The organism is Mesorhizobium sp. P2_E7 (assembly GCF_056403855.1).
In genome coordinates this window covers 170,711-228,381 of record NZ_JBFUER010000005.1, presented here as the reverse complement: position 1 = coordinate 228,381, position 57,671 = coordinate 170,711, and the positions used below count along the sequence as shown (strand labels likewise).

At 64.0% G+C, this 57,671-nt stretch carries 49 protein-coding genes (2 of these 49 running past the window's edge); 32 read left to right on the top strand and 17 right to left on the bottom strand.

Annotated features, from left to right (window positions below):
• Positions 1–720, top strand: the final stretch of a protein-coding gene (gene xylB / locus AC1DYC_RS24050) for a xylulokinase (protein ID WP_477410287.1). 735 nt of this gene lie to the left of the window's left edge; the window shows 720 of its 1,455 coding nt (coding positions 736–1,455); the start codon falls outside the window, past its left edge; the stop codon is at positions 718–720.
• 197 nt (positions 721–917) lie between these two features.
• Here the strand turns inward: xylB and AC1DYC_RS24045 are convergent, their stop codons facing one another.
• On the bottom strand, positions 918–1,280 hold the full coding sequence (locus AC1DYC_RS24045) for a nuclear transport factor 2 family protein (protein WP_477410286.1): 363 nt from the start codon (positions 1,278–1,280) through the stop codon (positions 918–920).
• A 113-nt stretch (positions 1,281–1,393) separates the two neighbouring features.
• Between AC1DYC_RS24045 and xylA the strand changes: the two genes are divergently transcribed.
• The 3 genes from xylA (at position 1,394) to AC1DYC_RS24030 (ending at position 4,241) form a co-directional block, all read left to right on the top strand.
• A complete protein-coding gene (xylA, locus tag AC1DYC_RS24040; protein WP_477410285.1) occupies positions 1,394–2,719 on the top strand; it encodes a xylose isomerase in 1,326 nt (441 codons plus the stop codon).
• A gap of 316 nt (positions 2,720–3,035) precedes the next feature.
• Positions 3,036–3,791, top strand: coding sequence for an SDR family oxidoreductase (locus AC1DYC_RS24035; RefSeq protein WP_477410544.1), 756 nt, complete (start codon positions 3,036–3,038; stop codon positions 3,789–3,791).
• A gap of 243 nt (positions 3,792–4,034) precedes the next feature.
• The gene (locus AC1DYC_RS24030; RefSeq protein ID WP_477410284.1) at positions 4,035–4,241 is read left to right on the top strand and encodes a hypothetical protein; all 207 of its coding nucleotides are present in this window, start codon (positions 4,035–4,037) and stop codon (positions 4,239–4,241) included.
• A gap of 61 nt (positions 4,242–4,302) precedes the next feature.
• Here the strand turns inward: AC1DYC_RS24030 and AC1DYC_RS24025 are convergent, their stop codons facing one another.
• Positions 4,303–5,283, bottom strand: a complete 981-nt coding sequence (locus tag AC1DYC_RS24025; RefSeq protein WP_477410283.1) for a GlxA family transcriptional regulator — start codon at positions 5,281–5,283, stop codon at positions 4,303–4,305.
• A gap of 79 nt (positions 5,284–5,362) precedes the next feature.
• On the opposite strand from AC1DYC_RS24025, the gene bcoG reads away from it, so the two are divergent.
• The 7 genes from bcoG (at position 5,363) to AC1DYC_RS23990 (ending at position 13,267) form a co-directional block, all read left to right on the top strand.
• Positions 5,363–6,286 carry a 3-dehydrocarnitine:acetyl-CoA trimethylamine transferase BcoG gene (gene bcoG, locus AC1DYC_RS24020; protein WP_477410282.1) on the top strand — a complete coding sequence of 308 codons (924 nt, stop codon included), beginning with the start codon at positions 5,363–5,365 and terminating at the stop codon, positions 6,284–6,286.
• A gap of 14 nt (positions 6,287–6,300) precedes the next feature.
• Positions 6,301–6,927, top strand: coding sequence for an HD domain-containing protein (locus tag AC1DYC_RS24015; protein ID WP_477410281.1), 627 nt, complete (start codon positions 6,301–6,303; stop codon positions 6,925–6,927).
• Between the two features lie 2 nt (positions 6,928–6,929).
• Positions 6,930–8,024: a carnitine 3-dehydrogenase gene (locus AC1DYC_RS24010; protein ID WP_477410280.1), complete on the top strand. Its 1,095-nt coding sequence runs from the start codon at positions 6,930–6,932 to the stop codon at positions 8,022–8,024.
• Positions 8,025–8,028: 4 nt separating this feature from the next.
• The gene (locus tag AC1DYC_RS24005; protein WP_477410279.1) at positions 8,029–9,192 is read left to right on the top strand and encodes an acyl-CoA dehydrogenase family protein; all 1,164 of its coding nucleotides are present in this window, start codon (positions 8,029–8,031) and stop codon (positions 9,190–9,192) included.
• 68 nt (positions 9,193–9,260) lie between these two features.
• Positions 9,261–11,339 carry an acetate--CoA ligase family protein gene (locus AC1DYC_RS24000; protein WP_477410278.1) on the top strand — a complete coding sequence of 693 codons (2,079 nt, stop codon included), beginning with the start codon at positions 9,261–9,263 and terminating at the stop codon, positions 11,337–11,339.
• On the top strand, positions 11,332–12,114 hold the full coding sequence (locus tag AC1DYC_RS23995) for a carnitinyl-CoA dehydratase (protein ID WP_477410277.1): 783 nt from the start codon (positions 11,332–11,334) through the stop codon (positions 12,112–12,114). The genes AC1DYC_RS24000 and AC1DYC_RS23995 overlap by 8 nt, the downstream gene beginning before the upstream one ends.
• 217 nt (positions 12,115–12,331) lie before the next feature.
• The gene (locus tag AC1DYC_RS23990; RefSeq protein WP_477410276.1) at positions 12,332–13,267 is read left to right on the top strand and encodes an alpha/beta hydrolase; all 936 of its coding nucleotides are present in this window, start codon (positions 12,332–12,334) and stop codon (positions 13,265–13,267) included.
• Between the two features lie 6 nt (positions 13,268–13,273).
• On the opposite strand, the gene AC1DYC_RS23985 is transcribed toward AC1DYC_RS23990, so the two are convergent.
• Both AC1DYC_RS23985 and AC1DYC_RS23980 read right to left on the bottom strand, forming a co-directional pair.
• Positions 13,274–14,134 carry a hypothetical protein gene (locus AC1DYC_RS23985; RefSeq protein WP_477410275.1) on the bottom strand — a complete coding sequence of 287 codons (861 nt, stop codon included), beginning with the start codon at positions 14,132–14,134 and terminating at the stop codon, positions 13,274–13,276.
• 6 nt (positions 14,135–14,140) lie between these two features.
• Positions 14,141–15,733: an ABC transporter substrate-binding protein gene (locus AC1DYC_RS23980; protein WP_477410274.1), complete on the bottom strand. Its 1,593-nt coding sequence runs from the start codon at positions 15,731–15,733 to the stop codon at positions 14,141–14,143.
• Between the two features lie 233 nt (positions 15,734–15,966).
• On the opposite strand from AC1DYC_RS23980, the gene AC1DYC_RS23975 reads away from it, so the two are divergent.
• Both AC1DYC_RS23975 and AC1DYC_RS23970 read left to right on the top strand, forming a co-directional pair.
• Positions 15,967–18,177, top strand: coding sequence for an NHL repeat-containing protein (locus AC1DYC_RS23975; RefSeq protein ID WP_477410273.1), 2,211 nt, complete (start codon positions 15,967–15,969; stop codon positions 18,175–18,177).
• 10 nt (positions 18,178–18,187) lie between these two features.
• Positions 18,188–22,036, top strand: a complete 3,849-nt coding sequence (locus AC1DYC_RS23970) for a DUF7929 domain-containing protein (RefSeq protein ID WP_477410272.1) — start codon at positions 18,188–18,190, stop codon at positions 22,034–22,036.
• 101 nt (positions 22,037–22,137) lie between these two features.
• Here the strand turns inward: AC1DYC_RS23970 and AC1DYC_RS23965 are convergent, their stop codons facing one another.
• Positions 22,138–22,692, bottom strand: a complete 555-nt coding sequence (locus tag AC1DYC_RS23965) for a dihydrofolate reductase family protein (RefSeq protein WP_477410271.1) — start codon at positions 22,690–22,692, stop codon at positions 22,138–22,140.
• Positions 22,693–22,885: 193 nt separating this feature from the next.
• Between AC1DYC_RS23965 and AC1DYC_RS23960 the strand changes: the two genes are divergently transcribed.
• From AC1DYC_RS23960 to AC1DYC_RS23945, 4 genes are all read left to right on the top strand, one after another.
• Positions 22,886–24,844 (top strand): hypothetical protein, encoded by a 1,959-nt coding sequence (locus AC1DYC_RS23960; RefSeq protein WP_477410270.1) that lies wholly within the window; start codon positions 22,886–22,888, stop codon positions 24,842–24,844.
• A 140-nt stretch (positions 24,845–24,984) separates the two neighbouring features.
• Positions 24,985–25,662, top strand: coding sequence for a ribulose-phosphate 3-epimerase (rpe, locus tag AC1DYC_RS23955; protein WP_477410269.1), 678 nt, complete (start codon positions 24,985–24,987; stop codon positions 25,660–25,662).
• Positions 25,663–26,151: 489 nt separating this feature from the next.
• Positions 26,152–26,889: a GntR family transcriptional regulator gene (locus tag AC1DYC_RS23950; protein ID WP_477306528.1), complete on the top strand. Its 738-nt coding sequence runs from the start codon at positions 26,152–26,154 to the stop codon at positions 26,887–26,889.
• A gap of 90 nt (positions 26,890–26,979) precedes the next feature.
• Positions 26,980–28,494, top strand: a complete 1,515-nt coding sequence (locus AC1DYC_RS23945; RefSeq protein ID WP_477410268.1) for a malonate--CoA ligase — start codon at positions 26,980–26,982, stop codon at positions 28,492–28,494.
• A gap of 70 nt (positions 28,495–28,564) precedes the next feature.
• Here the strand turns inward: AC1DYC_RS23945 and AC1DYC_RS23940 are convergent, their stop codons facing one another.
• The 6 genes from AC1DYC_RS23940 to AC1DYC_RS23915 are packed head-to-tail and all read right to left on the bottom strand — an operon-like array spanning position 28,565 to position 35,635.
• Positions 28,565–30,598: an ABC transporter ATP-binding protein/permease gene (locus AC1DYC_RS23940; RefSeq protein WP_477410267.1), complete on the bottom strand. Its 2,034-nt coding sequence runs from the start codon at positions 30,596–30,598 to the stop codon at positions 28,565–28,567.
• A gap of 57 nt (positions 30,599–30,655) precedes the next feature.
• Entirely contained in the window at positions 30,656–31,768 is a 1,113-nt protein-coding gene (locus tag AC1DYC_RS23935) for an NAD(P)/FAD-dependent oxidoreductase (RefSeq protein WP_477410266.1), read from the bottom strand.
• A 9-nt stretch (positions 31,769–31,777) separates the two neighbouring features.
• Complete coding sequence (nagA, locus tag AC1DYC_RS23930) at positions 31,778–32,953, bottom strand: N-acetylglucosamine-6-phosphate deacetylase (RefSeq protein ID WP_477410265.1); 1,176 nt, start codon at positions 32,951–32,953, stop codon at positions 31,778–31,780.
• Complete coding sequence (locus AC1DYC_RS23925) at positions 32,950–33,981, bottom strand: SIS domain-containing protein (RefSeq protein ID WP_477410264.1); 1,032 nt, start codon at positions 33,979–33,981, stop codon at positions 32,950–32,952. The genes nagA and AC1DYC_RS23925 overlap by 4 nt, the downstream gene beginning before the upstream one ends.
• On the bottom strand, positions 33,978–34,760 hold the full coding sequence (locus AC1DYC_RS23920; RefSeq protein WP_477410263.1) for a GntR family transcriptional regulator: 783 nt from the start codon (positions 34,758–34,760) through the stop codon (positions 33,978–33,980). Before AC1DYC_RS23920 ends, AC1DYC_RS23925 begins: the two co-directional genes overlap by 4 nt.
• Complete coding sequence (locus tag AC1DYC_RS23915) at positions 34,757–35,635, bottom strand: glucosamine kinase nucleotide-binding domain-containing protein (protein WP_477410262.1); 879 nt, start codon at positions 35,633–35,635, stop codon at positions 34,757–34,759. Before AC1DYC_RS23915 ends, AC1DYC_RS23920 begins: the two co-directional genes overlap by 4 nt.
• Before the next feature lie 198 nt (positions 35,636–35,833).
• Here AC1DYC_RS23915 and AC1DYC_RS23910 point away from each other — a divergent pair, with 198 nt between their 5' ends.
• From AC1DYC_RS23910 to AC1DYC_RS23885, 6 genes are all read left to right on the top strand, one after another.
• The gene (locus AC1DYC_RS23910) at positions 35,834–36,790 is read left to right on the top strand and encodes an N-acetylmuramic acid 6-phosphate etherase (protein WP_477410261.1); all 957 of its coding nucleotides are present in this window, start codon (positions 35,834–35,836) and stop codon (positions 36,788–36,790) included.
• 1 nt (position 36,791) lies between these two features.
• Positions 36,792–38,051 (top strand): ABC transporter substrate-binding protein, encoded by a 1,260-nt coding sequence (locus AC1DYC_RS23905; protein WP_477306510.1) that lies wholly within the window; start codon positions 36,792–36,794, stop codon positions 38,049–38,051.
• Positions 38,052–38,282: 231 nt separating this feature from the next.
• Positions 38,283–39,212, top strand: a complete 930-nt coding sequence (locus tag AC1DYC_RS23900) for a carbohydrate ABC transporter permease (protein ID WP_477410260.1) — start codon at positions 38,283–38,285, stop codon at positions 39,210–39,212.
• A 212-nt stretch (positions 39,213–39,424) separates the two neighbouring features.
• A complete protein-coding gene (locus tag AC1DYC_RS23895) occupies positions 39,425–40,264 on the top strand; it encodes a carbohydrate ABC transporter permease (protein ID WP_454575885.1) in 840 nt (279 codons plus the stop codon).
• Complete coding sequence (locus AC1DYC_RS23890) at positions 40,261–41,322, top strand: Gfo/Idh/MocA family protein (protein ID WP_477410259.1); 1,062 nt, start codon at positions 40,261–40,263, stop codon at positions 41,320–41,322. The genes AC1DYC_RS23895 and AC1DYC_RS23890 overlap by 4 nt, the downstream gene beginning before the upstream one ends.
• Before the next feature lie 32 nt (positions 41,323–41,354).
• Complete coding sequence (locus AC1DYC_RS23885) at positions 41,355–42,353, top strand: ABC transporter ATP-binding protein (protein WP_477410258.1); 999 nt, start codon at positions 41,355–41,357, stop codon at positions 42,351–42,353.
• 25 nt (positions 42,354–42,378) lie between these two features.
• Here the strand turns inward: AC1DYC_RS23885 and AC1DYC_RS23880 are convergent, their stop codons facing one another.
• The 5 genes from AC1DYC_RS23880 to AC1DYC_RS23860 are packed head-to-tail and all read right to left on the bottom strand — an operon-like array spanning position 42,379 to position 47,234.
• Positions 42,379–43,272 (bottom strand): ROK family protein, encoded by an 894-nt coding sequence (locus tag AC1DYC_RS23880; RefSeq protein ID WP_477410257.1) that lies wholly within the window; start codon positions 43,270–43,272, stop codon positions 42,379–42,381.
• Complete coding sequence (locus AC1DYC_RS23875; protein WP_477410256.1) at positions 43,269–44,072, bottom strand: alpha/beta fold hydrolase; 804 nt, start codon at positions 44,070–44,072, stop codon at positions 43,269–43,271. The genes AC1DYC_RS23880 and AC1DYC_RS23875 overlap by 4 nt, the downstream gene beginning before the upstream one ends.
• A complete protein-coding gene (locus AC1DYC_RS23870) occupies positions 44,069–44,905 on the bottom strand; it encodes a sugar phosphate isomerase/epimerase family protein (RefSeq protein WP_477410255.1) in 837 nt (278 codons plus the stop codon). Before AC1DYC_RS23870 ends, AC1DYC_RS23875 begins: the two co-directional genes overlap by 4 nt.
• Positions 44,905–45,984 (bottom strand): Gfo/Idh/MocA family protein, encoded by a 1,080-nt coding sequence (locus tag AC1DYC_RS23865; RefSeq protein ID WP_477410254.1) that lies wholly within the window; start codon positions 45,982–45,984, stop codon positions 44,905–44,907. Before AC1DYC_RS23865 ends, AC1DYC_RS23870 begins: the two co-directional genes overlap by 1 nt.
• Before the next feature lie 14 nt (positions 45,985–45,998).
• The gene (locus AC1DYC_RS23860) at positions 45,999–47,234 is read right to left on the bottom strand and encodes an ROK family transcriptional regulator (protein WP_477410253.1); all 1,236 of its coding nucleotides are present in this window, start codon (positions 47,232–47,234) and stop codon (positions 45,999–46,001) included.
• A 122-nt stretch (positions 47,235–47,356) separates the two neighbouring features.
• Between AC1DYC_RS23860 and AC1DYC_RS23855 the strand changes: the two genes are divergently transcribed.
• Complete coding sequence (locus AC1DYC_RS23855) at positions 47,357–47,539, top strand: hypothetical protein (RefSeq protein ID WP_477410252.1); 183 nt, start codon at positions 47,357–47,359, stop codon at positions 47,537–47,539.
• A 94-nt stretch (positions 47,540–47,633) separates the two neighbouring features.
• Here AC1DYC_RS23855 and AC1DYC_RS23850 read toward each other — a convergent pair whose 3' ends face one another.
• Positions 47,634–49,442, bottom strand: coding sequence for a dipeptide ABC transporter ATP-binding protein (locus AC1DYC_RS23850; RefSeq protein WP_477410251.1), 1,809 nt, complete (start codon positions 49,440–49,442; stop codon positions 47,634–47,636).
• Positions 49,443–49,634: 192 nt separating this feature from the next.
• Here AC1DYC_RS23850 and AC1DYC_RS23845 point away from each other — a divergent pair, with 192 nt between their 5' ends.
• The 8 genes from AC1DYC_RS23845 to AC1DYC_RS23810 form a co-directional block, all read left to right on the top strand.
• Positions 49,635–50,993, top strand: coding sequence for an LLM class flavin-dependent oxidoreductase (locus tag AC1DYC_RS23845; RefSeq protein ID WP_477410250.1), 1,359 nt, complete (start codon positions 49,635–49,637; stop codon positions 50,991–50,993).
• Positions 50,994–51,008: 15 nt separating this feature from the next.
• The gene (locus AC1DYC_RS23840; RefSeq protein WP_477410249.1) at positions 51,009–51,785 is read left to right on the top strand and encodes a DUF427 domain-containing protein; all 777 of its coding nucleotides are present in this window, start codon (positions 51,009–51,011) and stop codon (positions 51,783–51,785) included.
• Between the two features lie 35 nt (positions 51,786–51,820).
• Complete coding sequence (locus tag AC1DYC_RS23835) at positions 51,821–53,464, top strand: ABC transporter substrate-binding protein (protein ID WP_477410248.1); 1,644 nt, start codon at positions 51,821–51,823, stop codon at positions 53,462–53,464.
• Positions 53,465–53,502: 38 nt separating this feature from the next.
• Positions 53,503–54,462 (top strand): ABC transporter permease, encoded by a 960-nt coding sequence (locus tag AC1DYC_RS23830; RefSeq protein ID WP_477410247.1) that lies wholly within the window; start codon positions 53,503–53,505, stop codon positions 54,460–54,462.
• The gene (locus AC1DYC_RS23825) at positions 54,459–55,346 is read left to right on the top strand and encodes an ABC transporter permease (RefSeq protein ID WP_477410246.1); all 888 of its coding nucleotides are present in this window, start codon (positions 54,459–54,461) and stop codon (positions 55,344–55,346) included. Before AC1DYC_RS23830 ends, AC1DYC_RS23825 begins: the two co-directional genes overlap by 4 nt.
• 100 nt (positions 55,347–55,446) lie before the next feature.
• Positions 55,447–55,932, top strand: coding sequence for a hypothetical protein (locus AC1DYC_RS23820; RefSeq protein ID WP_477410245.1), 486 nt, complete (start codon positions 55,447–55,449; stop codon positions 55,930–55,932).
• Between the two features lie 163 nt (positions 55,933–56,095).
• Entirely contained in the window at positions 56,096–57,535 is a 1,440-nt protein-coding gene (locus tag AC1DYC_RS23815) for an aldehyde dehydrogenase family protein (protein ID WP_477410244.1), read from the top strand.
• Positions 57,536–57,550: 15 nt separating this feature from the next.
• Positions 57,551–57,671 carry the start of a DUF1349 domain-containing protein gene (locus AC1DYC_RS23810; RefSeq protein ID WP_477410243.1) on the top strand. 461 nt of this gene lie beyond the right edge of the window, so only the first 121 of its 582 coding nucleotides appear in the window; it begins with the start codon at positions 57,551–57,553; its stop codon lies off the right edge, out of view.

Sequence of the window (57,671 nt, the reverse complement as noted above, 5' to 3'; positions counted from 1 at the left end):
GTCGGCGCCGGTCATGCCTTCGTTTCGCTTGGCACGTCTGGCGTCCTGTTCGCCGCCAACGCGTCCTATCTGCCCAATCCGGCCAGCGCGGTGCACACCTTCTGCCACGCTCTGCCCAACACCTGGCACCAGATGGGCGTCATCCTGTCGGCGACCGATTCGTTGAACTGGCTGTCGGAGATATCAGGCAAGAAGGCCGGCGAATTGACCGCCGAGCTCGGCGAGACGCTGAAAGCGCCGAGCGGGGTGTCGTTCCTGCCCTACCTCTCGGGCGAGCGCACGCCGCACAATGATTCCGCCATCCGCGGCTCCTTCACTGGCCTGGCGCATGAATCGAGCCGCGCGGTGCTGACGCAGGCGGTGCTTGAAGGTGTCGCCTTCGCCTTCCGTGACAGTCTTGAAGCCTTGAAGACAGCGGGAACGACCTTGACGCGGGTAACCGCGATCGGCGGCGGCTCGCGCTCGCGTTATTGGCTGAAGGCAATTGCCACGGCGCTGCAGGTGCCGGTGGATATTCCGGCAGATGGTGATTTCGGTGCTGCATTTGGTGCGGCGAGGCTTGGGCTGATTGCTGCAACCGGAGCCAATCCGCTCAGCGTGTGCACGGCGCCGAAGACGGATGCCACGATCGAACCGGAAGCAGCCTTGAGCGGTGCCTATGCGGATGCCTATAGGCGCTACCGGGCACTGTATCCCGCCATCAAGGCCGTAACCGCGTGAGTATGCGCGAGGCACCCCCCTCTGCCCTACCGAGCATCTCCCCCACAAGGGGGGAGATTAGCAACTTGGGCGCCTCGCTCACTATTGCAGCGTTGGAGATTGGCGAAGGCATAGATGACAGCCAATCTCCCCCCTTGAGGGGGAGATGGCCGGCAGGCCAGAGGGGGGTGCCTCACACCACCCTTGCCAAGTTGACCTCACTGCGCCGGCACCTTGTCGAGAAACCCGGTGACGCTCTTCAGCCGCCCATTCTCGATAACGCCGAAATCGGTGCCTTCGATAACCGACGGAATACCCTCCGGCCCAAGATTCCACGAGAAGCGGATTGTGTCGCCAAATCCGTCCGGCTGACCCTTCAGCGAGAACCGGAAGCCGGCGAAGCGCTGCTGCACGCCATCGATGAGGGCGGCCACGCCCGCATGGCCGTCGCCCTGCATGAGCGGATCGCGGTAGCTGACGTCTTCGGTGAAGGTTGCCTTGATCAGGTCGGCGCGGCGACCCGCATCGGCCTCGTTCCAGGCGGTGATGTAGCCTTCGGCGATTTTGTTGAGGTCGGTCATGGTCTGTCTCCTTCGTTGAGTGGCTTTGACACGAGCCTTTTCACCCCGAGCGAGAGCGAAACCAATTACGCCTGAGGTAATCAGGGCGAACTATTCGAGAGAGGACAGAAATCATGAGCAGCGGATTTTTCGGCGACATCAAAGCAATCAAGTATGAGGGGCCGGATTCGACCAATCCGCTGGCCTACCGCTTCTACAACCCGGATGAGGTCGTCGCCGGCAAGCGGCTGGAAGACCATCTGCGCTTTGCCGTCGCCTATTGGCATTCCTTCGCCTGGCCGGGCGGCGATCCCTTTGGTGGCCAGACTTTCGACCGTCCCTGGTTTCCCAAGGCGGGCGGCGTCGACACGATGGAACTGGCGAAGCTCAAGGCCGACGTCGCCTTCGAGATGTTCTCGCTGCTTGGCGCGCCCTATTTCTGCTTCCACGACGCGGATGTGCGCCCGGAAGGCAAGGATTTCTCCGAAAGTGCCGCGCGGCTCGACGAGATCGCCGACTATTTCGCGGCCAAGATGAAGAAGACCGGCGTCAAGCTGCTCTGGGGCACGGCGAACCTGTTCTCCAACCGCCGCTTCATGTCGGGCGCCGCCACCAATCCAGATCCCGATGTGTTTGCCTATGCGGCGGCGACGGTGAAGAGCTGCATCGACGTCACCAAGCGGCTGAAGGGCGAGAACTATGTGCTGTGGGGCGGGCGCGAGGGCTATGAGACGTTGCTCAACACCGACCTTGCCCGCGAGCAGGAGCAGGCCGGCCGCTTCCTCAGCCTGGTCGTCGACTACAAGCACAAGATCGGCTTCAAGGGCACGATCCTGATCGAGCCGAAGCCGCAGGAGCCGACCAAGCATCAGTACGACTACGATGTCGCGACCGTCTACGGCTTCCTCAAGCGCTTCGGGCTGGAGAAGGAGGTAAAACTCAACATCGAGCAGGGCCACGCCATCCTGGCCGGCCATTCCTTCGAGCATGAACTGGCGCTGGCCAATGCGCTTGGCGTCTTCGGTTCGATCGACATGAACCGCAACGACTACCAATCGGGCTGGGACACCGACCAGTTCCCCAACAACGTGCCGGAAATGGCGCTGGCCTATTACCAGGTCCTGCAGGCCGGTGGCTTCAAGACCGGCGGCACCAATTTCGACGCCAAGCTGCGCCGCCAGTCGCTCGACCCGCAGGACCTGCTGATCGGCCATATCGGTGGCATGGATTCTTGTGCGCGCGGTCTCAAGGCTGCGGCGAAGATGGTCGAGGACAAGGCGCTGTCGGGCCCGCTTGCCGAACGCTACGCCGGCTGGAACTCGGCCGAAGCCAAGGCGATGCTGTCGGGCAAGCGCACGCTGGAAGACATCGCCGAGCGCGTTGTCAAGAAGAAGATCGAGCCGCAGCCGAAATCCGGTCGCCAGGAACTGCTGGAAAACATCGTCAACCGCTACGTCTGAAGCCTGACCTCTGGACCGACATCCGCCGCGCATGGCTGAAAGCCGCCGCGGCGGATGTCCCCCGAAGCAGGTCCTGCAGGAAACGTTTGAAGGCACCTCGGGGGCGCCCGGCGATCATGATCGACTGGATGAATGGGACGCTGCAGAACGGCTGCGCAATCGGCATTCTGGCATCAGAGCGGACACCCCTGAGCGGCCGGCTTCGGATTTCGAGAACGCCAAGCGGCGCGGAATGTTGCAGAGCAAATCTTCGCAGCACGGTCGCCAAAGAGCGTGGTAGACCGCGACGGCGCAACCAGCGGAGTCTGATTTGACCATGCCTTCTACCACCAAGCGTGCGCTGATCACCGGGGCGGGTGCTGCTGACGGCATCGGCTTTGCCATTGCGTGGCAGCTCGGCCTTGCCGGTCATGCCGTTTTCCTGAACGGTGCCAGCGCGCGCGTACTCGATCGTGCCGCTGAGCTTTGCGCCGAAGGCATCGATGCCAAAGCCGCGGTCGCGGATCTCACCATCGCGGCCGAAGTCGCGCGGCTGCGGGCCGATGTCGGCGCTGTCGACATCCTGGTCAACAATGCCGGCATGGGTTCGCTGGCATCGCCCTCGGCCGATAAGGCGTTTCTCGCCATGACCGAGGCCGACTGGGACCAAGGGATCGACGTCAGCCTGAAGACCGCATTCCTGGTCACCGGCGCGTTTTTGCCGGCGATGGTAGAGGCAGGCTATGGGCGCATCGTCAATGTGGCGTCGGTTACCGGGCCCCTGGTGTCTTTCGAAGGCACAGCAGCCTATTCCGCCGCCAAGGCCGGCATGGTCGGCCTGACGCGCACGCTGGCGCTCGAAGTGGCAAAAAGCGGCGTGACAGTCAATGCCGTGGCCCCCGGCTGGATCGAAACGGGCTCGTCGAGCGCAATGGAGCGGCAAGCTGCCCTGCACACGCCACCGGCGCGGGCCGGGCGACCGGACGAGGTTGCCGCAGCGGTGGTGTTCCTGGCATCGGAAGGTGCGAGCTACGTCAACGGCGCCCTGCTGGTGGTCGATGGCGGCAACAGCCTTCAGGAACGCAAGGGCTGAATCCGAAACGACCGGCAGAACTCGTCAACCGCTACGTCTGAGGCGGAAGCCGATTCGTATTGCTTGAGGGGCGACGGGATAATATCCCGGCCGCCCCCGGAATTGGTTTGCGCAGGACCCTGTCCGACGACAAGGTTTCGCCCTTGGCCGCCCCTCAATGACCTCGCTCTTGCCTTCAAACTGCCGTCACGAAGCTCGTATAAGGATGGCGTTGTGGCGGGTGAAAAGGAAGGAGGCGAACCGATGATGCAACACGAACGCGAAATCGACGCCCTACTCTCATCCGGCGAGACCGGATCGATCATCGACCGGCTGATGGCGCTGCCGCGGCCGACCGACAAGGTGAAAAACGAATGGGATCGTGCTGTCAGCAGCCGATTTGAAGTCCGTCTGGCGAGGCACATGCGCTCGCAGATGGACGCCGGCAGCGATCGACAGAACGCAGCCTGACCTCTCTTTGTCTGCGCATGTCGTTGTCCCAAAACCGCGACACACTTTTGGGCGACATGCATCAACCTCGGCGGAGCCGCACCGGCGCTTCGCCGAACGCTCTTGAAAACGCTCTGGAAAATGCCGCGGCGGACGAGAACCCCGTCCGCCCGGCAATATCCGCCATGGCGATCCTTGTGTCGACCACCAGCCGCCGCGCCGCGCCCAGCCGCAGCCTGAGATAGTAGGCGCCGGGCGTCTCGCCGATCGATTTGCGGAAAATGCTTTCCAATGTCCGTGCCGTCACCCCGGCGCGTTTTGCCACCGCGTCTATGGTCAGCGGCTGGTCGACATGCGATTCCATCAGCCTGATGGCCTGCGCCAGCCGGGGGTCGTAGCCGTCGAGCCGGCCGAGCGAGACCAGCGGCTGCGCGTCGGTGGCGGCGCGCGCCTGATCGTAGATGAAGACGCTGGCGACATCGAGCGCCACGGCCATGCCGAGCCGGGTGCGGATCAGATGCAGCATCAGGTCGAAGGTCGGCGACGCCCCACCGGAGGTGAAGACCGGCCCGTCGATGACATAGCGGTCCGGGCGGACATCGACGCCCGGGAAAGCCGAGGAAAAATCCTCCATGTCTTCCCAATGCGTCGTGGCGCTGCGCCCTTCCAGCAGGCCGGCGCGTGCCACCAGCCAGGTGCCGGCCTCGACGCCGCCACAGGCGCGGGCCGCGCGGGCCGCCCGCCGCAAGCCTGACAGCAGCGCCGATGTCGTATAGTTCTGGGTGCCGAAGCCGGCGACGACAACAAGGACGTCGGTCGGCTCGGCCGCATCGAAGCGGCCGCTGACCGCCACCGGCAGGCCGCATGTCGTGACCGGCGCTTCCCCCGTGACCGAGACCAGTTTGAAATCGAACAGCGTCTCGCCCGAGATGCGGTTGGCGGCCCGCAGCGGGTCGACGGCCGAGGCGACACACATGATCGACGAGCCGGAAAACACCAGCAGCGTCACCTTGAGCGGCGAGCGTTCCGAGCGAAAGATGGTTGGTTTTTCGCTTTTGATCATGGAAGCTTCGTAAATCGCAAAACAGTTCGCCGCAAGTCGGATCATTGTTAGGGCTTCTGACGATTGGGAGGAAATTGCCATGCCGCTCGCGATGAACCGTGAGGTCTTCATTACCTGTGCCGTTACCGGCTCCGGCGGCACGCAGGACCGCTCGCCGCATGTGCCGCGCTCGCCCAAGCAGATCGCCGATTCGGCCATTGATGCTGCCAAGGCGGGTGCTGCCATCGTCCACTGCCATGTCCGCGACCCCGAAACCGGCAAGCCGCGCCGCGACGTCCATCTCTACCGCGAAGTGACCGAGCGTATCCGCGACGCCAATGTCGATGTGATCCTGAACCTCACCGCCGGCATGGGCGGCGACATGGTGTTCGGCTCGCCGGAAGCTCCGTTGCCGCTCAATGGAAAAGGCACCGACATGGGCGGCGCCACCAACCGCATGGAACATGTGCGCCAGTGCCTGCCGGAAATCTGCACGCTCGATTGCGGCACCATGAACTTCGCCGAGGCCGACTATGTCATGACCAACACGCCGGGCATGCTGCGCGCCATGGGCGGCATGATGACGGCGCTGGGCGTCAAGCCGGAGATCGAGGCCTTCGACACCGGCCATCTGTGGTTCGCCAAGCAACTGGTCGAGGAAAAAGTGCTCAACGCCGACGCGCTGGTGCAGCTCTGCATGGGCGTGCCGTGGGGCGCGCCGGACGACCTCAACACCTTTATGGCGATGGTCAACAACGTGCCGTCGAGCTGGAACTGGTCGGCTTTCGCCATCGGCCGCAACCAGATGGCCTATGCCGCAGCAGCGGTTCTGGCCGGCGGCAATGTCCGCGTCGGGCTTGAAGACAATCTGTGGCTCGACAAGGGTGTGCTGGCGACCAATGCGCAGCTGGTCGAGCGCGCTGCCAGCATCGTCACCAATCTCGGCGCCCGGATCCTCGGGCCGGAGGAAGTGCGCAAGAAGCTCAACCTGACCAAACGGGCGCCGATCGCAGCCGCGGCCTAAGGCGGGAGTTGGCGATGCCTGACACCGTCAAATTCACCGCGATGAAGGATGGCGACAGGGACGATTACGAGTTCCTGACCGCCCATGAAATCGACTATGCCGCCAAGACCGGCGAGCGGTTGCTCGACGCGCTGGTGCAGCTCGACGAGGGCCTGTCCGGCTACAAGATCACAAGGCTCGGCCATTCGCTGCAGGCGGCGACACGGGCCTGGCGTGACGGCGCCGATACCGACTGGATCGCTTGCGCGTTGCTGCACGACATCGGCGACATCTATGCGCCCTACAATCACGACGAATACGCCGCCTCGATTCTGAAGCCCTTCGTGCGCGAGCAATGCACCTGGGTGGTGGAAAAGCACGGCGACTTCCAGCGCCTCTATTATGCCCATCATCTCGGCGGCAATCGTCATGCCCGCGACCGCTTCGCCGGCCATGCCTATTTCGACGATTGCGACCAGTTCTGCGAACGCTGGGATCAGTCGAGCTTCGATCCCGACTACGACACGCTGCCGATCGACTTCTTCCGGCCTTTCGTGCTCGAGGTCTTTGCCCGCAAGGCCTATGACCCCTCCGTGATCCGCACCGGCGAGCGCGTGCCTCTCATCGACCCTGAAACAGCCAAGACAAGAACCGGAGCCTGACCATGAGCATCATCAACAAGGCGGCCGCCATCGGCGGCGGTGTCATCGGCGCCGGCTGGGTGGCGCGGCTTTTGCTCAACGGCATCGACGTGTCGATCTTCGATCCCGATCCGGAAGCCTCGCGCAAGGTCTCTGAAGTGATGAAGGGCGCGCGCCGCGCCTACAAGCAGATGGTTCCCGGCGGCCTGCCCAAGGAAGGCAAGCTGACCTTCGCCAAGACCATTGCCGAGGCGGTGGCCGATGCCGACTTTATCCAGGAAAGCGTGCCGGAACGGCTCGACCTCAAACACCGCGTGCTGGCCGAAATCGACCTCTATGCGCCGGCCAACGCCATTGTCGGCTCCTCGACCTCCGGCATCAAGCCGACCGACATGCAGGTGGCGATGAAAAAGCACCCGGAGCGGCTGGTTGTCGGACATCCCTTCAACCCGGTCTATCTGCTGCCTCTGGTCGAGATCGTCGGCGGCGAACAGACGTTCCCCGAAGCCATCGAGGTCGCCAAGGAAATCTATGCCTCGATCGGCATGAAACCTGTCGTCATCCGCAAGGAGATCGAGGCCTTTGTCGGCGACCGCCTGCTGGAAGCGGCGTGGCGCGAGGCACTGTGGCTGATCAAGGACGGCATCTGCACGGTCGAGGAACTCGACGACATCATGCGCTACGGCTTCGGCCTGCGCTGGGCGCAGATGGGCATGTTCCAGGTCTATCGCGTCGCCGGCGGCGAAGCCGGCATGCGCCACTTCATGGCGCAGTTCGGACCGTGCCTGAAATGGCCGTGGACCAAGCTGATGGACGTGCCGGAGTTCAACGACGAGCTGGTCGATCTGATCGCCACCCAGTCGGACGACCAGGCGCATGGTCTGTCGATCCGCGAACTGGAAAAGATCCGCGACGACAATCTGGTCGCGATCATGGACGCGCTGTCGAAGCAGAACAAAGGCAAGGGCTGGGGCGCCGGCGCGCTGCACAAGGACTACACCAAGCAATTGGCCAAGCTGGCGGCGAAGAAGCCGGCCGCTTCCAAGGCCGCCGAAAAGGCCAAGGCTTCGAAGCCGGTGAAGAAGGCGGAGAAGCCGAAGAAAAAGAAGAAGGGCTAAGACCATGGATTTCGGGCTGTCGGAGGAACAGAAGCTCATTGTCGAGACGACGCGTGCGTTCGTCGAGAACGAGCTTTACCCGCATGAGCGTGAGGTCGAGCGCACCGGCGTGCTGCGCCGCGAGCTGATCGAGGAGATCAAGGCCAAGGCGATCGAAGCCGGGCTCTATGCCGCCAACATGCCGGCGGATGTCGGCGGCGCCGGCCTCGATACGGTGACCTGGCTGCTCTACGAAAAGGAACTCGGTCGCGCCAATTACGCGCTGCACTGGACCTGCGTGGCGCGCCCTTCCAACATCCTTCTGGCCGGTACGCCGGAGCAGCGCGAAAAATACTTGTTCCCTTGCATCCGTGGCGAGAAATGGGACTGCCTGGCGATGACCGAGCCGGGCGCCGGCTCCGATTTGCGTGGCATGAAGGCGACCGCGGTGCAGGATGGTGACGACTGGGTGCTCAACGGCACCAAGCACTTCATCTCCCATGCCGATCTCGCCGATTTCGCGATCTGCTTCATGGCTTCGGGCGAGGAGGAAACGCCGCGTGGCAAGCGCAAGAAGATCACCGCCTTCTTCGTCGACAAGGGCACCAAGGGTTTCACGGTGCGCGACGGTTACCGCAACGTCTCGCATCGGGGCTACACCAACGCCATCCTTGAATTCGACGATTGCCGGCTGCCGGCAAGCCAGGTTCTGGGCGAAGTGCACAAGGGCTTCGAGGTCGCCAATTCCTGGCTCGGCGCCACCCGCCTGCAGGTCGGCGCCACCTGTCTCGGCCGGGCCGAGCGGGCGCTCAGCCATGCCATCGAATATTCCGCGCAGCGCCAGCAGTTCGGCCAGCAGATCGGCAAGTTCCAGGGCGTTTCGTTCAAGCTTGCCGACATGGCGACCGAATTGAAGGCCGCCGACCTGATGGTGTTCGAAGCTGGCTGGAAGTACGATCAGGGCACCGTCACCGATCAGGACATGGCGATGGCCAAGCTGAAGGCGACCGAAATGCTGGCTTACGTGGCCGACGAAGCCATCCAGATCCATGGCGGCATGGGGCTGATGGACGACCTGCCGCTGGAGCGCATCTGGCGCGACGCCCGCGTCGAGCGCATCTGGGAAGGCACTTCGGAGATTCAGCGACATATTATTTCGCGGGCGCTGCTGCGTCCGTTCGGAGCTTAGAGCAGTATGGCCCCCAAACCGGGGTCCGGTTTTTGGGGAGAAGATCATGCTCAAACGAAAAGATGGCCATGCATAAACTCGAACGTCTCCTGCGCCCGAAGTCGATTGCTGTGTTCGGCGGGGCGCAGGCCGCTGCCGTCGTTGCCCAATCGATCAAGATGGGCTTTGCCGGCGAAATCTGGCCGGTGCATCCGACCAAGGACGAGGTCGCCGGCCGCAAGGCCTATCGTTCTGTTGCAGACCTTCCCGCTGCGCCCGACGCTGCCTTTGTCGGCGTCAACCGCCATCTGACCATCGAGGTCGTCAAGGCGCTGGCCGAGCGTGGCGCCGGCGGCGCCGTCTGCTTTGCCGCAGGCTTTCTTGAGACTGAGGCGTATGACGACGACGGCGAGCGGCTGCAGGCCGAACTGGTGGCGGCAGCCGGCCAGATGCCGATCATCGGCCCGAATTGCTATGGTCTGATCAACTATGCCGATGGCGCGTTGCTGTGGCCCGACCAGCATGGCGGCATCAGGCTGCCAGAAGGCGCCAAGGGCGTCGCCATCATCACCCAGTCCTCCAACATCGCCATCAACATGACGATGCAGAAGCGCGGCCTGCCGATCGCCTTCCTGATGACCGCAGGCAACCAAGCGCAAACCGGCCTCTCCGAAATGGCGCTCGGCCTGATCGAGGACGATCGTGTCACCTCGCTCGGCCTGCACATCGAAGCCTTCGATTCGGTAGCCGGCTTCGAGAAGCTGGCGGCACGGGCGCGCGAGCTGAAGAAGCCGATCATCGCCATGAAGGTCGGACGCTCCGAACAGGCGAGGCAGGCGACGGTCTCGCACACCGCTTCGCTCGCCGGTTCGGATGCTGCCTCGGGCGCGTTCCTGCGGCGACTCGGCATTGCCCGCGTCGACTCCATACCCGCCTTCATCGAGGCGCTGAAGCTGCTGCACGTCACCGGTCCGCTGCCCGGCTACCGGCTATCGTCGATGAGCTGTTCCGGCGGCGAAGCCTCGGTGATGGCCGACAGCGCTGAAGGGCGCTGGGTCAATTTCCCGGAGCTCACCAGCAAGCACCGCGCCCATGTCAAATCGACGCTCGGGCCGCTGGTCGCTGTCGCCAACCCATTGGACTACCACACCTTCATCTGGAACAACGAGCCGGCGATGACCGCCACCTTCACCGCCATGGTGTCGGGCGGCTTCGACCTCAACATGCTGGTGCTTGATTTTCCGCGTCCCGACCGCTGCTCGGTCACCGACTGGTGGGCGACGCTGCGCGCCTTCGAATCGGCGCTGAAGACCAACAAGGCGCATGGCGCGATCGTCTCGTCGCTGCCGGAGAACCTGCCGGAGGAATACACCGCCGAGCTGATGGCGCGCGGCATGGTGCCGTTGTTCGGCATTTCCGAGGCCATGGACGCAGCCGGCGCGGCAGCCTTCATCGGCTGGGCCTGGGCCGAGCCGCAGGCGCAGTCGATCGATACATCGGCTGCCGGCGCTGCCGAAGGCGGCCATGTGACGCCTGACGAGGCCGAAGCCAAGGAGCGGCTGATCAAGGCCGGCTTGCCGGTGCCGAAGGGCGAACGCGCCGCCAATGCGGTCGACGCCGTGATTTCGTCGATGGCGCTCGGTTTCCCGGTGGCGCTGAAGGCGCTCGGCGTCACCCACAAGTCGGAAGTCGGCGCTGTCAGGTTGAACCTCAAGGACGCCGAATCGGTCAGCACCGCAGCGCATGACCTTCTGCCGCTCGGCACCGGCCTCTATGTCGAGCGCATGGTGCGCGACGGCGTCGCCGAACTGATCGTCGGCTTCACCCGCGACGCGATGTTCGGCGCCGTGATGACACTGGGCACCGGCGGCGTGCTGGTCGAGTTGTTGCGCGACAGCGTCACCCTGATGCTGCCGGCGACGCGTGACGATATCGAGGCGGCGTTGCGCCGCCTGAAGCTGTTCCCGTTGCTCGAAGGCTATCGCGGCCGGCCCAAGTCCGATGTCGCGGCCGCCATCGAGGCGATCGCCGGCATTGCCGACTTCGTCCAGAAGAACGCCGGCGAGATCGAGGAACTCGACATCAACCCGCTTATCGTCTGCGCCGAGGGCAAGGGCGCCTGGATCGCCGACGCGCTGCTGGTGCTGGGAGAAAAGAAGAATGTCTGACGTCATTTCGACCCGCCGCGAGGGCACCATCTTCGAGGTCACGCTCGACCGGCCGAAGGCCAATGCTATCGACCTGAAGACGTCGCGGCTGATGGGCGAGACGTTCAAGGCGTTTCGTGACGATCCGGAGCTTCGCGTCGCCATCGTCAAGACCGCCGGCGACAAGTTCTTCTGCGCCGGCTGGGATTTGAAGGCCGCCGCCGGCGGCGACGCGGTCGACGGCGACTATGGCGTCGGCGGCTTTGCCGGCCTGCAGGAGCTGCGCGACCTCAACAAGCCAGTCATCGCCTGCGTCAACGGCATGGCGGTGGGCGGCGGCTTCGAGCTGGCGCTGTCCTGCGATCTCATCTACGCCTCTGACCATTCCTCCTTCGCGCTGCCCGAAATCCGCGCCGGCACATTGGCCGACGCAGCGACGATCAAACTGCCGAAGCGCATTCCCTACCACGTCGCCATGGACCTTTTGCTCACCGGCCGCTGGATGGATGTCGCGGAAGCGCATCGCTGGGGCCTGGTCAACGAGGTGCTGCCCAAGGACAAGCTCGAAGACCGCGTCTGGGAGATCGCAAGGCTGCTGGCCAGCGGCCCGCCGCTGGTGTTCGCCGCGATCAAGGAGACGGCGCGGGTGGCTGAGGCGCTGACCTTCCAGGATGCGATGAACCGCGTGACGCGCCGGCAATTGGCGACCGTCGATGCGCTTTATGGCTCGGAGGACAACATGGAAGGGTTCCGGGCGTTTGCTGAGAAGCGCGATCCGGTGTGGAAGGGCAGATAGCCGCGCAGACGATGGCGTTCCTTCACACCCCCCTCTGCCCTTCCGGGCATCTCCCCCTCAAGGGGGGAGATTGGCAACTCGGATATCAACGCTCATCTACGAACGTTGGCGATTGGCGAAAGCCTTCGCGACATCCGATCTCCCCCCTTGAGGGGGAGATGGCCGGCAGGCCAGAGGGGGGTGCCTGGGCTCGATCTTCGCAGTCGGCTTTCCCAGCATGACCGACTACAAAACCCTCATCGACGCCGAGACCTGGGCCTTCATCGAGCGCACCAATTCCTATTATCCGCCGGACACGATTGACTACAGCATTGCCCAGCAGCGCGCGATCTATGACCGGATGTGCCGCGAGTTCTTTGCCGGCTATCCCGATGGCGTGACGGCGGAAACGACCATCATTGCCGCGCACGATATCCCGATCCGCATCTATCGCAGCGGTTCCCCGAACGAGGCGGCGATGGTGCTCTACATCCATGGTGGCGGCTTCATCCTCGGTGGGCTCGACAGCCATGACGATGTCTGCGCCGAATTGTGCGCCCGTACGGGCTTCGAGGTGGTCTCCGTCGACTATCGGCTGGCGCCGGAGCATCTGCACCCGGCCGCCTTCGACGATGCACTGCATGCCTTCGAATGGGCGGCCAGAACCTATGACCGTCCTGTTCTGCTCTGCGGGGACAGCGCCGGCGGCAATCTCTGCGCCGCGGTCGCCAACGCAACGCGAGGTCATGCCAAAAAGCCGATCGGCCAGGTGCTGATCTATCCCGGCCTCGGCGGCGACCGCTCGAGGGGCTCCTACGTGACGCATGCGGAAGCGCCGATGCTGACGGTGCGCGACCTCGACTTCTACAAGGATATCCGCACCGGCGGCGCTGACGGCACCGATGACGTCACTTTGTCGCCGCTCGCCGATACCGATTTCACCAACCTGCCGCCAACCGTGCTGATCACCGCGCAATGCGACCCGCTGTCCTCCGACGGCGAGGCCTACCGCGACCGCGTCCTCGCCGCAGGCGGCCGCGCCACCTGGTTCGAGGAGCCGGGGCTGGTGCATGGTTACCTACGTGCCAGGCACACGGTCGGCCGGGCGCGCGCCTCCTTCAGCCGTATCGTCGAGGCGGTATCGGCGCTGGGCAAGGGCGACTGGGCCTGGTGATCCGGCTCAACCGCGGACAAAGGCGATCAGCGCCTCAGCCATGCGATCGTTGAATTCTTGGCGAAAGCGGTTCTTCTTCAGCCATTCAGGGTTTGAGCCGACGGTTTTGTTGGCATCCACGACAACGCCTTTGCCATCGACAATGAAATAGTCGATGGCGCCGAAATCCAGGTTGAGCCGCTGCCGCACTGCCAGCACCTCCGGCGGGACGGCGCCGCCCACCTCGTTGCTCAGGATCTTTGAGCCGGCGCACAGCACGTCGTCATAGACCTGCCGCATGTTGATCTCGGCGCCGAGCAGGAACATGTAGCGGTGCTTGACGATCGGCAGATCGAGGGTTTCGAAAGCGAATTTCTCGACCATCAGCCGATCGTTGCGCCATACATCCTGCGGAACCTCGCCGATCGTCTGGTAGACGCGATAGGGCGGGCACAGTCGTTCCTTATAGCCGGGGTCGAAGAGTTTGCGGATGGCGTGCGCGCTCCGGGTCAGGCCGTTGCGGTGTTGCCACCAGCGCTGCTCTGGCCGACCCCTGGAGTTGAGGACGGTCTTGACGATGACCGGCCCCTTATGGCTGTCGCCGGCCTCTAGCCTCAGCGTCGAATAGAGGTACCTGTGGATGGACAGCGCGCGGCCGTTGATGCTGCGCTCGTAACGTTGGCCGATCTCGCGGTAGGGTGGCGGGACCACGGTCAGGTCGATATGCAGCAGGGCCGCGGGCGCCCTATCCTGGCGGGCCGGTCGGTCCAGCAGGCGGACTTTCAGCCCGGCCTGTTCCAGGTAGGGCAGCAACTGCGTAATGCTGTAGCTCCGCACCAGGCGGAAATTGCGCAGGCTCTCCACATAGACATCGAGATCGGCCGCCACGAGCCGCTATTCCTTGATATCGACGCCCGAGAAATCATGGTGATCGAACGGGTCCATGACATAGCCGGTCACCTGTTCGCGCATCGGCACCGAGACCACGGAGTGGGCGATGACGACCCACGGCATCTGCTCCCGGAAGATTGTCTGCGCCTGCGCATAGAGTTTCGCGCGGGCTGCAACGTCGGCGATCCCGGCTGCCTGCTTGAGCAGATCGTCGAAGGCCGGGAAACACCAGTTGGCGCGATTGGTGGTGCCGACGCCGGCGCAACCGAGCGGCACCGACAGGAAATTGTCGGGGTCGCCATTGTCGCCGGTAAAGCCGAACAGCATGGCGCCGTCGCGGTCGCGTGCCTTTGAGCGGGCAAGGTATTCTGTCCACTCATAGGTGACGATGTCGACGCTGACGCCGATCTTTGCCAGGTCGGACTGCATCATTTCAGCCATGCGCTGCGCGTTGGGGTTGTACGGGCGCTGCACCGGCATGGCCCAGATCTTCATATGCAGGTCCTTGATGCCGGCATCGGCGAGCGCCTGCCTGGCGGCAGCCGGGTCAAAGACATGATCGGGGCTTGTCTTGTCATAGGCCCAGGAGGTCGGCGGCAGCGGATTGCGTGCGACTTCGCCGGTGCCGCGGAACACGACGTCGACCAGCGCCTGGGTGTCGATGGCCATGGCGATCGCCTTTCTCACCCGCGGATCGTCGAAAGGCTTCTGCAAGGTGTTGAAGGCGAGGTATCCGGTGTTGAGCCCCTCCTGCCGCATGACCTTGATGCCGGGCGTCGCCTTGATCGCCTCGAGGTCGGCCGGATTTGGATAGGGCATGAGATCGCATTCGCCGGCCCGCAGCTTTTCCATGCGAATGCTGGCATCGGCGGTGATGGCGAAGACGAGATCGTCGATCTTCGGCCGGCCGCGCCAGTAGTCCGGATTGGCCTTGTAGCGGATGACCGCATCCTGCTGATAGTCGACAAGCTGGAACGGACCCGTCCCAGCCGGCTTCAGCGCCAGATCGAGCAGCCGCTTCTCGGCGACGAGCTTGTCGGCATATTCCTTCGAGACGACCGAAGCGAAATCCATCGCCAGGTCGGCAAGCATCGGCGCATGCGGTGCCTTCAGCGTCAGCACCACCGTATAGTCGTCAAGCCTGCGCCAACCGGCGACGAGACCTGCCATGCCAATGCCGTCGAAATAGATGTACTGGCGTTTGGCATAATTGTTGAACGGGTTCTGCGCGTTGGCCTGACGGTCGAAGGTAAACAGCACATCGTCGGCGTTGAAGTCGCGACCAGGCGTAAAGCCCTCGATGCTGTGAAATTTCACCCCATGCCGCAGGTGGAATGTGTAGGTGAGACCGTCGTCGGAAATCTCCCAGCGCTCGGCAAGGCCTGGACGCACCTTGGTGGTGCCGGGCTCGAACTCGACCATGCGGTTGTAGAGAGCGGTGGCCGAGGCGTCGCGGGCGCCCGAGGCTAGCGCTGGATCGAACGTGTCCGGACTGACCTCGGTGCAGTAGACCAAGGTCTTGGCCAGGGATTGACGGACCGGCAACGCACATAAAAAAAGCACCGCCAGTGACAGAACGAAGTGCCTGCGTGTCATGATACCCCCCAGGGTTGGGATAACGCTAGCAGAACCAGGCACCGACAGTAAGTAAGCCGGCCGGTCTTTCGCGCCGGGTTGTTTTCCATCCTGAGCTGCCTGACACAAGAATTAGTCGCCGCTTCTGTGAAATGGCAAACAGTCCCGGCCGCTGTTTTGAATGAACCTTTCCACTTCCGCCTGCGACTGACGCTCAGGCGCCGCATGGTGCGGGGCCGGAAAGGATGCCCCCAATGACCAGGACCCCAGAGACTCGCAGGTCTCCGGGAACAACGGGAGCTCAGCGCGACCACCGCCTTCGGGACGGGGTCGATGCGCTGGGCTTTCGGCTGATTCCGTTGACCCTGCGCAGGAGCAGGCGTATCGTGAGGATGAGGAAAGCAGACAATTCGATCAGGGACGAACGTGCCGGAACGACGCGCCTTGCCCTGATTCGCACGGCCGGACCGGACGTTCCTCCCGAAAACTTCGGGGGGAGTTTTATGTCCTGCGATCACGGCACGTCCATGCCATCTCCAAGCGGCGGTTTGCGTCGTTCGCTCCATCTGGCCGGCGGTTTGCTTGCGCTGGTGCTGAGCGCCATGCTCTGGCTGGGCACAGCTGCGCGGGCGCAGGAAACCCGGATCATCTATCCCGGCTCGATGGCGGTGACCGGATTTTCCGGCACCGTCATTCCCAATTTTGAAGAAGGGTTGCCACCCGGCGTCGACCCGGTCGACGAAACCTTCATCGACACGACGCGCGCCACCTTGCGCGTTTTCGACGTTTCGGCGCTGGGCGGACCGGCCTCCGGCCAGCTCGTCTATACGCCGCCGCCTTTCGAGGTGACGGCCGAGCAGATCGGCCAGGTGTTCGCCGTCACCTATGATGACGGGGTGCGCGACGGCGTCCCGTCCGGCATCCCCAACCTCTATGCCGGCGCCACTTCGCTGCATGGCATTCGCATCGTCACCCCCGACGAAGATTCCGACGGCCGGCCCGAGCGGCAACGCCGCGGCACGGCCGGCGCCGTCTTCATGGACGGCCAGTTCGGCACCGAAAACGGCGGCGGTCCCGGCACGATCTGGAAGATCGACGGCATCACCGGTGCCGTCTCCAAATTCGCCGACATCGACACCAACAGCGGTCCCGGCATCGGCGACGTCACTTTCGACAGCAATCATCGCGAGTTCTTCGCCAGCGACCTCGACACCGGCCTCATCCACCGCATTGACGCCAACGCCACGCTCATCGACACCTTCGACCATGGCGTTGCCGGCCGGCCGGCGCATGGGCTGGCACCCGTCGCCGACGACGGCGCGGTGATGGACATTCAGGGTGCCGCCTTCGACAGCGAAGACCCCGACACCTGGGGCTACACGCAGGATGAACGCCGCGTCTGGGCGGTCGCCTATCATGGCGGCCGGGTCTACTATTCGGTCGGCGAAAAGTCTGAAATCTGGTCGGTGGGTATTGCCCGCGACGGCACATTCGCCGGCGATCCGCGCTGGGAGCTGACGGTCAAGGCCGACAAGGACTACGCCGTCACCGACATCGCTTTCGACAATCAAGGCTTCATGTACCTGGCGCAGCGCGGCCCGGTGGAAAACCGCTATGATTACAGCCAGTTCGCCGATTCCGGCAAAGGCGAGGTCATTCGCTACTGGCGCGAAAACCCCGACGATCCGGCGACGGAATCCGAATGGGTGGAAGAGCCGCAGGAATATGCGGTCGGCTTCCCGCAAGGCAACCGGCAGTCGGCCGGCGGCCTCGACCTGCAATATGGCTACGACGCCGAAGGCAATCTCAACACCGGCGTGTGCACCGATACGCTGGTCAACACCGGCGACAAACTGCGCGACAACCCGACACTGGCCGACCAGCTCGTCGCTGGCGGGCCGCTTGCCGTGCACGGCGTGCAGATAACGCCGACGCCGCTGGTGAAGCCGGCCAACGTGCCGCCCTTCGGCTCATGGTTCGTCGATTTTGACGGCTATTTCGAAGACCCCGAAGTGGAGGGCCATGTCGGCGACGTCGAGGTCTGGCACCCCTGCGAAGGCCGTGCCGGCTACTATGAAGAGATCCCCGGCGGTTACCTGCCGCCCTTCTATCCGCCGGACTTCCCACCGCCCGGCGATCTGCCTCCATGCATCGATGTCGAGGATGTTCAGTTCTACTGCACGCCTCGCGGCCTCCAGGCCGACCTCTATCTCCATGACCACGCCGGCTTCGGCGGCGATTCGATCAAGGCCCAGTCCAGGACGCCAGGCGTCGGGGTGACATCACTCCAGTCGCACGCGCCCGGCAAGCCTTACACGATCGACATCACCGGCCACTATCCGGGCGACAGAGTCGATGTCGGGCTTTGCTTCTACAGGCAATCCGACAAGGACAAGGGTGGCTACTACCCTTGCTGCAAGATGACTTTGCCGCTCAGAACCCCAGCCGTCAGCTGCGAACGTTGAGGAGGGAAAGATGAAAAATCTTGCACTTTCCCCAACCGCAACACGCAACCAGAAAACCGTCATGGAGACCATTATGAGACCCCTGTCATACGCCAGGCGCGGCGCGCGCTGGCTGATGGCGGCCGGTATCGCGGTCGCCATGTACACCCCTGTGGCAAGCCACGCGGAAGATGCCGTTCCGATCACGCCGGAACTGCGGCTCGACCTCGACAACTCGAAAATCATCACTCCGAGGCCGGAACGGGTCGTGCCGTTCTTCACCAAGAAAGGCACCCAGCGGAGCTGCGACTACGTCGTCTACTCCCTGAGCTTCGGCCTGCGCGGGGGTGCGCAAAGCTTTGCCGACCCGGGCATGATTGCCCTGTTGAAGAAGCTCAAGATCGACTTCAAGGACCAGCTTCCGCACGGCCTGTCGATCGTCAGCGCGCATGTCTCGGGCGACGGCACGGACGCTGCGGGCGGCCCGCTGCCCGGCGTTTCGATCAGCACCTCGGCCGATCCGAACGACACGGCAACCGTGTCCGATTTCCGGCTCTCCGCCGCCGATCTCGACGGCGCAGGCGCCGCCAATGAACGCGTCATCAACTTCCAGATCACGGCCAAGATCGACCATGCGGCGTTTCCCTCGCCGACGGTCATCGACAATCAGGGCCTGATCAAGATTACAAATGGAGCCGGCACCGGGACCATCATCCCGTCGCAGGATCCGGGCAAGCCCGACGATGGCGACTACAAGACCGGTGTGAAGACCTCGATCAAGATCGACCTCACCAACTGCGACAAGCGGCCTCCGCCTCCCGACCGGGAATGCTTCAAGGTGGAGCGCGGCACGGTCGATTGCGTGCCCGGCGGCGGCGCCTTCATCTATCACATGCCTGTCGGCCCGGAGATGGGCGGCAAGTGGGTGCAGGTGTCGACGACCACTCCCGGCATCACCATCATCCCCGACACACAGTTGGTGCCGGCGGGCGGCGGCGTGCTCAACTGGAAGATCATTGGCGCATCGCCCGGCGACGTCATCCACCTCATCGTCACCGGCATCGAGACCTATGCCGGCCCGAAGGAGGGTTGGGGCCTGTGCTGCACGCAGACCATCGACATCGTCATTCCGCGTGACCTCAGATGTCCGCCCGACAAGGAGCCGGACCTCAAGGTCGAAAAGCGCGCCGATGTCACACGTTGCACGATGGGCGGCGGCTGCGACTTCACCATCCGGGTCACCAATGTCGGCGGAGCGCCTTATCACGGCAAGATCGTGCTCGACGAGGTGACGCTGCCGGCCGGCTCGACGCTGGATTCAGGGCCCAATCCGCCCTGGGTCTGCGTGCCCGGCGTGACCCCGATGACGTGCACCTATCCGGTGACCACGCTCAATCCGGGCGCCTCCGTTGACCTCAAGCTCGGCTTCAAGCCGGACGGAGGCTGGCAAGGCAGCGTGCTGCGCAACTGCGCCACCTACAATTACGGCGCCAGCGGCAAGCCCCTGTTCGGCAGCCAGCAGAACGATCGCGGCTGCGCCTCGATCCCGATCTGCCGGCGTGGCGATCGCAACCCGGACTGCCGGCCGCCGGTCGACAAGAAGGTCGACCTGATCCTGAAGAAGCGTGCCCGCATTCCGGTCTGTACGCCCGACGGGATCTGCTACTTCGTGATCGACATCATCAACAACGGCAGCGTCCCCTATAATGGGCCGCTGACGGTCATCGACAATTACCCGGGCGGCGCGCCGGCCTCTTCGACCTTCGGCCCGTCTCCGCCCTGGACATGCGGACCGAACGGCCCCGGCCAGTTCCGCTGCGACAATGCCGGCATCATGCTGATGCCGGGCGCCTCGACGCCGATCGTCGTCAAGGCGGTGATGCCGGCCGGCTACCAGTCGGATACGGTTGAAAACTGCGCGGCGCTGAAGCCTGTCCCCGGTGAGGTCGACCTCACCAACAACAAGGCCTGCGCCAAGGAACGCTTCCGGCATCCCAATGGCGGCAAGCCAACCTTGCGCATAACCAAGGTGTGCAACGGCTCGCTGGCCGGCGCAGCGGTGGTTTCCTGCCGCATCACCATCATCAGCCTTGGCACCGCTGCCCCCACCGGTCCGGTGCGGGTCAACGATGCCGCCACGCTGATAGCAGGCGGCGCGCCAGTCCAGATCCAGACCGTCACACCCGACGGCCCGGAATGGGCCTGCGGAGCGGTTCCGGCCAACGCGCTGTCGTGCCAGATTCCCGGCGCCGTTATGACGCCAGGAACGTCCAGGCACTTCGACGTGACGGTCTCGGCCAATGGCGCCTTCGAGAACTGCGCACGCGGCTCGTATGGTCCGGCTCCGGGGGACGACGTCGTCTACCCGTTCGGCCAGGACTGCGCCAAGGGCGGAGGCGCTCCCACGATCAGCGTCAAGAAGACGGGCGATGCCGAGTGCCATCCCGGACAGCCCTGCTCGTTCGAGATCACCATCACCAATGACGGCCAGACCCCATTCTCGGGTCCGGTCCGCATCGGCGATGCGGTCGGCGTGGACGGGCTCGGCCGGCTGGAAGGCGTTGAGATCACCTCGATCGAACCGCCCTTCGGCTGCTCGCCGGAACCGGCGACGCTGCCTCTGTCCTGCATTGCCAACCTGACGATCGGCGCCGGGGAAAGCCACGTGCACACTGTCACTGTGGTCCTTCCCGACGACGGCCGCCTGGCCAATCTGCAGGGCAATGTCAGCGGCCAGAACTGCGTCGGTGTCTTGTCGCCTGATACCAGGGTGCAAGGCGGCGACATGCTGTCCGGCGATCAGACCAACATCCAGGGCGATCGCGGTAAGGCCTATGCCTGCCATCCCTTCACCATCAAGCGCGAGGTGAAGAAGGAGTGCTCGCCGGGCTTTGTGATGAACGACGCCGGCCGGTGCGTGTGCCCGGAAGGCACCACGTTCCGCAACGGCCAGTGCTCGCCCGACGGTGGCGTCATCGTCGAGCCAAAGCCAAGGCCTTGTGTGCTGCTCAAGGGCCAGATCCGCACCGAGGACGGACGCTGTGTCTGCCCGCGCGGAACCGAGCTCGAGAACGGCGCTTGCGTCAAGATCGACAAGCCGGGCTGCACCATCCCCGGTTCGGTCCCGACGTCGGACGGCAATGGCTGCTACTGCCCGGACGGCACGCATCTCGACCGACAGGCAAATGCCTGCGTGCGCGACAAGCAGAAGCCCGAGCAGTGCACCATACGCGGCCAGGTTCATGACGCCGACGGCGATTGTGTCTGCCCGCGTGGTACCGAGGTGCGCAATGGAGCCTGCCGGCCGATCCGGCCGAAGCCTGAACAGTGCTCGATCCGTGGTCAGATACACAACGCCAATGGCGATTGCGTCTGCCCGGACGGCACCGAGGTCAGGGGCAAGGTCTGCCGGCCGATCCGGCCCAAGCCTGAGCAGTGCTCCATCCGTGGACAGGTTCACGAGGCCAATGGCAATTGCGTCTGCCCACGGGGTACCGAGGTGCGGGACGGTGCCTGCCGGAAGAAGCGGCCTGTGCTGGAACAGTGCGACATACGCGGCCAGGTCCACAACGGAAATGGCGATTGCGTGTGCCCGCGCGGCACCCAGGTGATCGATGGTGCATGCCGCAAGCCGAGGCCGAAGCCGGAAGAATGTGCCCCGGGCTCGGTGATGATCAACGGCCAGTGCCAACCGATCAGGCGGCGCTGCCCGGAAGGCACGGTCGGGCGGTTCCCGAACTGCCGGGCGGTCCGTCCACAGCCATCGCTTGATCCGAGCCTGTTGCTCAATCCGGGGATCCTCCAGCAGTTGGTGCCGAAGCGCACGCAGCCGCAGCAGGTACAGCCGCAGAGGGATCCGACGGCCAACTTCAAACCGTAGGTTCTGGATACAAGCCAAAAGCAGACCCCGCCGGAGCGATCCGGCGGGGTTTTTCTTTCGGGCGGCAGTGTTGTCGACCCTCACTTGTTCCGGGCCCAATCTCAGCTGGCGGGTGCGTAGCGCAGCAGCGTTACGCCCTGGGCAAGGCTTTGCGTACCGAGCGGCAGCAAGGTCAGCGACAGACCGGACTGGAAGTACGGCGTGCCGCCGCCCAGCACGACCGGCTGCATATAGAGCCGGTATTCGTCGATCAGGCCCGCACGCGCGAATTGTGCGGCAAGATAGGCGCCGCTGACGGAGATTTCGCCCTTCGTCTGCGATTTGAGCTGGTTGGCAACGGTTTCGACGTCGCCGCCCGCCAACCGGGCATTGGGTCCGACGTCGCGAAGCGTCGTCGAAAACACGATCTTCGGGGTCTTTTGCCAGGCATCGGCAAAATCCCGCTCGACCTCTCCTCCGGTCTCCCGCTCGGGGCTGTCCCAAAAGCGCATCGCCTCATACATCCGGCGTCCGCAGAGCGCGATCGTGGTCCGCCGCATCTCGTCGTTGAAATGCCGGTGCAGTTCTTCCTCGGGCACCGGCAAGCCGATGTCGCCGGACGGCCCTTCGATATAGCCGTCCAGCGACGTCAGCATCGAGTAGACGATCTTTCCCATGCTGACCTCCGTCGATGCCCGCAGATTATATAGCTGATTGCATTTTGCAATCAGCTATCAAAGAGCGACTGGACTCGAGATGGATCACCAGGCAGGCCGACACCCGGGCCAGCAATTATGTTTGCCTCTCGGTGAACCTTAGCTCCGGCCGGGATGACCCACTCCTGAAAGGAACACTTTCAGGAGAGAGAAAATGTCTTCACCCCGTTATATCTTTCGCAACACGGCGACCGCTGTTGCCTTGATCGCAGCCGCGCTCGCCAGCACGTCAGCCCTTGCCGAACAGGCCAACATCAAGTCGATGTCTTTCGACACGCAGAGCGCCAACACCACGCTCCACGTCGTTTCGAGCGACAAGCAGAAATGGGACACGCTGAAGAGCGGCACCGTCCAGTTCTGGGGCCACATGAAGATCGATACGCGCTGGCCCGGCTACGTTCAGGATGTCGGTGTCGCACTCGGCATCTGCGGACCCAGCCAATGCGGTCCGTTTCCGCCGATCTGGAGCGCGGCGCCTGTCAGCCGTGACTACGACCACCAGGAAAACTTCGCCTTTGATCCGGCCACTTTACCCCTGTCGTCGGACACCGGCATTGCCATCGTGCCCTATGGCGACCAGATCATCGCCAAGTGCAACCAGCACCTGCAGGCTGACGGTCCAACGAAATCCTATTCGTTCAGCCACACGTTCGATGCCAGCTTCACAGCGCTTACCGACAAGGCGCTCGACATGGGCAATGCCGTCGCCGAAACCCAGCAGGGCAGCTGGCCCTATCCGCTTTTCGACTCGAACTACGCCGCGCATGGCACCTTCCAGGTGCAGGTCGTCTGCGACCCGGTGATCAAGCCCAATGTCCATGACATCACTGCCGATTTCGGCGAGTTCGAGGTCGAGAACGTCAAGCTGTTCCTGACCACCTACCAGTCGAACCAACAGGGCTCGACACCTGGCACGGTCTGTCCCTCGCTGAAGGTCACCAGCCGGGCGCAGGCCAACCAGGCCGGACCGGTCTCGATGCGCATCTGGCGACAGAAGGACGGCGGACCGATCACCTCCGAGTTCAAGCAGGCGTGGGCATCGTACGACGCGAGCAAGAACGGCTATTTCGCCAGCTATGAGAAATGGGAGAACGTCGGCGCCACGGCCTATTTCCAGTACAAGACCGAGATCGTCGGCAATGGACCGTTCGAACCCTTCGACGGCTGGAAGGATATCACCGTGCATTGCACCGGTGCCGGCGGCGGTGGCTTCACCGACACACCGCAGGCCGATCCCGACAACCCGCCGGCAAAGGCCGACTGGCAAGGCGAAGTGGTCGTTTCCGACAGCGCAGGAGCGAGAAAACTCTGCCCTCGCAAAGGTCAGGTCGCATTCGAAGTGAGCCGCGACGAGCCCGGCGCGTTTCACTATCGGATCGGCTGTTCGAACGGCGCCTTCTTCACCGGCACGACGGTCGCCTTCAATGATGGCGGCGTCTTCAAGGCAAGTGCTGCACATGATCTCAGCATCGTCAGGACCCGCTCGATCCAGTGCACCCTGCAGGAGATCAAGCAGAACGGCTCCATCGCCAGCGTCGATACCGACAAGGAGGATTTCACCTGCATAAAGCGCACCTCCGAACCGGAGGCCGACGATCTCGTCTCGAGCACGCGGCCGGACTTCGGCAAACCGAGACTGCCGCCGGTCATTGTCGATCCCGGCCGCAAATGCCTGCCCAGCCAGACATTGCTGCGCGGCAGATGCATCGACAAGCCGATCGTTGCCGCCTGCAAGAGCACCGAAAAGCTTGTCAACGGCAGGTGCATCGGTATCAGCATCCACTGTCTGCCAGGCTATCGTCAGGTCGGCTTGAAATGCGTGAGGAACCCTGTGGTCGCCGACCAGTGCAGGCGCGACGAATTGCGCATCAACGGCAAATGCGTGCGCAAGCCTCCCGTCGTCATCGACTGCAAACGCGGCTACCACCTCGTTGGCAAGGCATGCGTGAAGGACGCCGTCATCACCACTGGCTGCCGGACGACCGAAAAGCTGGTGCGTGGACATTGCGTGCCGAAGCCGCCCGTCAAGACGTTCAATCTGCAGAGATTGAAGCAAGGCAGCGGCAAGCTGTTTGCGCCGGGATTGGCCAAACCGCGCCGTCACGTGAACTGAAATCTGACGCTACAGACCTGGAGAGGCGGCCCACTGCCGCCTCTCTACATTGTGTGGACCAGCCACTCACACCGAATTCCTGTCGACAAGCGGCGTCGAGACGATTAGGGCGGAAGCAAGCTCAACAACGGGAAGCGGACATGGCCAGGAAGACCCTGATTGCGCCATCGGTGCTGGCGTCGGACTTTTCGAAGCTCGGCGATGAGGTCGAGGCGGTGGCCGCGGCCGGCGCCGACTGGATCCATCTCGACGTCATGGACGGCCATTTCGTGCCCAACATCACCTTCGGCCCGCCGGTGATCAAGGCCATCCGCAACCGCACCAAGGCCTTCTTCGACTGCCATCTGATGATTGCGCCGGCCGATCCCTATCTGGCCGCCTTTGCCGATGCCGGCTGCGACGGCCTGACCGTGCATGCCGAGGCCGGACCGCATCTCGACCGTTCGCTGCAGACCATCAAAGGTCTCGGCAAGAAGGCTGGTGTGTCGCTCAATCCGGCGACCCCGGAAAGCGCGATCGAATATGTGCTCGACCGGCTCGACCTGATCCTGATCATGACCGTCAATCCAGGCTTTGGCGGCCAGGCCTTCATCCCGGCCATGGTCGACAAGGTAAAGCGGGTCAAGGCGCTGATTGGCCACCGGCCGATCCGCATCGAGATTGACGGCGGCGTGTCGCCGGAGACAGCTCCCCTGGTCACATCGGCCGGCGCCGATGTGCTGGTGGCGGGCGCCGCTGTCTTCAAGGGCGGCAGCGTCGAAGCCTACCGGGCCAATATCGAAGCCATCCGAACCGCGGCCGACCGGGCTGCCGGCTGACATCAGTTTCAGGAAAAATCCCGACAGCTCTGCTTTCTCGGCCTGATCTTTCCAGCCAGCGAAATGTCCCAGAAAGCGGTCAACTGGCGGCAGTCGCCACGGCTGACCGTCGCGCCGGGCGAGGCGATCATGGCATCTGGCACTACATCTGGAGGCCAAAAATCTAGTGGACGAATGCCGAAGGTACCTACAGGAGGGGCCAGTTCGGCAATCTGACGCGCGTTAAGAAAAAATTACCCGTATTCCGGGCCTCGCAGCCGGGTCGCGAAGACGCGAGCCGCATCGCGGGACAAAGTTTCTTCACAAGAACAAGTTTTTCACGATATTCGTTACTTCCCCCGAGCAAGATGTGCAAACCTTCCTCTTTAAGTCGAATATCGTGATCTGTCCCTTGAGCCAGGGATGCCTTAAGGCATATAGTAAAAGTACAGGGGATTCGTTTGCTTCGCGAACGGGCAGGCGGAGCATGGGAGAGCGATAGGAGTCATTTTGACCTACGGATCTGCCGATATGAGCGAAGGCGCGGGGGCCAAGAGCACACTCGCCAGCACGGTCTATCAACAGCTTCGCGACGATCTCCTGCGCGGCGTGTTTGAAAGTGAAAGCAAGCTTCGTGTCGAATGGGTGGTTTCCCGTTACGGCGCCGGCGCTTCGCCGGTTCGCGAGGCTCTCAACCGGCTTGCTTCGGAAGGCCTGCTCGGCCGCCACGACCAGCGCGGTTTCTTCATCATGCCGGTCAGTGCACCGGAACTGGAGGAATTGACACGCACCCGCTGCTGGCTGGAAGAGCGGGCGCTGCGTGAATCCATTGCCAACCGCACCGGCGAATGGGAAGAGCAGTTGGTGCTGGCCTTGCATCGGCTGGCGCGCTCGCAGCGCCGTTTGCCGGAGGATCCGTCCTCGAACAATCCGGAGTGGGAAAAGCTGCATCGCGCCTTCCATCGGGCACTGATCGCGGGCTGCCGTTCGCATTGGCTGACCGGTTTTTGCGACCAGCTTTCCGATCAGGCCTCCCGCTACCGGCTGATCTCCCAGGATGGCAGTGAGCGCGACGAGATCGGCGAGCATCGCCTGATAGCCGAGCGCGCTGTGGATGGCGATGCCGATGGCGCCGTCGAAGCGCTGCTCAACCACTATCGCCTGACAGCAGCCATGTGCATGGAGCGCTTCAACGAGAGCGGCGATGCCCGGGCAAGCGCCAGCAAGTTGCTGCGCGGCCGCAGATAGCAACAACTTCCGTTTCGATCCGAAATCTGCTTGCTGCGGTTTTACCAAAAGCGGTTGTTTTTTTTCGGGGCCATGCGCTAGGGAAGACGCATGAGCAATCACCTGTTCGACGCCTTCCGCGACCGCATATCAGCGCCTGAGCGCGCCCTGATGGAAACCGATGACGGGCGCTCGATCCGCTATGGCGATATGCTCGTGCAATCGGCGCAGCTGGCGCATGCGCTGGTGCATTTCGCCGTCGAACCGGGCGACCGCGTCGCGGTGCAGGTCGAGAAAAGTCCCGAATGCATTTTCCTTTACCTCGCCTGTCTGCGCGCCGGCGCGGTCTTCCTGCCGCTCAACACCGCCTACACGCTGGCCGAACTCGGCTATTTCTTCGGCGATGCTGAACCGCGTCTGGTTGTCTGTGACCCAGCGCGGGCAGGTGATATCGCATCGCTGGCGCAGGCGTCGGGTGCCGTCACCGCCACGCTTGGCAGCAAGGGCGAGGGCTCGCTGACCGAACTGGCCGCGCAGCAGCCTGAGGATTTCGACGATGTGGGACGCAGGCCGGACGATCTGGCGGCGATCCTCTACACATCGGGCACGACAGGCCGCTCGAAGGGCGCCATGCTCAGCCACGAAAACCTGGCCTCCAATGCGCGCGTGCTGGTCGAGCAATGGCGCTTCACTGGGCAAGACGTGCTGATTCATGCGCTGCCGATCTTCCACACGCACGGCCTATTCGTCGCCACCAATGTCGTCCTGATGGCCGGCGCCTCCATGCTGTTCGAGCAGAAGTTCGACGCGGGCCGCATCGTCTCGCTTCTGCCGCGCGCGACCGTGCTGATGGGCGTGCCGACCTTCTATACCAGGCTGTTGCAGCAGGAAGGGGTCGACGCACAGGCGGCGAAGACCATCCGACTGTTCATTTCCGGCTCGGCGCCACTTCTCTCAGAAACGCACACGGCCTGGCGCGAGCGCACCGGCCACGCCATCCTTGAGCGCTACGGCATGACCGAGACCAACATGAATACCTCGAACCCGTATGAAGGCGAGCGCCGCGCCGGCACGGTCGGCTTCCCGCTGCCCGGCGTTTCGCTGCGCATCGCCGATCCCGACACCGGTGCTGCCCTTGGCCGGGGCGAGGTCGGCATGATCGAGGTCAAGGGGCCGAATGTCTTTTCCGGCTATTGGCGCATGCCGGAGAAAACCAAGGCGGAATTCCGCGCCGACGGCTTTTTCATCACCGGCGACCTCGGCATCGTCGATTCCGATGGCTACGTGCACATCGTTGGGCGCGGCAAGGACCTGATCATCTCCGGCGGCTACAACATCTATCCCAAGGAGATCGAGAGCGAGATCGACGCGCTTGCCGGCGTCTCGGAAAGTGCGGTCATCGGTCTTGCCCATCCCGATTTTGGCGAAGGTGTCACCGCCATCGTGGTGCGTGCGCCTGGCTCGCAGATTACCGGGGCCGAGATCGTTGGCGCCATCGCCGGCCAACTGGCGAAATACAAGCACCCGAAGCAGGTCATTTTCGTCGATGAATTGCCCCGCAACACGATGGGCAAGGTGCAAAAGAACCTGCTGCGCGAGACCTACAAGAGTCTCTACAGCCAATAGAAAGCCGGCTAACCACATGAACGTCAGACACTTCGCCTGACCACCTGTTCGCAGTTCGGCAGGGCCCTCCCTATCGGGGCGGCTTTGCAGTGCCGGAGCCCCACAAAGCGCGGTTCAGCAGGCTGCGTTTGCGCTTGCGCGGGACGAGGTCGACATCGCTGACAAGCTTGGCGCCGCCCTCACGCCTTTCCAGGGTGATCTTGCGGCTGTGGAAGGCCTCGAGCTCCGCGCGGTGCGCCACGCTGATGACGGTGACATCAGGCAGTTCGCGGATCACCGTCACCATCATCGTGTCCTGGCTCTTCTCGTCGAGCGCCGAAGTCGCTTCATCCAGCACCACGATGTCGGGGCGATGCAGCAGGAGGCGCGCGAAGGCGAGGCGCTGCTTCTCGCCGCCCGACAGCGTCTGGTCCCATGGCGCGTCTTCCCTGATCTTGTCGGTGAGATAGCCAAGCCCCACCTTGTCGAGGGCAGCCTTGATCTGCTTGATCGTCCACTTGTCCGCCGCCGCGGGATAGGCGACCGCGCGGCGAAGCGTACCGGTGGGGATGTAGGGGCGTTGTGGCAGCATGAACAGGCGCCTGTCGGTATGGAAATTGACGCTGCCACCGCCCCATGGCCACAGGCCCGCGACGGCCCGCACTAGCGTCGACTTGCCTGAACCAGATTCGCCAGCCACCAGCACCCGCTCGCCCGGCTCGATCACGACCTTGGTTTCCTTGACCACGGAGGTGCCGTCGTCGAGTGTCACGGAAAGATTGTCGAGGCTGAGGATGGCGCCGTCTTCGGTTTCGCCCCGGTTGATGCGTCCGAGCGCATCGCTCTGCTCGGCGCGCTCGAGCCCGTCGAGCGACATCATCAGCGAGGCAATGCGCCGCGCGGAGGCGTTCCAGTCGGCGAGACGCGGATAGTTGTCGACCAGCCAGCCGAACGCGCCTTGCACAATGCCAAAGGCAGACGCTGCCTGCATCACCTCGCCAAGCGTCATCGAGCCTTCGAGGAATTTTGGCGCGCACAGCAGGATCGGCACGACCGGCGCAAACAGGCTCGATCCCTGCGACACCGCCGCCGTGCGCATGTGCTGTCCGGTCAGCAGCGCCCATTGCCTCAGCACATGGCCGAAATTCCTGTCGATGCCGCCGCGCTCCTCCTCCTCGCCGCCCAGCAAGGCGATGCTCTCGCCGTTTTCGCGCACGCGCGTCAGCGTGTAGCGCAGTTCGGCCTCCGCCTGGTTCTTCCGCTCGGAGAGCTGGACGAAATTGCGGCCGATGACCACCATCGAGGTCGAGGTGATGGCGGCATAGATGATCGCGGTGATGACCAGGAAGCCGGGAATGGTGATGCTCTCGCCGCCGATCGGCAGGGTGAGCGCGCCGCCGATGGTCCACAGCACGACAATGAAGGTCGAGGCCGACAGGAACGCGTTGAGGACGCCGGCGATGAAGTCGACCGGCGACTCGGTGGCGATGCGCAGATCGTCGGTCATGCGGGCCTCGGGGTTCTGGTGGTCGCCGCCCACGAGGTTCAGCTGGTAGTAGCGGCCGTTTGCCAGCCAGCGCGCGACGACCCCGGTGGTCAGCCAGGAACGCCAGCGGCGCTGGATCGTCATGCGCAGGTAAACCTGCGCGACGACAAGGCTGCCGCTGCAGATCACCAGCGGCACGAATACGGCGCTGAGGAAATAGACTGTGCGGGCGTTGCGCTGCTCGAGGGCATCGAACATCGAGCGGTTCCAGACATTGATGCCATACTGGAAACCGATGTTGATGCAGATCAGCAGCAGCACTCCGATCGTGAATGGCCAGGCGAGCCGATCGCCGCGCCGGCTCCAGTAGCCGCGCGCGCTGATCCAGAAACGCCGCAGCAGGTATTTCTTGCGCGCCTGCTCGGCCTCTTCGGGCGTCAGCTGCGGATCGGGCTCGATAGCTTCCGGCGGCGGCGCGGCCTCGCCGACGAGCTCGGACGCTGCCTCGACGGTCGATGCCTTCTGGTCGCGCGACCTACCTTCGCGCGTTTGCCGGGGCGGCTTTTCCCGGCGAGGCTTCGCGGCATCGCGCGGTCTGATGCCGTCGGTCGGTTTCGATTTGGGTTTCGCCTCGGACATACGCTCCGACAACGGCCTCAAAATCAAAAGGTTTCATGGGAGATGGCACCAGCCCCGTCATTCCAGACCGAGCAGCTCCACGACATGGTCGGCGATCGCCAGGCTTGCCGTCAGACCAGGGCTCTCGATGCCGAACAGATTGACGATTTGCCCGGCGCCATGGTCGGCAGGCCCTTGGACGATGAAGTCGGCTGCCGGCTGGCCTGGACCGGATAGTTTTGGCCGGACGCCGGCATAGGCGGGCTGCAACGCACCATCAGTAAGGCTGGGCCAGTAGCGCCTGATCTCCTCATAAAAGGCAGTGCTTCGGCCCGGATCGACGGTATAGTCGACGCTGTCGATCCATTCGACATCAGGGCCAAAGCGCCCGCTCCCCGACATGTCGAGGGTCAGATGCACGCCGAGACCGCCTTGGACAGGCACCGGATAGATCAGCCGCGAAAAGGGCGACCGGCCGGACAGCGCGAAATAGTTGCCGCGCGCCAGCCATAGCGGCGGAACGAGGTCTTGCGGAAAACCCGCGATGCGGCCGGCCAATGCCTGGGCGTCGAGGCCGGCGGCGTTGACGAAGGCGCCGGCTTTGAGGCGGAACTTCTCACCATTGGCGTCGCGCGTGTCGATACGGATCCCATCGGTTTCGACGGCTGCGCTGACGATCGTGGTGAGCAAGGCTATGGAGGCGCCGGCGGCCTCGGCGCCGCCGCGCAACGACAGCATCAGCGCCTGGCTGTCGACAATGCCGGTCGACGGCGACAGCAGCGCAGCGGCGCATGTCAGCGCCGGTTCGAGATTTTCGGCCTCGCCGCGCGTCAAAAGGGTGAGGTCGCCCACTCCGCATTGCGCCGCGTTGGTCTGGATCGCCTGCAGCCTTTCCAACTGGTCGGGTTCGACGGCGACGATCAGCTTGCCGGTGCGCCGGTGGGCGACGTCGTGCTCGCGGCAGTAGGCATAGAGCAACTCGCGACCCGCGACGCAGAGGCGGGCTTTAAGGCTGCCCGGCGCATAGTGGAGCCCGGCATGGATGACTTCCGAGTTACGCGAACTGGTGCCTGTGCCGATGGCTGCGGCCTTCTCGACCACCAGCACTTCGCGGCCCGCCAGCGCCAGCGCACGGGCGATGGCGAGGCCGACAACACCTGCCCCGGCGACGACACAATCGACATCATGCATGGGTGGACTTTAGTGTGAACCGTTACTGCCTGCAAAAACCCTGTCGCCGCCGATCCACACGCCCTGGATGTCGAGATCGTCCGACAGAGCGACGATATCGGCCGCGGTGCCGTTGGCGAAGCGGCCGAGCCGGTGCGCCTGGCCGACTGCGTGCGCCGGATAGAGCGAGGCCATGCGCAAGGCTTCCGACAGGTCCAGTCCGACAATTCGGTGCACGTAGCGAACGGCCGAGATCATATCGAGATCGGCCCCGGCCAGCGTGCCGTCGGCCAGCCGCAGGCTGCCGTCCTTGCGATAGATGATGCGGCCGTTGAGCGTGAACGAGGTCATGTCGGTGCCGATCGTCGCCATGGCGTCGGTGACCAGCACGATCCTGCCGGGTCCCTGCTTGGCACGCAGCGCGATTGCCATGGTGGCCGGGTCGACATGGATGCCGTCGGCGATGATGCCTGCCGAGAGACCGCCTATGTCGATGGCGGCACCCGCCAGCCCCGGCTCGCGGTTGCCGATCTGGCTCATGGCGTTGAACAGATGCGTGACCACACTGGCGCCGGCATCGGCAAAGGCTTTTGCCGTGGCGTAGCCGGTGTCGGAGTGGCCGAGGCTGACGATGATGCCGGCCTTGGCAAGTGCGGCGACGCGGGCAGGCTCGACGGATTCGGGCGCGATCGTCGTCAGCAACACAGGCAGGTTTTTGCGCGCCGCGATCAGGGCCGCCTGATCAGCATCCGTCATCGGCCGGATCAGCGCCGGGTCATGCGCGCCCTTGCGGGCGACGGAGAGATGCGGGCCTTCGAGATGCAGGCCGAGAAAGCCCGGCAGCTTATGCCGTGCCGCCTCGGTGCCGGCGGCAATGGCAGCGGCGGTGATTGCGGGCGTGTCGGTAATCAGCGTCGCCAGCAGCGCCGTGGTGCCGAACGGCGCGTGCGCCCGGCAGATGGTTGCCAGCGAAGCGACATCGGGATGGTCGTTGAGCATGACGCCGCCGCCGCCATTAACCTGCAGGTCGACGAAGCCCGGCGCCAGCATGCCGCCGCCGGTGTCGATCCGGGCAACGCCGGACGGAATGGCGCCGACAGGATGGATGCCTTCGACCACGTCGCCGTGCACGAGCAGGGCGGCGTCATCATGCCAGTCGTCGCCATCGAAAATCCGGGCGCCAGTCAGGGCAAAATGGTCGCTCATACGGTTTCCGTCACCTTGCGCAGATTGCGCGGTACATCCGGATCGAGGCCGCGATGGCGGGCGAAGGCCTCAACGAAGCCATAGAAGGACACGATCAGCGTCAGCGGATCGGTCAAGGGATGACCGGTGGCGACATGCGGCAGCCGTGCGGCGCTCTTGGCTTTGTCCGAGGTTACAAAGACGGCCGCACCCTTGCCGGCGAGGTTGTCGGCGGCTTCGGCCACGGATGGCTCCGAGGCGTCGCGGGCGGCCAGTGCCAGCACCGGAAAGCCCGGCCCGACCAGCGCCAGCGGGCCGTGCATGACTTCGGCCGCGCTATAGGCCTCGGCATGCATGCCGCAGGTCTCCTTGAACTTCAGCGCCGCCTCGTTGGCCATCGCCGCGGACGGGCCACGGCCGAGAATGAACAGCGACTGCGGCGTCTCCAATGCGCCGGCCAGCGCCATCCAGTCGCAGGCGATCGCCTTGCTGAAATGCTCGGGCAGGCGGGCAAGCGCGGCCAGCAGCTTGTCGTCGCCGGTGCAATGCGCCATCAGGGCCAGCCCGGCCACCGCCGAATTGACGAAGGTCTTCGTCGCCGCAACGCTGCGCTCGGGCCCGGCCAGGATGTCGATGGCAAAATCCGAGGCCCGCGCCAACGGCGAATCCGCGGTGTTGGTGATGGCGACGGTGAGCGATCCGCCGGCCCGCGCCGTTTCGGCCATGGCGACAATGTCGGGGCTCTTGCCCGATTGCGAGATGGCGAGGCAGGCCGAGCCGGCGAGCTTGAGCTTGGCGCCGTAGATCGAGGCGATCGACGGGCCGACCGATGCCACGGCCAGACCGGCGGTCAGTTCGACGGCATATTTCATGAAGGTGGCGGCGTGGTCGGACGAGCCGCGCGCGACGGTAACGATGAAGCTCGGATCGCGCTCGCGAATGCCGCGCCCAGCTTCGGTCAGCACTGCCGCCGAGCCGTCGAGCAGGCGCGCCACGGCTTCCGGAATCTCGTCGATCTCGCGCCGCATATGGGTGGTGTTGGGGATCATGGTCGGCCCTCTTCGCTCGGCCCTGTCAGGCGCAGTTCGGCGACGAAATCATAGGCGTCGCCCCGGTAGATGGAGCGGGTGAATTCGATCACCTTGCCGCTCGCCAGATAGGAAATGCGTTCGATGTGCAGTCCGGCAATACCCGGCGGCACTTCGAGCAGACGCGCATCGGCGTCGCCGAGATTGGCGGCCGAGATGCGCTGCACCGCCCGCACCGGCCGGTTGCCGGTCAGTTCCAGAGCCGCATAGAGCGAGGAGCCGATGCCTGCCGGGTCGGGCAGCACGCTGGCCGACAGCGAGGCGCGCTCGATGGCCAGCGGCGTGTCGTTGGCGATGCGCAGACGCGACACGCGCGCTACCAGTTCGTTCGACGAAAGGCCGAGCACCATCATCTCGTCGGGCGAGGGCGCATAGAGGCCGCGGTCGAGCCAGACCGAACGCACCGCCATGCCGCGCCGCGCCATGTCTTCGGTGAAAGAGGTGAGCCGCGACAGCGACTGCTCGACGCGCTCCATGCGCGGCGCGACGAAAGTACCGGAGCCGTGGCGCTGCACCAGGATGCCGCCCTTGACCAGATCCTGCACCGCCTTGCGCACGGTGACGCGCGAAATGTCGGCCTTGGTCGCGATGTCGCGCTCGGAAGGCAGCGCGTCGCCCGGTCCGATCAGACCTCGATTGACGGCATCCTCGATGCTTTTCCGCAGCTGCAGATAGAGCGGCGCCCCGCTCTGCGACGATTGCTTCAGCGTGGCGAAGATCTGGTCGGCGGCCTCGCTCATCGAGCCGCCTCCGCTTTGGCGAAGATGCGGGCCGCCATCTGCACGGCGCCGCCAAGCGCATCGTCGAGCGGCGCCTTGAGCAACACCTGATAGCGCTGCGAAAGGCGCGGCGCATAGAGCGGCGCCAGCCCGCCGAGCAGGCAGAGCGGCGCGTTTTGCGAGAGGTCGAGCGCGCCAAGCGATGCCTCGACATCGGCGACCGCCTTGTCGACGATCCAGTTGGCGACGGCGTCGCCCTTCTCGGCATGCTCGAACACCTTGGGCGCGAAGCCGCCGAAATCGCCTGGCTTGGCATTGGTGGTGAATTCGACCACGTCTTCGGGATTGTTGCGGAAGGTGGCCATCATGCTGTCGGTCAGGGCTGAGCGCGGGCGGACACCGTCATGGGCAAGCAGCGTCTGTTCGAGCAGATCGCGGCCAATGCGGGCGCCGCTGCCCTGGTCGCCGACCTGGAACCCCCAGCCGCCAATGGCGCGGGATACCCCGCTCTTGCGCGCCATATAGGCGGTGCCGGTGCCGAGAATGGCCATGGCGCCGTCACCGGAGCCGACTGCGCCTTCCAGCGCGATCTCGGCGTCGGTCTCGACGCGGCTGATGCTGAACGGCAGGATCGCTTCGAGCTGCTGCCGGTAGGTGCCGACATTGGCGCCGGCGAGGCCGAGAATGGCTGGTGTCTGCGGGATCAGGTCCGGATTCTGGCCTGCAGCGATGAAGGCTTGGCGCGCCGACTCGACAATATGAGTGCGGGCGCCGGTGAGATCGGTGCGAATGTTGGCGGCGCCGCTTTTGGCGCGGCCAATGACAGCGCCATCGCCTGTCGCAAGGGCTGCCCTGCAGCTGGTGCCGCCGCCATCGATACCGAGCACGAAATTCACGCGATTTCTCCTCGGGGCGGATAATACCAATAAAATACCAATAGCCAAGGATTAATTTCCGTTTCAAAAAGATTAAGATGTATTTTATTGAAAAACCTAGGAAATTCGTCGGCTCAGCGATTTCTGGCACTCAAATCCGTTAATGCGTGTGGACAAGTGGTATTTTTTTGGTATTGTTCGTTCATCGGAGGGACAGGGATGGCCGAACCGCGCACCGAAGCGCTTCACAGGAATGCCGAGGGACTGGACATCCAGGCCCCGGACACCATCCTTTCTTCGCTCGCCAATGCACAGATCGAGGCCGCCAAGGCCGTCCGCGACGCCATTCCCGCCATCGCTGCCGCGGCCGAGATCATCGCCGGCCGGCTGAACGGCGGCGGCAAGCTCGCCTATGCGGCGGCCGGCAGCTCCGGCCTGATGGCGCTGGCCGACGCGCTGGAATTGCCCGGCACGTTCGGCATCAAGCGCGAGCGCATCGTCATCCTGATCGCCGGTGGCGACGAGGCCTTCAAGACATTGGCCGGCGGACCCGAGGACGACACAGATGAGGCCTCGGCGGCTGTTGCCGGCGCGGGCATCGGCAAGGGCGACTGCCTGATCGCGATTTCGGCCAGCGGCTCGACACCCTATGCGGTCCAGGCGCTGAAGGATGCGCGCGACCGGGGCGCAGCGACCATCGCCATTGCCAACAACAAGGACACGCCGCTTCTGAAGCTGGCCGACGTTGCCATCCTGCTGGAGACACCGCCGGAGGTGATTGCCGGCTCGACGCGCATGGGCGCCGGCACCGCGCAGAAGATCGCGCTCAACATGCTGTCGACGCTGACCGCCATCCATCTCGGCCATGTCCATGACGGCTACATGGTCAATCTCACTGCCGACAACATCAAGCTGCGCGACCGCGCGGCCCGCATCGTCGCCGCCATCAGCGGCCACGACAGGCAAGATGCCGCGCGCCTGCTCGAAGCGAGCGGCGGCGTTGTCAAAACCGCCATTCTGCTCGCCGCCGGCGCCGCCAACGCCGATGTGGCCGAGAAGATACTGGAAAGGACCGGCCAGAAGCTCAGGCCAGCCCTTTCCGCGATCGAGGGGAACAAGGGCGCGAAGGCCCCTGTTCTCAAAACCGAACCTGAAAAAGGTCAACAGGGAGACTAGCATGACAACGAAACTACTGACGGCACTGCTTCTCGGCACCAGCATTCTCGGCACCGCCGGGTTGGCTCACGCCGCTGACGTTACCCTCAACATCGAAAGCTGGCGCGGCGACGACCTCACCATCTGGAAGGACAAGCTGATCCCCGCCTTCGAAGCCAAGAACCCGGGCATCAAGGTGGTGTTCGCTCCTTCGGCGCCGACCGAATATGACGCCGCTCTCGGCGCCAAGCTCGCCGCCGGCTCGGCTGGCGACCTGATCACCTGCCGCCCGTTCGACAAGTCGCTCGAACTGTTCAAGAAGGGCAACCTCGCCGATCTGTCGGCGCTGCCCGGCATGGAAAACTTCTCGCCTGTCGCCAAGGCCGCGTGGCAGACCGACGACGGCAAGGCGAGCTTCTGCGTGCCGATGGCCTCGGTCATCCACGGTTTCATCTACAACAAGGACGCCTTCGACAAGCTCGGCATCAAGGTGCCGACGACGCGTGACGAATTCTTCGCCGCGCTCGACAAGATCAAGGCCGACGGCACCTACATCCCGATGGCGATGGGCACCAAGGATCTCTGGGAAGCCGCGACCATGGGCTACCAGAACATCGGCCCGAACTACTGGAAGGGCGAGGACGGCCGCGCAGCCCTCATCAAGGGCGAGCAGAAGCTGACCGACGCCGACTGGGTCGCGCCCTATGCCGAACTGGCCAAGTGGAAGCCCTACCTCGGCGACGGCTTCGAAGCCCAGACCTACCCGGACAGCCAGAACCTGTTCACGCTCGGCCGCGCCGCCATCTACCCGGCCGGCTCGTGGGAGATCGGCCTGTTCAACACCCAGGCGCAGTTCAAGATGGGCGCCTTCCCGCCGCCGGTCGAGAAGGCCGGCGACACCTGCTACATCTCCGACCATACCGATATCGGCATGGGCCTGAATGCAGCGTCGAAGAATGCCGATGCGGCCAAGACCTTCCTGTCCTGGGTCGCCTCGCCGGACTTCGCCACCATCTACGCCAACGCACTGCCGGGCTTCTTCAGCCTGAATTCCAACCCGGTGAAGATGGAAGACCCGCTGGCGCAGGAATTCGTCTCGTGGCGCGACAAGTGCAAGTCGACGATCCGTTCGACCTACCAGATCCTGTCGCGCGGCACACCGAACCTGGAAAACGAGACGTGGGTTGAGTCGGCCAACGTCATCAACGGCACCGACACGCCGGAAGCTGCGGCCAAGAAGCTGCAGGACGGCCTCGACAGCTGGTACAAGCCGGGCAAGTAAGAGCTCAGAGACAGACCGGCCGGGCGCACGCCCGGCCGGCCTTCACTTTACAGATTGCGATTGTCGGCACTGCCTCTCGGCCTTACCCTCTTGTCTTGTGGGGAAAGGCTAGCTGACCAGTCGCAGGCCTTCGTCCTGCCCATGCCGGGGCAAGGACATCGGGGCCGTGCATCAAGGCATCATCTGGCATTGACACCCTTTTGGAACCGAGAGACGGCGGGGACCGAACTCATGGCCGCAGAAACACGACCGAAACGACCGTTCCGCTGGCATATCGGCGTCTTCCTGGCGCCGGCGCTGCTGGTCTATACGGCGATCATGATCCTGCCGCTGGCCGGCACGCTGCAACTGTCGCTGTTCCGCAACATCGAGCAGCATCAGGTGTTCGTCGGCTTTGCCAATTTCCGCACCCTGTTCGGCGACCCCAACTGGTCGGTCAATTTCTGGAACGCGCTGCGCAACAATGTCTGGTTCTTCATCATCCACATGCTGGTGCAGAACCCGATTGGCGTCATGCTGGCGGCATTGCTGTCCAGCCCGCGGCTGAGGTTCGCCGCCTTCTACCGCACGGCGATCTTCGTGCCGACCATCCTGTCCTTCGTCATCGTCGGCTTCGCCTGGAAGCTGATCCTGTCGCCGCTGTGGGGCGTGGCGCCGCATCTGATGGACCTGGTCGGCCTGAAAAGCCTGTTCACGCCATGGTTGGGCAAAGAACAATATGCGCTGACCGCGCTCAGCCTGATCTCGGTGTGGCAGTTCATCGGCATCCCGATGATGCTGATCTATGCAGCGTTGCTGTCGATCCCCGAGGAGGTGATCGAGGCGGCCGAATGCGATGGCATCACCGGCATGTCGCAGTTCTGGAAGATCAAGCTGCCGCTCATCCTGCCGTCGATCGGCATCATCTCGATCCTCACCTTCGTCGGCAATTTCAACGCCTTCGACCTGATCTACACCGCGCAAGGGGCGCTGGCCGGGCCGAACTATTCGACCGATATTCTGGGCACCTTCCTCTACCGCGCCTTCTTCGGCTTCCAGCTGCAGGTCGGCGATCCCAACATGGGCGCTGCGATCGCCACGATGATGTTCCTGATCATCCTCGGCGGCGTCTGCGTCTACCTCTTCCTCGTGCAGACGCGCCTGCGTCGCTACCAGTTCTGAGAGGGCGAGATGTCGAGTTTGAACACCCCCCTCTGCCTTGCCAGGCATCTCCCCCTCAAGGGGGGAGATCAGATGTCATCACTGCTTTCGCCAATCACCAACGTTGCAAGGTGGACGGCAGGGTCAATGCTGCCAATCTCCCCCCTTGAGGGGGAGATGTCCGGCAGGACAGAGGGGGGTGCCCTGGCGCCGACCCGTCAGGAGACCGTCCAATGAGCACTGCAACCCGTTCGCTACCTCGCACCATCGGCGCCCACGCGATCTTGCTGACCTACACAGTGATCGCGCTGTTCCCGGTGATCCTGGTCATCATGAATTCGTTCAAATCCCGCGCCGGCATCTTCAGCGAGCCGCTGACGCCGCCGACGCCGAAAACTTTCGACCTGATCGGCTACAACACGGTGATCGGCCAGGGCGACTTCATCCACTATTTCCAGAACAGTCTCGTCGTCACCGTCGCCTCGCTGTTCTTCGTGCTTCTGTTCGGCGCCATGGCGGCGTTTGCGCTGTCGGAATACCGCTTCCGCGGCAACACGCTGATGGGGCTTTATCTCGCGCTCGGCATCATGATCCCGATCCGGCTCGGCACCGTCGCCATCCTGCAATTGATGGTGGCAAGCGGGCTGGTCAACACGCTGACGGCGCTGATCCTGGTCTACACCGCGCAAGGCCTGCCGCTGGCCGTGTTCATCCTGTCGGAATTCATGAAGCAGGTGTCCGACGATCTGAAGAATGCCGGCCGTATCGACGGCCTGTCGGAATACACCATATTCTTCCGGCTGGTGCTGCCGCTGGTCAGGCCCTCGATGGCGACCGTCGCCGTCTTCACCATGATCCCGATCTGGAACGATCTGTGGTTTCCGCTGATCCTGGCCCCGTCGGAAGAGACCAAGACGGTGACGCTCGGCGCGCAGCTGTTCCTCGGCCAGTTCGTCACCAACTGGAACGCCATCCTGGCAGCGCTCTCGCTGGCGATCATGCCGGTGCTGATCCTCTACGTCATCTTCTCGCGGCAGCTGATCCGCGGCATCACTTCCGGAGCCGTCAAGTGAGTTTAGAAAAGCGTCTTCGCGTCGTTGTCGCCGGCCTCGGCAATATGGGCCGCAGCCATGCATTGGCCTATCACACCAATCCGGGATTTGAGATCGCGGCGCTGATCAACCGTTCCGACGTGCCGCTTCCGGATGGACTGTCGGGCTATGGCATAAGGCGCTCTTTCGACGACGCCTTGCGCGACGAAAAACCCGATGTCGCCTGCATCGCCACCTATTCCGACAGCCATGCCGACTATGCGGTGAAGGCATTCGAGGCAGGTTGCCACGTCTTTGTCGAAAAGCCGCTGGCAACGACGGTGGCCGACGCCAAGCGCGTCGTCGCGGCGGCCAAGGCGAACGGCAAAAAGCTGGTGATCGGCTACATCCTGCGCCATCACCCGTCCTGGGTCAGGCTGATCGCCGAAGCGCGCAAGCTCGGCGGCCCTTACGTTTTTCGCATGAACCTCAACCAGCAGTCGTCGGGCCCGACCTGGCAGACGCACAAGCAGCTGATGCAGACGACGTCGCCGATCGTCGACTGCGGCGTGCACTATCTCGACGTGATGCTGCAGATCACCGACGCCAAACCGGTCGAGGTGCGCGGCATGGGGCTGCGGCTGACCGAGGAAATAGCGCCGACCATGTACAATTACGGCCATCTGCAGGTGCTGTTCGATGACGGCTCGGTCGGCTGGTACGAGGCTGCCTGGGGGCCGATGATCTCGGAAACGGCGTTCTTCGTGAAGGACGTGATTTCGCCCAACGGCTGCGTATCGATCGTCATGAAGGAAGGCGTGAAGTCCGACGACATCGACACCCACACCAAGACCTCGACCATTCGCCTGCACAGTGCCGCGACCGGCGCCGACGGCAAATTCGCCAGGCCGGACGAAATGCTGTCGATGGAAGGCGAACCCGGCCACCAGGACCTCTGCGACCTCGAACAGGCCTTTGTGCTGAAGGCGATCCGGGAAGACATCGATCTGACCCGCCACATGGACGACGCGGTGAAATCGCTCGCCGTCTGCCTTGCCGCCGATGAGAGCGTGCGCAGCGGCGCCCCAATTAAACTCTAGGTAGAGTCAAACTCTAGAACAAGGACGAAGCCGTGGGCTCGCTGGTAATCGAGAATGTGAAGAAGGCCTTCGGGCCGGTCGAGGTGCTGAAAGGCATCAACCTCGAAGTGACCGACGGCGAATTCGTCGTCTTCGTCGGCCCGTCGGGCTGCGGCAAGTCGACTTTGCTGCGGGTCATTGCCGGGCTGGAGGATTCGACCTCGGGCCGGGTGGTGATCGACGGCGCCGATGTTTCGGCGACACCGCCCGCCAAACGCGGCATCGCCATGGTGTTCCAGACCTATGCGCTCTACCCGCATCTGACGGTGAAGAACAATATGGGCCTTGGCCTGAAACAGGCCGGCACGCCCGCCCCAGAGATCGATCGCCGCATCGGCATCGCCTCGTCGATGCTGTCGCTGGAGCCTTATCTGGAGCGGAGGCCGGCGGAACTGTCGGGCGGCCAGCGCCAGCGCGTCGCCATCGGCCGCGCCGTGGTGCGCGAGCCGAAACTGTTTCTGTTCGACGAGCCGCTGTCGAACCTCGATGCCGCGCTGCGCGTCAACACGCGGCTGGAGATCGCGCAGCTGCACCGGCGGCTGAAGGCGACGATGATCTACGTCACCCACGACCAGGTCGAGGCTATGACGCTGGCCGACAAGATCGTCGTGCTCAATGCCGGCAAGATCGAGCAGATCGGCGGACCGATGGAGCTCTACAATTCGCCGGCAAATGAATTCGTCGCCGGCTTCATCGGCTCGCCGAAGATGAACTTCATCGACGGTGCGCGGCTGGGCGAAACAGCCAAGACCATTGGCGTGCGTCCGGAGCATCTGACCGTCGATGCGAAGTCCGGCGCCTGGAAGGGCACTGTCGTGCACGCCGAACATCTCGGCGCCGACACCAACCTCTATCTCGACTGCGAGAAGGCCGGGCTGATCACGGTGCGCATTTTCGGTGTGTACGATGCCGAGCCCGGTGCAACGCTTTACGCGACGCCGGAACCGGGGAAGACGTATCGGTTCGGGGCGGACGGGAAAACGATCAAGTAATCCGCTGCGGACAGCAAGACGGCGATCAGACCGCGCCGAGCAGCACCGCGCCGTGAATGGCCGCCTGCCAGCCCAGGGCCGCCCAGCGTATGTCCAGGGGCTGGACAAGAAGCGAGTGCGGCAGGCTGTCCGCGACGCGCTGCTTGAGCGTCTGGCGGGGATAGGACTTCATGTCGACGATCCCGCCGCCGATCAGGATCGTCTGCGGGGAAAACAAAGCGGCCGCCGTTGCGATGGTCACCGCTTGCTGCCAGACGATCTCGTCGAGCCATTCGCGCAGTGACGGCGGCTGCCCGGTCGCCGAAAACAGATCGGCCACCGGGATATCGTAATCCGCTGCAAGGTCGACGAGCGTTGCCCCCGAAGCATAGGTCTCGACCCGGTTTGGCGGTCCGCTTTCGTCGGGCCGGTAGACGGGTATGTGGCCGATCTCGAGCGCCCAGCCGCCGCCCCTGAAAATGCCTTCCTTGCCGAGATAGGCCGCACCGATGCCGGTGCCGAGATAGACCGCCAGCACTTCCTTTTGCTGCTTCACCGCGCCGGCAACGCTTTCGCCCAGCAATTGCAGCACAACGTCGCGTTCGAGCCGAACCGGAATACCAAGCCTGGATGCCAGTTCCGAGCCCAGCCGGATGCCATTCAGCTCGGGAATGTTGGCCGTGTGCAGCACCGTGTCGAAATCGCGGTCGATGAAACCCGGCACAGTCGCAACGACGCGTGCTGGCTTGAGACCGGAATCGCGGCAGGCTGCGGTGACGGCGTCGGCCAGTTCCGCCATCGGCGCGCCTTGGCGCAATTGTGCGGTCGGATAGGTGCGGGCGAAATCCACCGGATTGCCGTGGTCGGCGAAGCCAACCTTGACCGACGTGCCGCCGATCTCGACCACGGCAATCGTGTCATCAGTCGCTTTGTCGGTCATGCGAGCGTTTCCAGAAATTCCGAAAGACAGGCGCGGAATTCCCGCTGGTAGGCTACGCGATCCTGCGATTTGGCGGTGATGGTGCAAAGCCGGGCCGACGGAATGAGCCCGGCCAGCACCTGCGCATCGGCCAGACGATGGACAAGGTCATGGTCATGGCCGATGACCAGGGTCGGCACCGCGATGGCGCGGATGTCGGCCTCGCTCACGCCCGGACCATCGCCGGCGATTGCCACCAGAAGCGTGCCGAACAGAAGCGGGTCCGGGCGAGTGAAGAAGCCTTGCAGGCTGCTGAGATTGTCCGGCGCCAGCCTGGCCAGCTCTGCAGCAACTGCGCTGTCATCGAACAGCCGTCTGGCATCGTCGGGCGAATGGCGCATCAAGAGCTCGCCGACCACGGCATAGGGCCTCATATTGGCCGGCGCCGGCTGGGACACCCAGGCAGGGCGTGCGAGTACCAGCGCGCGCACGCGCGCCGGCCTGTGCACTGCCAGGCGCAGGGCCAGCGCTGCGCCCATCGAGATGCCGCCGACAACAGCCGATCCGATGCCGAGATCGTCGGCCAGTGCTTCGACGTCCTCGGCGAACGTTGCAATCGATAGCCGCTCGACCGGCCCGTAGCCGGAGCCACCCTGGCCCCGGCATTCCAGCGTCAGGCGCCGTGCCTGAGGCAGATCGGGAAACACGTCGGCGACCTGCGCCTCATCGCCGCCAAGGCCATGCTGAAATATGACGGGAAGGCCGGCGCCGGCATCCCGGTAGGCAAGGTCGACGCCATCGCGGCTGAAGGTCTGTTTCACGCGTTTCCGCTTTCTTCGAGGACGCTGCGAAGGAAGGCGCCGACGCCAGGCGTCTCGGCCTCGGTCAGGCCATGCGTGATCAGAGGACCATCAAACCCGGCGGCTTTCAGGCGGCCGATGAAATGCGGGAAATCGACCACACCCTGTCCGGCGGCGGCAAAGCTGCCATCGGCATGGCGGTCCTTGGCATGGGCCATGCCGATCTCCGCGGCCAGCAGATCGACAGCCTCGTCGATCAGGCGATGACGCTCGGCTTTGTCGGCCACTTCGAACAGATTGGCCGGGTCGAGCACGATCCGCAGGCGCTTGCTCTTCATCTCGTCGAGCAGTCGGCGAGCCGCCTTCGCACTCGAGACGACATTGGCGAGTTCCGGTTCGATGCCAAGCTCGATGTCGAAGCGCTCGGCAATCGCGATCGCCGCTTCCATCTCCGTCCGAAGGTCGCTCCACGCCGCCTCTGTGGCATTGTCTGGGTGCCAGCGCCATTGGTCCTCGGCATCCCTGGTGCCGGTGCACAATGTGATCAACCTTGTGCCCATATCGGCGCATGACCCGGCGAGCACCTCAAGCCGGGCAAGACCTGACACGCGAACCGAGCGATCCGGGTGGATCATGTTGTAGGTTCCAGACACGGCCGCAATCGCAACACCGGTCTGGCTGCTCGCCTCAGCGACGGATCGAGCCACATCGGGCTCGATGCTGTCCGGCATCGACGGCAAGCCAAGGCACGCCATGTTGAACTGCGCCGCCGCGTAGCCGGCATCCGCCACCGCGCGCAGCACCGGCAAGGCGCCGGCGGCGGCGAAGGTCTTGGCGAAGATACCAAGCTGCATCACACCACCCCGTCGACATCGGCGAGATTGACGGCGCGGCCGCCGGCAGCGGCGGAGCGGGCGATTGCCGCCATTCCCCGGACCGAGGCGATGCCGTCCTCGATGCCGGCGCCAACCATGGGCGCGCCGTGGAGCACGACATCGGCAAAACCTTCGATCTGGCGGCGATAGAAATGACCGTCCGCGCCAAGCGTGCGATGCCAGCTGCCATCGGCCTCGCGGAAAATGTCGACCTCGCTGCTCTTGTAGTACCAGGGGTTATAGGTCTTCGCGAGAACGCTGCCGTTCTGGCCGTAGATCTGGAACCCTTCATGCCAGTCCATGCGAACGGCGACCGTCAGGTCGAGGTGGCCGACCGAACCGTCGGCGAAGATGGCGGTGACGAACCAGCAATAGGCGCCATAGCGCTCGGTGAGCCGGGCCTCGACGGCCTCGATCGGCCCATGCAGATGGCGCGCTGTGTCGAGGAGATGGCTGCCATGCGCCAGCATGTAGTACTGGCGCAGATCCGCCTTGGGGTTGACCGACGGCTTGCGCGCCTTGGCGCTGGTGATGATGAGCGGCTGCACCGCGTCAGTCATCGGGTAGCGGTGGGTGCTGTCGCAATACCAGCCCTTGAAGGCCAGCCGCTCGCCCATCTCATCGTCGACGAAGGCCTTTGCCGCCTGGATGCCCGGATCGAAGCGCTTCATGTGGCCGACCTGAAGCACCTTGCCGCTCCTGTCGAGCGCAGCCCGCAAGCCTTCGACTTCCTCGACGGAGACGCCCAGCGGCTTTTCGCACAGCACATGCTTGCCGCCATCGAGCGCCAGTTCCGCTGCCTTGACGTGAAACGTGTCCGAGGTCGCGATGATGACGGCGTCGAGGTCGGGATCGGCCAGCATCTGGCCGTAGTCGGCATAGGATTTTTCAGGCGCGTAGGTCGCCGCCATCCTGTCGCGCAGATCGTCGGCGACATCGCAGATGGCATAGAGATCGGCATTGCGCGCCTTGGTGCAGGATTCGAAATGCGCGGCCTGCGCAATCGGACCGCAGCCGAGCACGCCGACACGCAGCCGCTTTTCGTCTTTGCGATGCATGGAATCTCTCCTGATTAGCGCGCGGCGAGGCCGCGAAGTTGAAATTGCGGATCGCCCGACAGAGCTGCCTGGTGCAGCAGACAGGCAGCGCCCAGGGCCGGACCGTCGGCGCCGACGCGCGACAGTTCGACCGTGGGAACGGGATAGCCTTCGGCGAGGAAGTCCAGCAGGAAAGCTTCCACCTGTTCGGCGACGAAGGGATAGACGGCATTGACCGAGCCGGAGACAATGATGCGCTCCGGCTGCAAGGTGCAGGCGAGCGTCGCCAGACCGCGGCCGAACCAGAGCGCCCAGTCGCGCGCGGTGGCGACAGCCGCCGGATCGCCGCCAGCGAGTGCGGCGACAAACTCATCCACACCGGCGCGCCGCCCGCTTATGTGGAGGTAGCGGGCGAGCAGCGCATCCTTGCCGACATAGGATTCCAGCCGGCCCGGGCGCTTGGCGTCGAAGACAAAACCTTCGTCGCCAATGCGCAGATGGCCGATTTCGCCGGCGCCGCCGAGCCGGCCGCGATGCAGCCTGCCGGCATTGATGATGCCACCGCCGACGCCGTTCTCGATCAGGATGACCAGGGCGTCCTCATCATCCTTTCCCGGCTGTGCCCGGTATGTCTCGGCCACCGCGACGGCATTGGCATCGTTTTCCAGGAGGATCGGAAAATCGTCGCCAAAGGCGTTGCCCAAAAGCTCCGCCAGATTGACCCCGTGCCAGCCAAGGATGGTGGCATGGTATGAAACGCCGTCGGCGGCGGGGAAGCCGGGCACGGCGACGTTGAGCCCGTAGAGGCGCGCACCCGCGGGCAGTTGCGAGCGGATCTCTCCGACAAGCTCCTTAATGATGGCGACCGCCGTTTCAGGCGTGCTGCCCGGGCCGGCAAAGGTCCGCGAGGCGCTGGCACGCTGCGCGCCGGCAAGGTCGACGGCCACCGCCGCGATCCAGTTCACGCCGATATAGGCGCCAAGGAAAAAGCCGCCATTGCCGTCGATCTCGACCAGGATACCGGGGCGGCCGACCCGGCCCTCGCCATCCTGCTCGTCATCCGCTCCATCCGACCGCTCACGCGTCAGGCCGGCTTCGGTCAGGCCGAGCACCAGCGCGCCGGTGGTCGAACGGGTCAGGCCGAGGTCGCGTGCAAGCGCAGCCCGGCTCAACGCGCCGGCACGAAACAGCGCCGCAAGGGCCCGCGTTTCATTCGGCCGAAGATCGGTCGACACCAGCACATTTTCCTCCTCAGTTTGTTTGATAGACATACTAATTGACTTTCCTATCCGTTTGAAAGAGCCAAAATGATGTGCGAAGCAACAAAATACTTGGCGCCCGAAGCCTGCAGCCTCAAGTTTCAAACGATGGTTTGCATCGAAAACTTACAAATTTGCCGCTGCTCACCGCTGGTCTCAGCCACTACAATATCGGCCAGCGCCCCTATGACATGGGCTTCGAGACCATCATGGCGCTGGACAAACTGAGCAAGGGCGGCAAACCGTTCATCAAGACCGGCACCGAAATCTGCACACCGGAAGACGCGTTGACGACCTGCGGCAAGGTCGCCAACTGATCAGGTCTCCCAAGCCCTTCCTTCGGCCGCATCGGCCGGGGGGCATCTCTTCGAAGGGCAGGCCTGTCAATGGCCCGGCCCGCTTCACAATCAATCAGAGACTGCTTGCGTCTCTCCAGCAGGCGATCAGATGACCGTCGCCGGCCTGCCTGACGGGCGGTTGCGTCTTTCGGCAGTCGGGCAGGGCCACCGGACAGCGGCCGGCGAAGGCGCACCCGGAGGTTTCGGGCGCTTGTGCCGCGAGATCGAGCTGAGCCGGAGCCTTCGGCACCGTCTCATCCGAGGCTGCGGCCAGCAGCAGTTTGGTATAGGGATGATTGGGACCGCGAAAAATCTGATCGGATGAACCGGTCTCCACCAGCCGGCCGCGATAGAGCACGCCGATCCTGTCGGCCATGTAGCGCACGACCCTCAGGTCGTGGCTGATGAACAGATAGGTTGTGTCCTTGTCGCGCTGCAGGTCGTTGAGCACATTGAGCACCGTCGCCTGCACGGAGACGTCGAGCGCCGAGGTTGGCTCATCCAGCACGACAAGCTTCGGCACGCCGGCAAAGGCGCGCGCAATGGCCGCCCGTTGCCGCTGGCCGCCGGACAGCGACCGCGGCTTCTGGTCGACGGTGGTGGCGGCAAGACGGACCGAGGCCAGCAGATCGCCGACGCGCTGCTTCACCTCGCTGCGGCCGAGGCCGGCCAGTCGCCGCAGCGGACGGCCAAGAATCCTGCCGATCCGCTGGCGCGGATTGAGCGTGCGGTCGGGTGATTGGAAGACCATCTGCACGTCGCGCCGTTCGCTCAGGCTTCTTTTCTCGACACGTGGCGCGACAGCGCTGCCGAACAGTTCGACCGATCCGGCATCCGGCACCTGCAGGCCGGTGACGATCCTGGCCAGTGTCGACTTGCCGGAACCGGATTCGCCGATCAGGCCGAACGTCTCGCCCTGGCCGATCTGCAGGTCGATATCGTGCAGCACGGCTTGCGCGCCGAAGGCATGGCTGATCCCTTTGCAGGCGACGGCGATCGGACGCGCGACTTCAGGCTGATCGTTATGGACAGGCAGGCGAGCAAGCGGGCCGGTTGTGTGCGTCTCGGCCAGCCTGCCGTCGCGCTTGGTTAAGTTGAGGGCCGGGATCGAGGCGATCAGCGCCTTGGTGTAGGCGTGCGCCGGGTTCTCGAAGACATCGTTCGCGATGCCGCTTTCGACCACCGTTCCGGATTGCATCACGGCCACCCGGTCGCAGGCGCGGCGGACCATGTTGATGTCGTGGCTGATCAGGAGAACGCTGGTTTTGTGGTCTCGCCGCAAATCCTGCAGGATGGCGATGATCTCGGACTGGACGCTGGCGTCGAGCGCCGTCGTCGGCTCGTCCAACACCAGCAGCGATGGGTCGAGCGCAATGGCAATGGCGATGTTGGCGCGCTGCTGCATGCCGCCGGAGAGCTCGTGCGGGTAGAGGTCGAGCACCCGTTCCGGATTACTCACCCTGACACGGCCGAGCAGTTCGGCGGCGCGCCCGCGCGCCTCGTCCGGCCGGACCGGCCGATGCCGAATGATCGTCTCGGTGATCTGCCGGCCGATCGTCATGGCTGGGTTGAGTGCGGCGCCCGGATGCTGGTAGACGGCCGCGATGCGGTCGCCCCTTAGCCGGCGCAACTGCTCGGGCGAGAGATCGCGGATCTCGCGGCCCTGGAACTCCAACGCCGACGCCGCGAGGCGGGCGTTGCGCGGCAAATACCGCAATATGGCGAGCGCCACCGAGCTCTTTCCCGATCCGGACTCGCCGACAAGGCCGAGCGCTTCGCCTTCGCCGATGGTGAGCGACACGCCGTTGACAGCCGGATGCGATCCCCGTCGCCCGTCATAGGCGACAGTGAGCTGTTCTACCTTCAGAACCGATGCCGACATGGGGTCCTTGAAACCACTTTCTTCCAGCGCCGCCATCGAGGGCAATCGCTTCCACTTTCACAATGCACAATCTCTATAAAATTACTCGAATTAAGCTGGAGCGCAATCTACCTTTCATCGCTCAGGTGAGATTGTCGCAGCCGCTCAACGCATCGCGACGGTCCGCTGGAGCAGTTCTGGAAGGACACCGGCATGGCACGCGACCACATGATCCTCAGCGCCTTTTTCTTCAATCCGCAGGGCGATCATCGCATGTCGTGGCGCCATCCGCGCGCACCGGGCCGCGAAGTGCTGGACTTCGAATTCTACCGGGATCTCGTGCAGGCGGCCGAGCGCGCCAGGATCGATACGATCTTCGTCGCCGACCATGTCGCGATCTGGGACTCGGTGCAAAGCGGTGTCGCCCACTACGCCAATGCCCGCCTGGAACCGCTGACGCTGCTGTCGGCCCTTGCAGGCGCCACCAGGCACATCGGCCTGATCACCACGGCGTCGAGCTCCTACAGCGAGCCCTACAATGTCGCCCGCATGTTCGCCTCGCTCGACCATATCAGCAAGGGCAGGGCGTCGTGGAATGTCGTGACGTCGGCCATGGACGAGGAGGCCCGCAATTTCGGCCGCGACGGCAATATCGAACACGCATTCCGCTATGAACGCGCCACCGAATTCCTCGATATCGTCAAGGCGCTGTGGGACAGCTGGGAAGACGAAGCGCTGCTGATCGACAAGGGGTCAGGCTATTTCGCTGACCCTGACAAGGTCCATCCCATCGACCACAAGGGCAAGCATTTCAAGGTGCGCGGCCCGCTCAACGTCTCGCGTCCGCCGCAAGGTCACCCGCTGATCGTCCAGGCCGGCTCGTCCGAAGACGGCAAGAATTTCGCCACCGCGCACGCCGATGCGCATTTCGCCATCTACAGCAGCAAGGAAGACGGCATCAAGTATCGACAGGACATCGACGAGCGCCTCGCCCGCTATGGCCGCAAGCCCGGGAGTTTCAAGATCCTGCCGGGCATTTTGCCGATTGTCGCTTCTTCAGAAGCGGAAGGCCGCGAGCGGCAGGAATATTTGCAGAGCTTGCTGCCCGATCGCGTCGGCATCGATCTCCTCTCGAGCTGGAGCGGCGTCGATCTCTCGGTCTTCCCGCCGGACGGCCCGCTGCCGCCGCTGCCGGACGAGAGCACCTTCAATGGCGGCCGCACCTCGCTCAACCGGGTCAAGGAGTGGTCCAAGCAGAACCTCACTTTGCGCGAGATCGCCCGCAAACTCGCCAACAGCGGCTCGGTGCCGACCGTCGTCGGCACGCCGACACAGATCGCAGACCAGTTGCAGGACTGGTTCGAAGCGGGTGCCGCCGACGGCTTCAACCTGATGTTCCCGCTGCTGCCGGAAGACTGGGTGAACTTCGCCGAACAGGTCGTGCCGGAACTGCAGCGCCGCGGCGTATTCCCCACCGAATATGCGCCCGGAACGCTGCGCGACCGCTTCGGCCTGGCGCGGCCGGCCAACCGCTTTGCCGAACAGCGCGACAATGCGCGCGCCGTATCCTGATCAGGAGCAACTGATATGACAGCAGCGCCCAAACTCCAGCCCCGCGAAGCCACCGCTCCGCAGCTCATCAATGTCCTGCACAGCCCCAAGCGTATCCGGGTCAAATTCGCCGGCCGCACCATCGCCGACAGCCGCAACGTGCTGGTGCTGCGCTCCAACCATTTCCTGCCGATCTATTTCTTCCCGGCCTCGTCGGTGGATCGCTCGTTGCTGAAGCCCTCCGAGCACCGCCAGCCACATCCCGTCGGTGGCGAAACCACCTATTGGGACCTGGAGGCGGGCGAAAAGGCCTCGCCCAATGCCGCCTGGTCTTTCGTCGCGCCGCCGGATGAAAACCTGGCGCCGCTGGCAGGCCGCATCGCCTTCACCTGGAAGGCGGTCGACCAATGGTTCGAGGAGGAGGAAGAGGTCTTCGTCCACGCTCGCGACCCATACGCGCGCATCGACGTGCTGCAGAGTTCGAGCCATGTCCAGATCTGGTTCGACGGCGAACTGATCGCCGACAGCCATCGCCCGGTGCTGCTGTTCGAGACGCATCTGCCGACGCGCTTCTACCTGCATCCCGACGATGTCAGGCTCGACCGTCTGGTCGCCTCGGACTCAACGACGCGCTGTCCCTACAAGGGCATCGCCTCCTACTGGTCGGGCCGGCGTGCCGACGGGTCCGTGAGCCCTGATATCGCCTGGAGCTACCGCGATCCCATTGCCGAAATGCCCAAGATCAAGGGCCTCATCGCCTTCTACCCGCAAGCCGTCGACCGCATCCATCTCGACGGCGAACCAGTCGCCTAAGCAATTCAACCGTCATTTCAGACAGGGGTTTCAAAATGACCAAACGCAACGATATCGATACGCTTCGCAATCTGTCCGGCGACATCTGGAATGTCGCCGTCGACGAACACCAGGCCGGCTTCCTCAAGCGCCGCGATCTGCTGAAATATGCCGCCCTGATCGGCCTCACCGGCTTTGCCACCTCGCAAGGACTGGTTGGTCTTGGCTCGGCGCGCGCTGCCGGCGCCGGCGGCACGGTCCGCGTGGGCCTCGGCCAGCCAACCAAGGCCATCGATCCCGTCTCGATCACCGATCCGGCCAGCATCGGCGTGATCAGCCAGGTCGGCGAGTATCTCATCCTCGACGATCCCAAGGACGGTTTGCAGCCCAAGCTCGCTTTGTCCTGGGAGGCCGACGAGACGGCCCGCCGGTGGACCTTCAAATTGCGGCCGGGCGTGAAATTCCATGATGGCCGCACGGTCACCGCCAAGGACGTTGTGGCGAGCTTTGAGCGCCTGGTCGATCCGGCCAGCGGTTCGTCGGCTTTGTCGGCTTACAAAGGCATCCTGTCCAAGGGCGGCGCCAAGGTTGTCGACGATGAAACCGTCGCCTTCGATCTTGACGGCCCGAACAGCAACTTCCCCTTCTATGTCTCCTCCGACGTCTACAATGCCGTCATCCTGCCGGCCGACTATGCCGGCGATTTCGAGAAGAATTTCAACGGCACCGGCCCGTTCAAGCTTGAATCCTTCCGTCCCAAGCAGGGCGCCAGCTTCGTGCGCAACCCCGACTATTGGGGCGACAAGGCGCTGCCCGACCGCGTCGAGATCAAGTTCTTCGACGATGAGCAGGCGCAGGTGCTGGCGCTGCAGGCCGGCCAGCTCGACGTCATCCCGAGCACGACGCGGCTGGAACTGGCGATCGAGGGCAATCCCAACTTCAAGCTGTTGAGCGTGCAGGCGAGCTCGCATGACGAGGTGCATCTGCGCACCGACCAGGCGCCGTTCACCGACAAGCGCATCCGCCGCGCGCTGGCGCTCACCATCGACCGCGAGGCGGTGGTCAAGGGCTTGCTGAAGGGCCGCGCCATTGTCGGCAACGACACCCCGTTTGCGCCGATCTTCCCGTCAGCCGATCCGTCGGTGCCGCAGCGCAAGCAGGACATCGCCGAGGCCAAGCGCTTGCTTGGCGAGGCCGGCGTGCCGAACGGTTTCCCGGTGACGCTGACCACCGAACGCGCCTATGACATTCCCGACTATGCGGTGCTGATCCAGAACTTCGCCAAGAAGGCCGGCATCGACATCAAGCTCAACGTCCTGCCGCAGGACGCCTATTACGGTTCGGCGAAGTTCGGCAGCTCGCCATGGCTCGATTCCAATCTCGGCATCACCGATTTCGGCCATCGCGGCACGCCCGACATCTTCCTCAACGCCACGCTGAAGAGTTCGGGCGCCTGGAACGCGGCGCATTTCAACAACCCGGCCTATGACGGGCTGCTACTCGAATACGGCAAGGCCCGTGACCTTCAGGCGCAACGCCTGGCCGCCGGCAAGATTCAGAACCTGCTGCTCGACGAGACGCCGCTGATCATCAGCTACTTCTCGCAGTATAGCCGCATCGTCTCGTCGAAGGTCGAGGGCGTTCGCTTCACGGCGATCTCGCATCTGCTGCTCGACCGCGTCACCTTCGCGCAGGCGTGACCCGTGAAACGTCCAGCCATGCAGGGAGCTTTGACGCGATGCTGACCGGCCGCACTTTGTCGGTGCGGGCAGCCACGCTTCTGCTCACGCTGTGGCTGGTCAGCATGCTGGTGTTCTTCGCCGGGCAGGTTCTGCCCGGCGATGTCGGCCGCCTCATGCTGGGGCCGTTCGCCGACGCCGAGGCGGTTGCGGCGCTGAATAAGCAGCTCGGCGCCGACCAGCCGGTGCTCGTGCAGTACTGGCATTGGTTCAGCAGCGCGCTGACGGGCGATTTCGGCACCTCGCTGTCGCTGCGCCTGCCGGTGGCGCCGTTCGTGCTGGAAAGCCTCAAGCGCTCGGCAGCCCTTGCCGGCGTCATCCTCGTCTTTCTGCTGCCGCTCGGCATCGGCGCCGGCATCATTGCCGGGCTCAACCAGGGTCGCTTTATCGACCGGCTGATCGTGCTTGCCGGCGTCTCCCTCGGCATCGTGCCGGACTTCGTCTCCGGCCTGCTGCTGCTCATCGTCTTCGGTCTGTGGCTGAACTGGTTCCCGATCACCGGCGCCGCGCCCGATGGCGCCGGCCTCTGGGTCAGTGGCTACTACCTGATCCTGCCGGCGCTGCCGCTGGTGCTGAATCTCGCCGGCTACATCGCCCGCATGACGCGGGCCGGCGTGATCGAGGCGCTGGCCGCCGACTATACGCGCACCGCCGTCCTCAAAGGCCTCGAGCGGCGCGAAATCCTCGTCCGGCACGTGCTGCGCAATGCGCTGACGCCTACCATTGCGGTGCTGGCGACCCAGACCGGCTACATGCTGGGCGGTCTGGTGGTGATCGAGGCGCTCTTCGGCATACAGGGCCTCGGCAATCTTGTCCTCAATGCCGCCAAGTCGCGAGATTTCCCCATGCTCGAAGCCGGCGTGCTGGTGATGGCAACGATCTTCGTGCTGTCGGCCGCGGCGGGCGATCTCGTCAACGCCTTGCTCGATCCGCGGCAGCGCCGCCGTGTGTCGTCATGATGGAGCTTATGGAATTTCCCGTGCCGCGCCGCGGCGCGCTGGGTTGGCGAACAGCGAGCCGGGTCCGCGAGGCCGCCTCAAAGCTGCCGCCCTCGGTGATCTTCGGCACGCTGATCCTGCTGTTCTGGGTCGGCTGCGCCGTCTTCGGCCACCTGTTTGTACCTTACGATCCCTATGCCGAGGATTTTCTCGTCATGCTGGCGCCGCCGGACGCCGCGCACTGGCTCGGCACCGACCAGCTCGGCCGCGACGTGCTGTCGCGCATCGTCGTCGGCTCGCGCGACATCCTGCTGGTCGCGCCGGCTGCAACCCTGCTCGGCGTTGCCGTCGGCAGCGTGCTTGGCCTCGTGCTCGGCTATTTCGACGGGCTGGTCGACGCCATCGGCGCCAGGCTGCTCGACACGCTGATGGCCTTTCCCTTCATCGTCCTCGTCACCATGACGCTGGTCGCGCTGGGACCGTCGAACCTCACCGTCATCCTGGTCATCGGCATTGCCTACGCGCCGCTGGTGGCAAGGACAGTGCGCGCCGCCGTGCGCGAGCAGCGCGAACGCGACTATGTCAGCGCCGCCCGGCTCGGCGGCGAGAGTTCGCTTGCCATCATGTTCCTGGAAATTTTGCCCAATGTCCGCGAGGCCATCCTCATCGAGCTGGTCACCCGCCTCGGTTACGCCTTCTTTTCGATCGCCACGCTGAGCTTCCTCGGCCTCGGCATCCAGCCGCCTTCCGCCGATTGGGGACTGGCGGTTGCCGACGGCTATGGCTTCTTGACCGGCGGCAAATGGTGGGTGGTGATCTTCAACTCGGCGGCCATCGTTTCGCTGGTCATGGCCACCAATCTGATCGCGCAAGGCATGGGCGCCTTCGAAAACAGCGATCGGTGAAGAGCAGAATGCGCAGCAAAGCTGACGCGCAATTTTTGACCGTGCGCTAAAATCGTCCCTTGTGATTCGGCCCCGATAGGGCCTCAAGACAAGGACCGGCATGAGCAAGGCTCTCTCCACATTCGCATTGGTCGCATTGTTCACCGCATTGCTCATGGCGCTCAGCCTGGCGGTCGCCAGGCACGGCTATCCCTATGGCGCGATCGGGGTGCGGCGGCTCGACGGCATTGCCGATGCCGGTTCGTTCCTGCCGCTCGCCGCCGTCTACTTCTTCAGCGCCATGCTGATGATGATCCTGCCGATCCGCGCCGCCGGCATCGTGCTCACCCATGCGGCGGATGCGCTGTTCTGGGCAGTGATCGCCCTGTTCGCGACCATTGTTGGCTGCCTCGTCGCCCGCTGGGCTTTCGGCCAGAGCAGCGTGCTGTGGGCGCTGGTGAACTGGCGTTTCCTGTTCGCCGCGGCAATCGTGGGCTGCCATTTCACCATGAATGAGCTGCGCCGTAACATCCTGCTCAGAAGCCTGTTCTTCGTCATCTTCGCCGCGGCGACGCTGGCCTGCCTGTTCTGGACTTTTCCGACCTGACAAAGGCCGCTTCAGTTTATCCGGCGCAGTCGCGGCTTTCGCAGTCGCGCGTCATCGGCTATCCAGTCCGCAGCCAATCTCTGCCCTCACAGTGTCGTCATTTGTCTGATAAATGATTCAGGCATACGGCACCGCCAGTGAACAATTACAAGGAAACCGCGACATGACCCTTTTCCGCAAGAACCTGATCGATGGCGAGTGGGTCGGCGAAGCCGGCTCGCGCAACATCAACCCGTCCGATACCGCCGATGTCGTCGGCGAATATGCCTCGGCCGGCGCCGAACAGGCAAAGCAGGCGATTGCAGCGGCTAAGGCCGCCTTCCCGGCCTGGTCGCGCTCGGCGCCGCTCGCCCGTCACAGCGTGCTTAAGAAGGCCTCGGACGAGATCATGGCGCGCAAGGACGAAATCGGCCGCTCGCTGTCGCGCGAAGAGGGCAAGACGCTGGCCGAAGGCATTGGTGAGACCATCCGCGCCGCCCAGATCTTCGACTTCTTCGCCGGCGAGACGCTGCGCCTGTCGGGCGAACTGGTGCCCAGCGTGCGTCCGGGCGTCGGTGTCGAGATCACCCGCGAAGCCGTCGGCGTGGTCGGCATCATCACGCCGTGGAATTTCCCGATCGCCATTCCCACCTGGAAGATCGCCCCGGCGCTCGCCCACGGCAACACCATCGTCTTCAAGCCGGCCGAACTGGTGCCGGAGAGCGCCTGGACCATTGTCGACATCCTGCACCGCGCCGGCCTGCCGAAGGGCGTGCTCAACCTCGTTATGGGCAAAGGCTCGGTGGTCGGCCAGGCCATGCTCGACAGCCCCGACCTCAACGCCATCACCTTCACCGGTTCGGTCGGCACCGGAAAGCGCGTCGCCGCCGCAAGTGTCGAACACATGCGCAAGTTCCAGCTCGAAATGGGCGGCAAGAACCCGCTCGTCGTGCTCGACGACGCCGACCTCGCCATAGCCGTCGATTGCGCCATCAACGGCGCCTATTTCTCCACCGGCCAGCGCTGCACGGCGTCTTCCCGCTTGGTGGTGACCGAAGGCATTCATGACCGCTTCGTCTCAGCGCTCAAGGAGCGCCTGGAAAAACTCGTCATTGGCGATGCGCTAGACGCCAAGACCCAGATCGGACCTGTGGTCGATGCGAGCCAGCTGAAGCAGGATGAGGACTACATCGCCATCGGCAGCCAGGAGGGCGCCAACCTTGCTTTCGGCGGCGAGCGGCTCGATCGCGAAACATCAGGCTTTTACCTCCGGCCGGCGCTGTTCACCGAGAGCACCAACGCCATGCGCATTTCGCGCGAGGAAATCTTTGGGCCGGTCGCCAACGTCATCCGCGTCAAGGACTATGACGAGGCGCTGGCGGTGGCCAACGACACGCCTTTCGGCCTGACCTCCGGCATCTGCACCTCGAGCCTCAAGCACGCCACGCATTTCCGGCGCAATTCCGAGGCCGGCATGGTGATGGTCAATCTGCCGACCGCCGGTGTCGATTTCCACGTTCCGTTCGGCGGCCGCAAGGGCTCCAGCTACGGCCCGCGCGAACAGGGCCGCTACGCCGCGGAATTCTACACCACGGTTAAGACGGCCTATACATTCGCCGGCTAATCGGTGGATGAACCGATGACATCGGTAAAAGAGGAAATGGCCTGGCTCAACCCGCCGCCGCACCATGTGTTCGGCGACGGTACGGTGCATGTGCGGACCGGCAAGGAAACCGACTTCTGGCGCGAGACCTTCTACG

Coding starts and splice junctions, on each gene's coding strand:
- AC1DYC_RS24045 (WP_477410286.1), bottom strand. CDS start 1,280: ATGACCGACCTCAACAAAATCGCCGAAGGCTACATCACCGCCTGGAAC.
- xylA (WP_477410285.1), top strand. CDS start 1,394: ATGAGCAGCGGATTTTTCGGCGACATCAAAGCAATCAAGTATGAGGGG.
- AC1DYC_RS24035 (WP_477410544.1), top strand. CDS start 3,036: ATGCCTTCTACCACCAAGCGTGCGCTGATCACCGGGGCGGGTGCTGCT.
- AC1DYC_RS24030 (WP_477410284.1), top strand. CDS start 4,035: ATGATGCAACACGAACGCGAAATCGACGCCCTACTCTCATCCGGCGAG.
- AC1DYC_RS24025 (WP_477410283.1), bottom strand. CDS start 5,283: ATGATCAAAAGCGAAAAACCAACCATCTTTCGCTCGGAACGCTCGCCG.
- bcoG (WP_477410282.1), top strand. CDS start 5,363: ATGCCGCTCGCGATGAACCGTGAGGTCTTCATTACCTGTGCCGTTACC.
- AC1DYC_RS24015 (WP_477410281.1), top strand. CDS start 6,301: ATGCCTGACACCGTCAAATTCACCGCGATGAAGGATGGCGACAGGGAC.
- AC1DYC_RS24010 (WP_477410280.1), top strand. CDS start 6,930: ATGAGCATCATCAACAAGGCGGCCGCCATCGGCGGCGGTGTCATCGGC.
- AC1DYC_RS24005 (WP_477410279.1), top strand. CDS start 8,029: ATGGATTTCGGGCTGTCGGAGGAACAGAAGCTCATTGTCGAGACGACG.
- AC1DYC_RS24000 (WP_477410278.1), top strand. CDS start 9,261: ATGCATAAACTCGAACGTCTCCTGCGCCCGAAGTCGATTGCTGTGTTC.
- AC1DYC_RS23995 (WP_477410277.1), top strand. CDS start 11,332: ATGTCTGACGTCATTTCGACCCGCCGCGAGGGCACCATCTTCGAGGTC.
- AC1DYC_RS23990 (WP_477410276.1), top strand. CDS start 12,332: ATGACCGACTACAAAACCCTCATCGACGCCGAGACCTGGGCCTTCATC.
- AC1DYC_RS23980 (WP_477410274.1), bottom strand. CDS start 15,733: ATGACACGCAGGCACTTCGTTCTGTCACTGGCGGTGCTTTTTTTATGT.
- AC1DYC_RS23975 (WP_477410273.1), top strand. CDS start 15,967: ATGACCAGGACCCCAGAGACTCGCAGGTCTCCGGGAACAACGGGAGCT.
- AC1DYC_RS23970 (WP_477410272.1), top strand. CDS start 18,188: ATGAAAAATCTTGCACTTTCCCCAACCGCAACACGCAACCAGAAAACC.
- AC1DYC_RS23965 (WP_477410271.1), bottom strand. CDS start 22,692: ATGGGAAAGATCGTCTACTCGATGCTGACGTCGCTGGACGGCTATATC.
- AC1DYC_RS23960 (WP_477410270.1), top strand. CDS start 22,886: ATGTCTTCACCCCGTTATATCTTTCGCAACACGGCGACCGCTGTTGCC.
- rpe (WP_477410269.1), top strand. CDS start 24,985: ATGGCCAGGAAGACCCTGATTGCGCCATCGGTGCTGGCGTCGGACTTT.
- AC1DYC_RS23945 (WP_477410268.1), top strand. CDS start 26,980: ATGAGCAATCACCTGTTCGACGCCTTCCGCGACCGCATATCAGCGCCT.
- AC1DYC_RS23940 (WP_477410267.1), bottom strand. CDS start 30,598: ATGTCCGAGGCGAAACCCAAATCGAAACCGACCGACGGCATCAGACCG.
- AC1DYC_RS23935 (WP_477410266.1), bottom strand. CDS start 31,768: ATGCATGATGTCGATTGTGTCGTCGCCGGGGCAGGTGTTGTCGGCCTC.
- nagA (WP_477410265.1), bottom strand. CDS start 32,953: ATGAGCGACCATTTTGCCCTGACTGGCGCCCGGATTTTCGATGGCGAC.
- AC1DYC_RS23925 (WP_477410264.1), bottom strand. CDS start 33,981: ATGATCCCCAACACCACCCATATGCGGCGCGAGATCGACGAGATTCCG.
- AC1DYC_RS23920 (WP_477410263.1), bottom strand. CDS start 34,760: ATGAGCGAGGCCGCCGACCAGATCTTCGCCACGCTGAAGCAATCGTCG.
- AC1DYC_RS23910 (WP_477410261.1), top strand. CDS start 35,834: ATGGCCGAACCGCGCACCGAAGCGCTTCACAGGAATGCCGAGGGACTG.
- AC1DYC_RS23905 (WP_477306510.1), top strand. CDS start 36,792: ATGACAACGAAACTACTGACGGCACTGCTTCTCGGCACCAGCATTCTC.
- AC1DYC_RS23900 (WP_477410260.1), top strand. CDS start 38,283: ATGGCCGCAGAAACACGACCGAAACGACCGTTCCGCTGGCATATCGGC.
- AC1DYC_RS23895 (WP_454575885.1), top strand. CDS start 39,425: ATGAGCACTGCAACCCGTTCGCTACCTCGCACCATCGGCGCCCACGCG.
- AC1DYC_RS23880 (WP_477410257.1), bottom strand. CDS start 43,272: ATGACCGACAAAGCGACTGATGACACGATTGCCGTGGTCGAGATCGGC.
- AC1DYC_RS23870 (WP_477410255.1), bottom strand. CDS start 44,905: ATGCAGCTTGGTATCTTCGCCAAGACCTTCGCCGCCGCCGGCGCCTTG.
- AC1DYC_RS23865 (WP_477410254.1), bottom strand. CDS start 45,984: ATGCATCGCAAAGACGAAAAGCGGCTGCGTGTCGGCGTGCTCGGCTGC.
- AC1DYC_RS23860 (WP_477410253.1), bottom strand. CDS start 47,234: ATGTCTATCAAACAAACTGAGGAGGAAAATGTGCTGGTGTCGACCGAT.
- AC1DYC_RS23850 (WP_477410251.1), bottom strand. CDS start 49,442: ATGTCGGCATCGGTTCTGAAGGTAGAACAGCTCACTGTCGCCTATGAC.
- AC1DYC_RS23845 (WP_477410250.1), top strand. CDS start 49,635: ATGGCACGCGACCACATGATCCTCAGCGCCTTTTTCTTCAATCCGCAG.
- AC1DYC_RS23840 (WP_477410249.1), top strand. CDS start 51,009: ATGACAGCAGCGCCCAAACTCCAGCCCCGCGAAGCCACCGCTCCGCAG.
- AC1DYC_RS23835 (WP_477410248.1), top strand. CDS start 51,821: ATGACCAAACGCAACGATATCGATACGCTTCGCAATCTGTCCGGCGAC.
- AC1DYC_RS23830 (WP_477410247.1), top strand. CDS start 53,503: ATGCTGACCGGCCGCACTTTGTCGGTGCGGGCAGCCACGCTTCTGCTC.
- AC1DYC_RS23825 (WP_477410246.1), top strand. CDS start 54,459: ATGATGGAGCTTATGGAATTTCCCGTGCCGCGCCGCGGCGCGCTGGGT.
- AC1DYC_RS23820 (WP_477410245.1), top strand. CDS start 55,447: ATGAGCAAGGCTCTCTCCACATTCGCATTGGTCGCATTGTTCACCGCA.
- AC1DYC_RS23815 (WP_477410244.1), top strand. CDS start 56,096: ATGACCCTTTTCCGCAAGAACCTGATCGATGGCGAGTGGGTCGGCGAA.